This window comes from Arenimonas sp., assembly GCF_041913985.1.
Taxonomy (GTDB): domain Bacteria; phylum Pseudomonadota; class Gammaproteobacteria; order Xanthomonadales; family Xanthomonadaceae; genus Arenimonas.
Genome location: NZ_JAYSEG010000026.1, coordinates 1 through 41,474, shown reverse-complemented (window position 1 = coordinate 41,474; position 41,474 = coordinate 1). Strand labels below are relative to the sequence as shown.

Here is a 41,474-nt window from a genome sequence, read left to right as displayed (position 1 = left end):
CACGATGGCGTCGTCCACCAGGATGCCGATGGAGAAGATCAGCGCGAACAGCGACACGCGGTTGATGGTGAAGCCCATCGCCCACGAGGCGAACAGCGTGATGGCCAGGGTGAGGATGACGGCACTGCCGACCACGATGGCCTCGCGCCAGCCGAGCGTGAACAGCACCAGCAGCACCACCGAAAGGGTGGCGAAGACCAGCTTCTGGATCAGCTTCATCGCCTTGTCGTTGGCGGTGTAGCCGTAGTCGCGGGTGATGGTGGCGTGGATGCCCTCGGGGATGACGGTGGCCTTGAGGCCTTCGAGGCGCCCGGCAATCGCGGTGGTGATGTCGGCCGCGTTCGAGCCCGGCTTCTTGGCGATGGCGATCGTCACCGCGGGCGCGACGCCGCCGTCCGGGCGCACGCGGCCTTCCGGCGCGGTGTACCAGGCGTACTGCGTGGGCAGGTCGGCGCCGCGGCGGATCTCGGCCACGTCGGCCAGGTAAAGCGGGCGGCCACCCTGCAGGCCGATCACCAGCCCGGCCACTTCCTGCGCGTCGGCGAGGTAGCGGCCGGCGGTGAGCGGGCTCACGCCGGCGGCGGTGACGCGGTCGCCGGCCTGGGTGACCACGTTGGCGGCGCCGAGGGCGCCGGCCAGGTCGTCGGCGGTCATGCCGTAGCTGGCCAGGCGGGTGGCGTCGAGCTCCACCACCACCGCGCGCTCGGGCGCACCGAGGGTGTAGACGTCGCGCGTACCGGGCACGCGCTTGAGTTCGGATTCGAGCGTGTGCGCGACCTCGGCAAGTTCGACGCCGCCGCGCGCGGGGTCGTCGGTCCACAGCGTCACCGCCATCACCGGCACGTCGTCGATGCCCATCGGCCGCACCAGCGGCTGGCCCACGCCGAGGCCCGGCGGCGCCCAGTCGGCGTTCGAATAGACCTGGTTGTACAGGCGCACCAGGGCGTCCTGGCGCGGCACGCCGACGGCGAATTCCACGGTGATCAGCGATGAACCCGCGCGACTGATCGAGTAGACGTGCTTGACGCCCTCGATCTCGGACAGCACCTGCTCCAGCGGCACGCTGACCAGGTTCTCCACGTCCTCGGCGGGCGCGCCGGGGAACGGCACGATGATGTTGGCCATCGTCACGTCGATCTGCGGCTCTTCCTCGCGCGGCGTGATCATCGTGGCGAACAGGCCCAGCAGCAGGCCCGCCACGGCCAGCACCGGCGTCAGCGGATTGGCCTGGAAGGCGCGCGCGAGGCGCCCGGAGAGGCCGAAGCGCGGCTCAGCCATCGTTGGATTCCCCCGCCAGGTGGGCCAGCGCCGCCAGCGGGTCGGCGGCGATGCGGTCGCCCTTGGCCAGGCCGGCCAGCACTTCCACCTCGCCCTCGCGGCGGTGGCCCAGGCGCACCTGGCGCAGCGACACGCGGTTGTCGGCGCCGACCACGTAGACCGCGGTCACCTCGCTGCGCGTCACCAGCGCCGAGGTCGGGATCCAGAGGTTCTCGGCTTCGCCCGTCTTGAAGGCCACCTTCACCGTCATGCCGGGCTGCAGGCCGGTTTCGACCTCGGGCAGTTCGACGCGGATCTTGAAACTGTGCGTGTTCGGGTCGGCGTAGGGGAAGACGATGACCTTGTCGGCGTCGACGCGGCCGCCGCCGGGAAGGATGACCGTGGCCTCGGCGTACTGGCGGATGGCGGCGATGTCGCTCTGCGGCACTTCGACGGCCAGGCGCAGCTTCTGCAGCGACAGGCCCGAGATCAGCGGCTGCCCCGGCTGCACCGACTCACCCACTTCCACGTGGCGTTCGACCAGGATGCCGGAGTACGGCGAGCGGATGACGGTGTAATCGACCTGCTCGCCGGCGGCGCTGACGCCGGCCCGGGCGGCTTCGAGCGAGGCGCGGGCGGCGTCGCGGCGGGCCCGGGCCTGGTCGAGCGCGGCCTTGGCGAGCAGCTGCTTGGCCACCAGTTCCTCGGTGCGGCGGAAGGCAGACTCCGCCTCGGTGTAGTCCGCCTGGGCGGCGTTGAGCGCGGCCGAGGCACGGCGCTGCGCCGAGACCTGCTCGACGTCGGTGAAGCGCACGACCACCTGCCCCGCCTCGACGTAGTCGTTCACGTCGAAGGGCAGTTCCAGCACGCGGCCGGCGGTCTGCGCCGACAGCGTGGCCTGGTTCACTGCCTCGACCACGCCGTCCCAGCTGCGCTCGCGCGCGGAGCTGCGCGGCTCGACCACCAGGGTCTCGAAGGAGACCGGCGGCGCGGTGGCGGGCACGGGCGTTTCGCCGCCGCAGGCCGCCAGCAGGAACGTGGCGAGCACGGCGGGAAGCAGGACGCGGGACGACGGGGACATGCGCTTACCTCACTTGAAGGCGCAGCCGGCACCGAAGCCGAGCTTGCGGAACACGATCGCCGCCGGGCAGAAGCCGGTGAAGGACGACTGGATGAGGTTCAGGCCGATGAAGGCGGTGAACAGCAGCCACCAGGGCGAGACGAAATACACGAGGGCGGCGCTGAGCAGGATCATCACGCCGGCGAAGGCCATCACGGCACGGTCGAGGTTCATGGTCTTTCTCCGTAGGTTTACTTGAGCTTGCCGATGCCCAGCAGCTTGAGCACGTACTTCTCGTACACGGGCTCGGTGTTGCCGGACTTCATCTTGAGCAGGAAATACTTTTCGAAAGCCACCTTGGCGAGGTGCACCCACTTGCCCATCTTGGCCCAGGTGACGTTGCGCGGCGGGTTCTGCGGGATTGCAACGAAAGCCGCGCCGGTGTCGCCCATGTCGGCCAGGCAGATGGCGTTCCAGGTGGCCTTTGTCTCCGCCGGCTTGCCGGCCAGGTCGGCCGCGATGTTATGGGCGATGGCGGTGACCATGGACTCGATCATGAAGCCGGTCTTGGGCGCGCCGGTGGCGACCGGCGTGGGTTCGACAGGCGGGATGGCCACGCAGACGCCGGCCGAATAGATGTTCGGGTACTTCGTGTTGCGCTGGTGCGCGTCGATCAGCACGAAACCGCGCGGGTTGCACATTTCCTTGGCCGAGCGAACCGCGTCGACGCCGGTGAAGGCCGGCAGCACCATCGAATACTTGAAGGGCAGCTCGTGGCTGGCCAGCGGCTGGCCGTGCGCGTCCATCTCCGCCACGTGCATCAGGCCCGCTTCGACCTTGCTGATCTTCGCGTTGGTGATCCACTTGATGTGGCGCTGGCGGAATTCCGATTCCAGCAGGCCCTTGGAATCGCCCACGCCGCCCAGGCCCATGTGCCCGACGTAGGGCTCGGGGCTGACGTAGGTGATCGGCACGCGGTCGCGCAGCTTGCGCTTGCGCAGGTCGGCGTCGAGGATCATGGCGAATTCGTAGGCCGGGCCGAAGCAACTGGCACCGGCAGCGGCGCCAACGACGATGGGACCCGGGTCCTTCAGGAAGGCCTCGTAGGCTTCCCAGGCCGTCTGCGCGTGGCCGGTGGTGCAGATCGACTGGGTGAAGCCGCCCTCGGGGCCGAGGCCAGGCACCTCGTCGAAGGCCAGCCGCGGGCCGGTGGCGATGACGAGGTAGTCGTAGGCCAGGTCGCGGCCGTCGCGCAGGCGGATGCGGTTCTCGGCGGGCAGCACTTCGGCGGCGCCCGCGTTTTCGAACTCGATGCCCTTCTTGGCGAGGTGCGGCCGGACGCCGATCTGGATGTCCTTGGGCTTTCGCCAGCCCACCGCCACCCAGGGGTTGGACGGGGTGAAGCTGAAGAGATCGCCGTCGCCGACCACGGTGACGCGATGCTCCTTGCCGATTTCGGCGCGGATTTCATACGCGGCGCTCATGCCGCCGATGCCTGCGCCCAGAACCACGATGTTGGCCATCACGTCCTCCCGGTGGCCGGAATATCCGGCACTGCTAATTTAGTTGTAGCTTAATTAGCTTTCTGGCATAATGTCAACATCAACCTGGACACCCCCCATGGCCACCCCCGCACGACAGATGGAAACCCAGTCCGAAGCCGCAGCCGAGCTGCTCAAGGCCATGGCCAACCCGCAGCGCCTGCGGGTGCTGTGCCTGTTGATCGAACGGGAAATGTCGGTGGGCGAGATCAACGCCCTGGTGCCGCTGAGCCAGTCGGCGCTGTCGCAGCACCTGGCGGTGCTGCGCGACAAGGGGCTGGTGAACACGCGGCGCGAAGCGCAGGCGGTGTTCTATTCCGTGGCCGACGGCACGGTGCACGACGTCATCGAGGCGCTGCACCGCAACCTGTGCGTGCCCGGGACCGCCTGATCCCGGGGCTTCCGGGGCGGATCAGCGCAGCGCTTTCGCCGCGTCCACCACCGCCTCGACGGTGATGCCGAAGTGCTTGTACAGCTGGTCGGCCGGCGCCGAGGCGCCGAACTGGTCGATGCCGACCACGGCGCCGTCCAGGCCGGTGAACTGGCGCCAGTAGCCGGTGACGCCCGCTTCCACCGCCACGCGCTTGCGGCACCAGGACGGCAGCACGCCCTCGCGCCACTCCAGCGGCTGGCGCGCGAACACTTCGGCGCAGGGCATGGACACCACGCGGGCGCGGATGCCCTCGCCCGCCAGGCGGCGCATGGCTTCCATCGCCAGCTCCACCTCGGAGCCGGTGGCGAGCAGCACCACGTCGAAGGTGCCCTCGCCCGGGTCGGACAGCACGTAGCCGCCGCGGGCGATGTCGGCCACCTGCTGCGCGGTGCGCGGCTGGTGCGCCAGGTTCTGGCGGCTGAACACCAGGCAGCTGGGGCCGTCGGTGCGTTCGATGGCCGCCTGCCAGCACACCGCCGACTCGACCGCGTCGCAGGGGCGCCACACGTCGTTGTTCGGGATATAGCGCAGCGAGGCCAGGTGCTCGACCGGCTGGTGGGTGGGGCCGTCCTCGCCCAGGCCGATCGAGTCGTGGGTGAACACGTGGATCGTGCGGGTCGGGATCAGCGCCGACATGCGCAGCGCGTTGCGCGAGTAGTCGGAAAACACCAGGAAGGTGGCGTCGTAGGGAATGAAGCCGCCGTGCAGGGCAATGCCGTTGCAGATGGCGCTCATGCCGAACTCGCGCACGCCGAAGTGCACGTAGTTGGCGCTGGCGTCGTTGGTGGTGACCGACTTGCTGCCCTTCCAGAGCGTGAGGTTGGAGTGCGCCAGGTCGGCCGAGCCGCCCACCAGCTCCGGCAAGAGCGGGCCGAAGGCGTCGAGGGCCATCTGAGAGGCCTTGCGCGAGGCGACCACGGGGCCCTCGAGCTGCAGCTTCGCGGCATAGGCGCGGGCGGCGTCGGCGAAGCCTTCCGGCAGTTCGCCGTGGGAGCGGCGCACCAGTTCGGCGGCCAGCTCCGGGTAGGCCTTGGCGTAGGCGTCGAACAGGCGGTTCCACTGCTCCTCCCGCACCAGGCCGGCGTTGCCGGCGCGCCAGCCGTCGGCGATGGCCGCGGGGATTTCGAAGGGCGCGTGCGGCCAGCCCAGGGCCTCGCGGGTGGCGGCCACTTCGTCCTTGCCCAGCGGGGCGCCATGGCTCGATTCCTTGCCGGCCTTGCCCGGCGAGCCGAAGCCGATGGTGGTGCGGCAGCAGATCAGGGTCGGCTTGCCGGTTTCGGCCTGCGCGGTCTTGATGGCCTGGATGATTTCCTGCGGGTCGTGGCCGTCCACGTTGCGGATCACCTGCCAGCCGTAGGCCTCGAAGCGCGCCGGGGTGTCGTCGGTGAACCAGCCGGCGGTGTCGCCGTCGATCGAGATGTGGTTGTCGTCCCAGAAGGCGATGAGCTTGCCCAAGCCCCAGGTGCCGGCCAGCGAGGCGGCCTCGTGCGACACGCCTTCCATCAGGCAGCCGTCGCCCAGGAACACCCAGGTGTGGTGGTCGACGACGTTGAACTCGGGGCGGTTGAAGCGCTGTGCCAGCAGGCGCTCGGCCAGCGCCATACCCACGGCGTTGGCCAGGCCCTGGCCCAGCGGGCCGGTGGTGGTTTCGACGCCCGGGGTGTGGCCGTATTCGGGGTGGCCGGCGGTCTTGCTGTGCAGCTGGCGGAAGCGGCGCAGCTGCTCCATCGGCAGGTCGTAGCCCGAGAGGTGCAGCAGGGCGTAGATCAGCATCGAGCCGTGGCCGTTCGACAGCACGAAGCGGTCGCGGTTGAACCACCTGGGGTTGTTCGGGTTGTGGCTCAGGAAGTCGTTCCAGAGCACCTCGGCGATGTCGGCCATGCCCATGGGCATGCCGGGATGGCCGGACTTGGCGGCCTCGACGGCGTCAATGGCCAGGAAGCGGATGGCGTTGGCGAGGTCGCGGCGGGAAGGCGTCGTCATGAGGGCGTCCAGAACGGGGCCCGGGGCCGGGCCGACGGGGCGCTATTGTCGCCGGTCCGGCGCCCGCTGTCGCCCTTGCGGGCGCCGGACCCGGGGTGTTACGGCACCGGGGACGGCTCGACGGCCGGCTCCGTGCGGCCGATCACCACGGAACCGACCATGTCGCCGCCCACGTTCACCACGGTGCGGCACATGTCGAGCAGCCGGTCCACGCCCAGCACCAGGCCGATGCCCTCGGGCGGGATGCCGAACAGGGCCAGGATCATGGCGATCACCGGCAGCGAGCCACCGGGCACGCCGGCCGCACCGATGCCGCCGAGGATGCACATCACCAGCACCAGCGCCTGCTGCAGCAAGCCCAGCTCCACGCCGAAGAACTGCGCCAGGAACAGCACCGTGATGCCCTCGAACAGCGCCGTGCCGTTCATGTTGGCGGTGGCGCCCAGCGTGCAGACGAAGCGGGCGACCCGGCGCGGCACGCCCAGCCCCTGCTCCGTCACCTTCAGCGTGGTTGGCAGCGTGGCGCTGGAGGAGGAGGTGGAGAAGGCAGTCAGCAGCGCCGGCTGCGCGCCCTTGAAGAAGGCCCGCGGCGACATGCCGCCGAGCACCCGCAGCAGGATCGGGAACACCACGAAGAAGTGGATGCCCAGCGCGAGCAGCACCGTGGCCACGAAGCGCGCCAGCTGCACCAGCACGTCGAAGCCGAGCTTGGCGGTGATCGAGAACAGCAGCGCGGCCACGGCGTAGGGCGCAAGGCGGATCACCCAGTCGATCAGCTTCAGGCAGATGTCGTACACGCCCTGCACCGTGGCCACGAAGGCACGGGTGCCCTCGCTGCGGATGACGGTGGCGGCGATGCCGAACATCAGGGCGAAGAACATCACGGCGATCAGGTCGCCCCTGGCCGCTGCTTCCACCGGATTGCGCGGCACGATGTTGAGCAGCACGCTGATGCCCGACACCGCCTCGCGCCCGGCGGCGATCTGGGCGCCGCGCTCGCCGGCCTGGGCGATCAGCGACTGGCCCAGCTCGGGCGGCAGGCCGCGGCCGGGCTGGATGAGGTTGACCATCACCAGGCCGATCGCGACGGCGATCGTGGTCACCACCAGGATCCACACCAGGGTCTTGCCGCCGATGCGCCCCAGCGACTTCGGGTCGCCGATTTCCACCACGCCCAGCACCAGCGCCGAGAACACCAGCGGAATGACCAGCATGAACAGCAGGCGCAGGAACACCTGGCCCACCGGGTCGGCGACGTAGCGCACCAGAGCGTCGAGCCAGGCGGCGTCGGCGGCGAACAGGTTCGCGGCCAGGCCGAGGCTGGTACCGGCGACGAAGCCGACCAGCATGCGGGCGTGCAGGGACATCTTGGCCATGGGCTTACTCCGGTCGTGGGCCGGCGGCCGGGCGGATCTCGCCCGAGCGCAGGCGCGCCAGGTAACTCTCGAGCTCGCGCCGGACCACTGGCATGAGCAGGTAGACGCCGATGAGGTTGGGCACCGACATCAACAGCAGCAGCGCGTCGGCGATGCCGACGATGCTGCCGAGCTGCATCGAGCAGCCCACCACCGTCATGGCCAGGAAGGCCAGCTTGAACAGGTTCTGGGCGAGGGTGGATTCCCCGCTGAGGTAGCCGATGGCCTTGGAGCCATAGTAGGCCCAGGTGATCATGGTCGAGTAGGCGAACAGGAACACCACCACGGTGAGCACGTAGGGGAACCAGGCGAACACCGAGGCGAAGGCGTTGGAGGTGAGCGCCACGCCGTCGGTGCCCGGGTGCAGGTACTCGCCGGAAACGATGATGATCAGCGCCGTCATGGTGCAGATCACCACGGTGTCGATGAAGGGTTCCCAGAGCGCGACGAAACCCTCGGTCACCGGCTCGCGCGTGCGCACCGCCGAGTGGGCGATGGCCGCCGAACCGAGGCCCGCTTCATTCGAGAAGGCGGCGCGGCGGAATCCGACGATGATCGCGCCCAGGACACCGCCATAGGCCGCCTCGCCGCTGAAAGCGCCGCGCAGGATGGCCACCAGCGCGTCGGGGATCCGGTCGGCGTGCACGAACAGCACCGCCACGCCGGCCAGCAGGTAGATGAGCGCCATGCCGGGCACGAGGCGCGCCGTGACCTGGCCCACGCGCTTCACGCCGCCCACGACCACAATGGCGGTCAGCGTCGCCAGCACGAGGCCGAACAGCCAGCCGCGCCCGGCGAGGGGGCCGTCGGCGCCCCCGGTCACGTTCAGCACCTGCGCGAAGGTCTGGTTGGCCTGGAACAGCGCGCCGGAGCCCACGGCGCCGGCGACGATGCAGGCGGCATAGAACACCGCCAGGCCGCGGCCGAAGCCGGCCAGGCCCGGCCGGTGCCGGGCCAGTCCGTCGCGCAGGTAGTACATCGGCCCGCCGGACATGCTCCCATCCGGGTTCTGGCGGCGGAACATGACGCCCAGGGTGCATTCCACGAACTTGGTGGACATGCCGAGCAGGCCGGCGACGATCATCCAGAAGGTGGCGCCGGGTCCGCCCACGGTGATGGCGACCGCGACGCCGGCGATGTTGCCCAGGCCGACCGTGCCCGAGACCGCGGAGGTCAGCGCCTGGAAGTGGCTGACCTCGCCGGGGCCGCCCGGCTCGGCGTAGTCACCGCGGATCAGGCGGAAGCCGTGGGCGAAACCGCGGACATTGATGAAGCGGAAGTAGACCGTGAACAGGCAGGCCGCCGCGGCCAGCCACAGGACGACCAGCGGCGCGCTGAGGCCACCGGGCAGCGGCACTTCCACGAAGACGAAGGCCGAGAGCGTATCGGCTACGGGGCCGAAGAGGGACTGGATGCGGTCGTCGAGCGTGGGGGCGGCGGCGGCCTCGGACGCCGCGAGGGCAGCCAGGGCGCCGGCGGGGCGCGTCAGCGTCATCGTCACCGGGGGAGCCTGTTTGGGGTCGGCCCCAGCTTACAACAGCCTGCCCGGCGGGCGGCTCACGACGGCGTGAAACGAAACAGGGCCGCTTGCGCGGCCCTGTCCGGTCAGCCTGTCGTTTCCGACGGCGGGCTTCAGCCCTTGTGCGCCACCTGCAGGATGCGCGGGGTCACGAAGATGAGCAGCTCGGCCTTCTCCATGCCCTTGGACTTGTTCTTGAACAGGTTGCCGAGCACCGGCAGGTCGCCCAGGAACGGCACCTTGCGCAGGTCGTCGCGGCTCTTGAACTCGTAGACGCCGCCCACGACCACGGTCTGGCCGTTGTCGATCAGCACGGCGGTGCTGACCTCGCGCTTGGCGATCTGCGGGATGAAGCCGCCGGCCGGGTTCGCGATGAGTTCGCTGACCTCGTCCTTCTTCACCGCGAGGTTCAGGTAGACGCGGCCGTCCTGGGTGATGGTCGGGGTGACCTTCAGCTCGAGCAGCACTTCCTTGAACTCGACGGTGGCCGTGGCGACCGCACCCGGCGTGGTGGCCGGCTGGATGGTCAGGTAGGCCACTTCGTCACCCTGGCGGATGACGGCTTCGCGCTGGTTGGCGGTGATGACGCGCGGGTTGGAAACCACTTCGCCGCGGCCTTCTTCCTCGAGGGCCGAGAGTTCGAGTTCAAGCGCAATGTCCTGGCGCAGGATGCTCAGGTTCAGGGCGCCGGCCGGGGTGGTCGCCGGCAGGTTGACCGCGAAACCGGAATCGGTGGTGGTCTCGTTGCTGTTGGCCAGGGTGCCGGTGCGGTCCTGCACGCCGAAGATCACACCCAGCTCGCGGGCGAACACCTCGGTGGCCACCACGATGCGGGCCTCGATGAGAACCTGGTCGACGGGGCGGTCCAGGGTAGCCAGCAGGTTGCGGATCTCCGCCACCTTGCTGGGGATGTCGATCAGCAGCAGCGTATTGGTCCGGCTGTCGTAGCTGACGCTGCCGCGCGGGGAAAGGAAGCCCTTCACCATCGCACCGGTGCTGCCACCACTGGAGCCACCGGAGTTCTTGCTGTTCTCGGTCAGCAGTGCAGCGATCTCTTCGGCATTGCCGTAGTTGATGGGAATGTACTCGGTGACGAGCGGCTCGCGCTCTTCGTTGGCGATGCGCGCATCGGCCACGGCCTTCTCGAAGTCGGCGATTTCCTTCTGCGGCGCGACCCAGATGACGTTGCCGTCGCGGCGCTTGTCGAGCTGCTTGGCGCGCAGCACGATGTCCATCGCCTGGTCCCAGGGCACGTTGATCAGGCGCAGGGTGACGTTGCCCTGCACGGTGTCGGCCGCAACCACGTTCAGGCCCGACTCTTCGGCGATCAGCTGCAGGACGGTGCGAACCGGCACGTCCTGGAAGTTGAAGGTCACCGGACGGCCGGCATAGCGCTTGGCCTCGGCATCGCCAGCGACGGCGCCCGCGGCGCGGCCGGGAGCACCGGCGACCACGACGGCCGGCGCGGCGCGCTTGGGCGTCACCTCGATCACGTACTCGTTGCCGGTCTGGTAGGCCATCGAGTCGAAGGCACCGCTGGTGTTGATCACCAGGCGGGTGCTGCCGGCGTTCGCATTCGGCTCCAGGCTCTGGACCGGGGTGGCGAAGTCGGTGACGTCGAGGCGGCGGCGCAGCGACTCGGGAATGCTGGCGTTGGCCACGTCGACCACCACGCGCGAACCCTCGTTGCGCATGTCGGCGGCGGCGCCGTCACCGCTGAAGCGGAGGATGACGCGACCGGAGCCGTTCTCGCCGCGGCGGAAGTCGATGTTGGCGACCTCGATGTCCGAGGCGACCTTCTTGGTCGGGTCGGAACCCGTGGCCAGGCTGCTCGGCTGGGCGCCGGCGTCAACCGTCAGCACCAGCAGGTTGCCGGCGCTGCGGGTGGTGTAACCCGCCGGGCGGAACAGGTCCACGACCACGCGGGTGCGGCCGCCGGCCTCCACGGCGGAGACCGCCGAGGTCGCGCCGCTGCCGATGACGACCCGGCGCTGGCTGAGCCCGTTGGTGGTCCCGGGGATGTCCACCGCGATGCGCGGGGGCGTATCCGTGGTGAAGGCCTGCACGTCGCCCACCGGCTCGGCGAACTGCAGCGTGATGTCCACCTTGCCCCCGGGGGCCGAGGCGTAGCGCACGTCCTGGAGGACGTTCGCCGCCATGGCGGACAGTGACGTCGCCAGGCCGACGGCGAGCGCTCCCATGGTCAGCACCCAGCGACGCTTGGTGCCCATCCCCTCGCCGATCGTTTTATTCGCGGTCATCGTGCATTCCCCCAATCAATTGTCTTCAAGGGCGATCTTGGCCGGACGTTCCAGCCAGCCACCTGCCCCATCCGGTACGAGTTCGACAATCTCGATGCGGTCTTCGAACACCGCGGTGATGCGACCGTCGTTGAGTCCCATGTAATTCCCCGAGCGGACCCGGTGCGTCACGCGGTCCGGCCCCATCACGAGGCCGACCACGCCACTGCCCTCGCCGATCGTGCCCACCATGTCGAGGCTGTCGAGCGGGAAGGCCTCGAGAACCTCCTTGCGGCGATTCGGATCAGGGCGCAGCGCGTTGCCGCCGTCGCGGTCGGCGCTGGGCTGGGCGAACGGGTCGCGCAGGTCCTGTGCCGCGTATTCGAAGGTCTCGAACTGCTTCATCACCGGCAGCGGATCCAGCGGCGGCGCCGGGCGCGCCTTGACCTCGGCCACCCAGGCCTCGAGGTCGCGGCTGCCGCGCGTGCAGGCCGAGAGGGACAGGGCCACGGCGGCGACGAGCAGGGCGCTCATGGCGTTCCGGGTCATGGACGGGACCATCACTTGGCGCCTCCCGCGGTGGTGTTCGATTCCTCGTCGTCGAGGTAGCGATAGGTCTTTACCGTGCCCGACAGGACCAAGGTACCGTCCTTGCCATCACGCGGCTGCAGCGAGATGTCGTGCATGGTCATGATGACCACGCGCGGCAGCGAAGCCACGCCGCTGACGAAGGCGCCGAACTGGTGGTAGGTGCCCACCATGCGCAGCTGGATCGGCTTTTCGGCGTAGAACTCGCGCTGGCTCTCGGCACCCGGCTGGAACAGCTCGTTGTTGATGCCGGCGGCCAGGGCGGTCTGCGAAATGTCGACGATCAGGTCGGGCATCTCGTTCTTGCTGGGCAACTGGCGGAGCATCTGCTGCAGCATCACTTCCATCTGGGCCAGTTGCTGCTTGAGCGGTTCGAGGTTAGCGGCGCGGCCCTGCTTGCCCTGGAACTCTTCGCGCAGGGTCAGCTCCGTCGCCTCCTCGGACTGGAGCGTCAGCCGCTGGTCGCTCACGAACAGGTACCAGGCCAGGCCGACGATGACGGCCAAGAGCAGGATGCAGGCGCCAAACTTGACCTGCATCGGCCAAGCGCCGGTGTTGTTGAAGTCGAGGCTGCGCAGGTCGATCTTCTTGCTGCTCACTGGACACCTCCGGCCGCCGCGCCAACCTCGGTCGCTTCCTCTTCCTGCTTCGGCGTCTGCAGCGTCACCCTCAGGGTGAAGGCATTGGGCAGGCCCTTGTCATTGCCCTTGGCCTCGATAATCGACAGATCGGGGTTGGCCATCCAGCCCGACTCCTCGAGGTTCCGCATGTAGGAGCTGACGCGGGCATTGGACTGCGCCTGGCCGGTGAGGGTCAGCGACTGTCCGGCCTGGGCGATGGAGCTCAGGCGGACGCCCTCCGGGATGGTCCGCACCAACTGGTCAAACAGGTGAACCATCTGGGAGCGGCTGGCCTGAAGCTCTTCGATCACCTGCTTCCTGGCGAGCAGGTTGGCCTTCTTCTTGTCCAGTTGCTCGATTTCCTTGATCTGCTCGTCAACGAGGGCGATCTGGTCACGAAGGTACTGGTTGCGGTTCTGCTGGCCCTCGATCTGACCGTTGTAGTACATCACGATCAGGAAGCTGATCAGCAGGCCGGCAGCAGCCGCCAGGCCGAGCATGGTCATGAATTCCTTCTGGCGCTGCTTGCGCCGCTCGGCGCGCCAGGGAAGCAGGTTGATTCTGGCCATCAGTCGAAGCTCCTCAGGGCCAGGCCGCAGGCGATCATGAGCGCGGGGGCGTCCTGCGCCAGGGCATGGGCCTGGACGCGGGGACCGAGCGCCATGTTGGCGAGCGGGTTAGCGATGACGGTCGGGACGCCAAGCTGCTCCTCGACCAGGTTTCCGATGCCGGCGATGGACGCGCAGCCGCCGGCCAGCACGACCTGGTCGACGCGGTTGAAGTCGCTGCCGGCGTAGAAGAACTGCAGCAGGCGGCTGACCTGCTGGACCAGCGCTTCCTTGAAAGGCTCGAGCACCTCGACCTCGTAGCTCTCCGGCAGGCCGCCCTGGCGCTTGGCCAGGCCCGCCTCGTCGTAGCTCAGGCCGTAGCGGCGCATTACTTCGTCGGTGAGCTGCTTGCCGCCGAAGACCTGCTCGCGGGTATAGATGCTGCGCTGGCCGCGCAGCACGTTCAGGGTGGTCATGGTGGCGCCGATGTCCACCAGGGCCACGATCGCGTCCTTGGGCACCGACAGCTGGTCGGCGACCAGCTTGAAGGCGTTCTCCATCGCGAAGGCCTCGACGTCGATGACCTTGGCGGTGAGGCCGCCGAGCTCGAGCGCGGACTGGCGCAGCTCGACGTTCTCGGTGCGCGAGGCCGCCAGCATCACCTGGATCATCTCGGGGTTGTTCGGCACCGGGCCGATCACCTCGAAATCGATGCTGACCTCGTCGATCGGGTACGGGATGTAGTTCGAGGCCTCGAGCTGGACCTGGTCCTCGAGCGCGTCCTCGTCCAGGTCGCCCTGGATGGGGATCACCTTGGTGATCACCGAGGAGCCCGAGACCGCGGCCGCGGCGTGCTTGGCCTTCGTGCCCGAGCGCGCGACGGCGCGCTTGATGGCCTCGCCGACGGCTTCCACCTCGACGATGTTCTTCTCGACGACGGCGTTGGGAGGCAGGGGCTCAACCGCGTAGTGCTCGACGCGATACCGCCCGCCGGACTCGGTGAGCTGCAAAAGCTTGACGGCCGTGGAACTGATGTCCAGGCCGACCAGCGGTGTCTTGGCATTTCCGAAAAGACCCACGGTTTCTCCCCTTCCGACGGGCGCTTACACACGAATGGTGCGCCATTACATTAAATAACGAAAAATTCCCAAATGGCAATGCCCCCCTGGACCGGATGCCGCTTGCCGTCCCCTGGCCGACCCCACGCTTCCCTATCAAGACGCAATCGGGGCCGGGAACCGGCCGCCCCCACGGCGCAGCCCGACCATGCCACGTTCTATACTCCTTGCCCCACGTCGATGTAAACCTCGGGAGAGGCCCTGGATGGCCCGATTCAAACGCCTGCTGCGCCGGGCACTGATCCTTTTCGCCGGACTGGCCGTGCTGGGCGTGGCCGCCATCGGCATCCTGTATTGGCTCATCTCCCCCCGCCTGCCGGACGTCCAGGAGTTGCGCAACGTCCAGCTCCAGGTGCCCCTGAGCATCTATTCCCGGGACGGCAAGCTGATCGCCCTGATCGGCGAAACGCGCCGGTTCCCGGTCGAGATCGAGGACGTGCCCGAACGGGTCAAGCAGACCTTCATCGCCATCGAGGATGCCCGCTTCTACGAGCACCCGGGCGTCGACTGGCGCGGCATCGGCCGCGCCGTCTGGCTGCTGGCCACCACCAGCGACCGCCGCGTCCCGGGTGGCAGCACCATCACCCAGCAGGTGGCCCGGCAGTTCTTCCTGAGCGCCGAATACTCCTACACCCGCAAGATCACCGAGATCTTCCTGGCGCTGAAGATGGAGCGCGAGCTCGGCAAGGACGAGATCCTGGAGCTCTACCTCAACAAGAGCTTCTTCGGTAACCGCGCCTACGGCGTGGCCGCGGCCGCCGAGTATTACTACGGCAAGTCGCTCGACCAGCTGACCCTGGCCGAGGCCGCCACCCTGGCCTCGATCCCCAAGTTTCCCTCCAGCGGCAACCCCATCATCAACCCCGAGCGCGCGCTGATCCGGCGCAACTACGTGCTCCAGCGCATGCGCGAGGAAGGGATGATCAGCGAGGCGGAGGAGCGCGCGGCCCAGGCCGAGCCCATGAACGCCAGCCCGCACGAGCCCAAGGTGGAGGTCGAGGCGCCCTACGTGGCCGAGATGGTGCGCGCCGAAATGGAGCAGCGCTACGGCGCCGACGCCACCACCAGCGGCCTGCGCGTCTACACGACGCTCGACGCCGAGGACCAGACGGCGGCCGTGCGCTCGCTGCAGGCGGGCCTGCTCGAGTACGACCGGCGCCACGGCTACCGCGGCCCGGAAGCCCACCTTGACCTGCCGGCCGACGAACCCGTGGACGCCCTGCGCAAGCGCCTGCGGCCCCATCCCACGGTCGGCAGCCTGTCGGCCGTGCTGGTCACCGGCGTGGCCGACGGCAAGGCCCAGGTGCTCACGGCGGCCGGCACGGCGCTGGAACTGGACGCCGAAGCCACCCGCTGGACCGGCAAGGCCCCCGCCCAGCTGTTCAAGCGCGGCGACGTGGTGCGCCTGGCGCTCGATGCCGAAACCGGCAAGCTGCGCCTGGCCCAGGTGCCGCTCGCACAGGCCGCCCTGGTGTCGCTGCAACCGGAAGACGGCGCAGTGCGCGCCCTGGTCGGTGGCTTCAGCTTCGGCCTGAACAAGTTCAACCGCGCCACCCAGGCGCAGCGCCTGCCGGGCTCGAGCTTCAAGCCCTTCGTGTACGCCGCGGCCTTCGAGCGTGGCTTCTCGCCGGCCAGCATCGTGCTCGACGCGCCGGTGGTCTTCCGCGACCGCGCCGGCAACGTATGGCGGCCGCAGAACGACGCCGGCAACTTCGCCGGCCCGATGCGCCTGCGCGAGGCCATGGTGCAGTCGCGCAACCTGGTGTCGGTGCGCCTGCTCGACGCCATCGGCGTGGACTTCGCCAGCCGCTACATCACCCAGTTCGGCTTCAGCCAGGAAAGCCTGCCGCCGAACCTGTCGATGTCGCTGGGCACGTCCTCGCTGACGCCGATTTCCATCGCCCGCGGCTACACGGTGTTCGCCAATGGCGGTTACCTGGTGGACCCCTGGTTCATCGAAAGGGTGCTCGACCGCAACGGCGAGGTGCTGAGCGAGGCCAAGCCGCTGCACGCCTGCCGCCGCTGCCCGGGCCGGGGCACGCCCGGCGCGCCGGGCGGCCAGCGCGACCCGGCGGTGGTGGACGGCTTCGACTTCGGCCCCTCGCAGGCCGCGGCGCCGGCGCCGGAAGCGGCCGGGGCCGAGGCGCCCGCCGCGGAGGTCGCGGCGGTACCCGAGGGCGAACTGGCGCCGCGCGCCATCGACGAACGCACGGCGTTCCTGGTGCACTCGCTGATGCGCGACGTCGTGCGCCGCGGCACCGGCCGCGCGGCCACCGTGCTGGGCCGCGACGACCTGGGCGGCAAGACCGGCTCCACCAACGACCACCGAGACGCCTGGTTCTCCGGCTTCGGCGGCGACCTGGTGACCACGGTCTGGGTCGGCAAGGACGACTTCTCCAGCCTCGGCCGCGGCGAATACGGCGGCAAGGCCGCGCTGCCCATCTGGATCGGCTACATGCGCACGGCCCTCAAGGACGTGCCCGTGGTCGAGCCCGAAGTGCCGGCCGGCGTGGTCACCGCCTGGGTCGACGGCAGCTCCGGCCGCCTGGTGCCGGAAGGCAGCCCGGGCGCGGTCCGCGACTACTTCAAGAGCGAAGACTACGACCGGATCAGCGCCTCCGGCTTCGACCTCGACCCGGTGCTGAGCAATGAAGAGGCGTTCGACATCTTCTGAGCCCGCGGGCGCCCGCCAGCGGCGCCTCCGGGTCGCCGCCGAGGCGGCCCGGCTGCTGGCCGAGCAAGGCGGCGACCCGGCGGTCGCCCGCCGCAAGGCGGCCGAACGGCTCGGCTTCCGCGACCCCGCCTCGCTGCCCAGCGGCGACGAAATCCGCGAAGCCCTCGCGGCGCACCGCCGCCTGTTCGCACCCCCCGGCGACGATGGCCGCCTGCGCCGCCAGCGCGAAGCCGCGCTGGCGGCGATGGACTTCTTCGCGGAATTTTCGCCGCGCCTGGCCGGGGCGGTGCTCGACGGCAGCGCCGACGACCGCAGCGCGATCGAGCTGCACCTGCACGCCGACGACCCCGACGCCGTGGCGCGCAAGCTGATCGAACGCGGCATCCCCGCGGTGCAGCGGTCGCGCCGGCTGCGCCTCGAACGCGGCCCGGCACGGGAGTGCGCGGCCTGGCATTTCGAAGCCGACGGCCTGCCCTTCGAACTGGTGGTGCTGCCGCGCCTGGCCGAGCGCCAGGGGCCGCTGGATGCACTCGACGACGCGCCCATGGCCCGCGCCAACCGGGGCGCGCTGGCGCGCCTGCTGGCGGGCTGAGCCCCGAAACGCGAACGCCCCGCGCAAGGCGGGGCGTCCGGTCAGGCGTTGGAGCCGCGCCTCAGCGCTTGTCCATGCCCACGTAGTCGCGCGCGGCCGAACCCGTGTAGATCTGGCGCGGACGGCCGATCTTGGCTTCCGGGTCGGTCTGCTGCTCGAGCCAGTGCGACACCCAGCCGGCGGTGCGGGCGATGGCGAACATCACCGTGAACATTTCGGTCGGGATGCCCAGCGCCTTGTAGATGATGCCCGAGTAGAAGTCGACGTTCGGGTAGAGCTTGCGCTGCACGAAGTACTCGTCCTTCAGCGCGGCCTCTTCCAGGCGCATCGCCACTTCCAGCATCGGGTCGTCCACGCCGAGCTCGCTGAGCACCTTGTGGCACATCTCGCGGATGATGGTCGCGCGCGGGTCGAAGTTCTTGTACACGCGGTGGCCGAAGCCCATCAGGCGGAAGCCCGAGTTCTTGTCCTTGGCGCGGTCGACGGCCTTGGAGACGTCCTCCGGGCGGCCGATCTCGGCCAGCATCTTGAGCACGGCCTCGTTGGCGCCGCCGTGCGCCGGGCCCCAGAGCGCGGCCACGCCGGCGGCGACGCAGGCGTAGGGATTGGCGCCGGTGGAGCCGACCAGGCGCACCGTGGAGGTGGAGGCGTTCTGCTCGTGGTCGGCGTGCAGGATGAACAGCAGGTCGAGCGCCTTGGCTGCCACCGGCTTGAGCTGCAGCGGCTCGCTCGGCACCTCGAACATCATGTGCAGGAAGCGCTCGACGTACTCGAGGTTGTTGCGCGGGTAGCGCACCGGCCAGCCGATCGAATAGCGATAGCAGGCGGCGGCGATGGTGGGCACCTTCGCCAGCAGGCGGATGGCCGCCATGCGGCGCTGCTCGGGATCCTCGAGGTCGAGGTCGTCGTGGTAGAACGCCGCCAGCGAGCCGATCATGCCGCAGAGCATGGCCATCGGGTGCGCGTCGTGGCGGAAGCCGCCCAGGAAGCCCTTGAAGGCCTCGTGCATCATCGTGTGGTGGGTGACTTCGTGCTCGAACTTGGCAAACTGCTCGGTGTTCGGCAGCTGGCCGTTCATCAGCAGGTAGCTGACCTCGAGGAAGTTCGAGTGCTTGGCGAGCTGTTCGATCGGGTAGCCGCGGTACAGCAGCACGCCCTCGTCGCCGTCGATGTAGGTCACCGCGCTGCGGCAGCTGGCGGTCGCCACGAAGCCGGGGTCGTAGGTGAACAGGCCCGTTTCCTTGGGCAGGCGGGTGATGTCGACGCAGGGGGCGCCGAGCGTGCCCTGGTGGACGGGAAGCTCGACGTTCTTGCCGGCGGCGTTGAGCACGACGCTCTTGTTGTCGGACACGGGCTGACTCCTTTCAGGGATGTGCGGGCCGCATCCGGGAAGGTTCTGGCGCGGCGCTCGCAACGCATTGCGGAAGATGCCGCCCGGGGGGCGTGCACCATTCGCGGAAGTATCGCATAGGCCCCGCCGCGAAGTCAGTGATGCAAGTCAGTACTTTGGTACGGTTCCCGGAACGCAAAAGGCCACCCGAGGGGGTGGCCTTCCTTGCGAACCGCGTGCCCGGGCGGGCCGGGCCGGCGCTTACTTGGCGTAGCGCTTGCGGAAGCGGTCGACGCGGCCGCCCGTGTCCATCACCTTCTGCTTGCCGGTGTAGAACGGGTGCGAGGCCGAGCTGATGTCGATCTTGATCAGCGGGTATTCATTGCCGTCTTCCCACTTGACCGTTTCCTTGCTGGAAAGGGTCGAACGGGTGAGGAACGCGAAGTCGGAGGACAGGTCCTGGAAGACGACTGCCTTGTAGTTCGGGTGGATGTCGGCCTTCATGGCTGGAGTTCCGCCGTGGATTCGTGGGAAAGACCGGAATTATAGGCAGGAAACGGTCGTCGCCGCAAGCCCGCCCCCGCCCTGCCGCTCAGGCCCCCAGGGCCGCGCGGATCCGGGCCTCGAACCGGGCCTGGTCGTAATCGAGCAGGATCCGGGCGTTTTCCGGCCGACCGGTGCGGCGCTGCCAGTCCACCAGGGTGGCGCCGCGGCTCAGGCGCCCCTCCAGTTCGACCGCCAGGTAGCGCTCTTCGGCCCGCATCACGCCGCCGGGCTCCAGGGCCACGGCCATGGCCAGGGCGTCGGCGCTGTGGAAATGGGCGCCACGCCGGCCCTCGGACCACCCGCGGGTGTAGCGCGAGATGGCGTCGTAGAAGCGGGCCCGGCCGTCGCCGGCCGCCAGCCAGCTGTCGAAGTCCCGGTGCAGGAAGCCGTGCCGGACCACCGCCTCCCAGTCCACCACCTCGGCCCGGGGGAAGGCGCGGAACACCACGTCGGCGGCCTCCGGGTCGAAGGCGATGTTGAACTCGGCCGGGATCGAAGTGTTGCCCTGCCCCGTCACCGCGCCACCCATCACCACCAGCCGGCCCACGCGGGAGGGAAGCTCCGGGTCCAGCCGCAGGGCCAGCGCCAGGTTGGTCAGCGGCCCGAGGGTGACCAGCAGCAGCTTGCCGGCGTTCTCGCGCGCGATGCGAAGGATGGCCAGCGCCGCGTGCTCGTTCTGGGCGCGGGCGGCGGCGGGCTCGTAGCCGGTGTCGCCGAAGCCGTCGTTGCCGTGCACGTAGGCGGCGTCTTCCGCCGGGTGCACCAGCGGCACGGGGCAGCCGGCGTACACCGGCACGTCCACGCCGGCCACTTCGCAAAGCTTGAGCGCATTGGCCACCGTGTGGCGCAGGCCCACATTGCCGGCGGCGATGGTCAGGCCCAGCAACTCGTGGCGGGTGTCGGCGAAGGCCATCAGCAGGGCCAGCGCGTCGTCCACGCCCGGGTCGGTGTCTATCAGCAGCGGGATGCGTTCGTCCATCGGCCGATTATGGCCGAATCGCGCTTCGCCGCGCTCAGGCACCAGCGAAGCGCGCCGCGCCGCCCACCCAGCGCGCGACCACGCGCTCGGCCAGCGCCGGCGCCTCGGCCAGCAGCGCGTCGGCGGCGCGGTGCACTTCGGGCAGCAGGTCGGCGTCGCGCACCAGGTCGGCGACGCGGAAGCTGGCCAGGCCGGTCTGGCGCGTGCCCAGCAATTCGCCCGGGCCGCGCAGCTCCAGGTCCTTCTCGGCGATCAGGAACCCGTCGGTGCTGGCGCGCATCACTTCCAGCCGCTCGCGCGCCAGCGCCGACAGCGGCGGCTTGTACATCAGCACGCAGCTCGACGCCGCGGCTCCACGGCCCACGCGCCCGCGCAGCTGGTGCAGCTGCGCCAGGCCCAGGCGCTCGGCGTTCTCGATGATCATCAGGCTGGCGTTGGGCACGTCCACGCCCACTTCGATCACGGTGGTCGCGACCAGCAGGTTGAGCTCGCCGGCCTTGAAGCGCGCCATCACCGCCTGCTTCTCGGCCGGCTTCATGCGCCCGTGCAGCAGGCCGAGGCGAAGCTCGGGCAAGGCGGCGCCGAGCTGCTCGTAGGTGCTCTGCGCGGCCTGCCCTTCGACTTCCTCGCTTTCCTCGATGAGCGTGCAGACCCAGTAGGCCTGCCGCCCCTCGGCGCAGGCGGCGCGGATGCGTTCCACCACTTCCGCGCGGCGCTCGCCGCTGACCGCCACGGTCGTCACCGGGGTGCGACCGGGCGGCATTTCGTCGATCACCGACACATCGAGGTCGGCGTAGGCCGACATGGCCAGCGTGCGCGGGATCGGCGTGGCCGTCATCACCAGCTGGTGCGGCACCTGGCTGCCCGAGAGGCCCTTGTCGCGCAGCGCCAGGCGCTGGTGCACGCCGAATCGGTGCTGTTCGTCCACGATGGCCAGCGCCAGGCTGGCGAAGGCCACGCCCTCCTGCATCAGCGCGTGCGTGCCCACCACGACCTGTGCCTGCCCGGAGGCGATCTCGGCCAGCGCCGCGGCGCGCGCCTTGCCGGTGACCTTGCCGGCCAGCCAGGCCACGCGCAGGCCCAGCGGCTCGAGCCAGGCGCGGAAATTCGAAAGGTGCTGCTCGGCCAGCAGCTCGGTGGGCGCCATCAGCGCCACCTGCCGGCCGGCTTCCACCGCATTGGCCGCGGCCAGCGCTGCGACCACGGTCTTGCCGCTGCCCACGTCGCCCTGCACCAGCCGCAGCATGGGCTCGGGGCGGGCCATGTCGCGCGCGACCTCCTCCAGCACGCGCTGCTGCGCGCCGGTGAGCGCAAACGCCAGGCGCTTGCGCAGGGCCGTGGCCAGCTTGCCCTTGGGCCGCACCGGCATGGCGCCGTGCGCGCGCAGGGCGATGCGCTGGCGGCGCAGGCTGAGGTGGTGGGCCAGCAGTTCCTCCAGCGCCAGCCGGCGTTGCGCCGGGTGGCGGCCGGCCGAGAACAGCGCCAGGTCGGCGTCGGGCGGCGGGCGGTGCGCGGTCAGCAGCGCCTCGCGCAGGGTCGGCAGGCCCAGGCGGTCGCGCAGGCCGGCCGGCAGCAGTTCCAGCTCATCCGCCGGCGGCAGCCGCCTGAGCGCCTCGCCCACCAGCTTCGCCACCGAAGCCGGACCCAGACCCTCGACCGCCGGGTAGACGGGGTCGAGGCGATCACGCGGCGTGGCGTCGGCATCGTCGGCGAGCAGGCGGTAGCTGGGGTGCACCATTTCCAGGCCATGCTGGCCCGGACGCGCCTCGCCGTAGCAAACCAGGCGCCGCCCCGGCACGAACTGCGCCACCTGCGCCTTGCCGAAGTGGAAGAAGCGCAGCACCAGCGTGCCGCGGGATTCGTCGCCCACCGCCACCCGCAGCAGGGGCCGGTAGCGGAAGCTGCGTTCGACCGCCACCACGCGCGCCTCGACCTGGGCCGGCTGCCCGGGCACCAGGTCGGCGATGGCGGTGATTCGGGTGCGGTCCTCGTAGCGCAACGGCAGGTGCAGCCAGAGGTCCTGCACGGTTTCCAGCCCGCGCGCGGCGAGCTTTTCGGCCACCTTCGGGCCCACGCCCGGCAGCGTGCCCACGCGGGCTTCGCCGCCCGCGGCCAGGGCCGGCGTGGCGGCGCCGGCGCCGCGACGGCGCGGCGGCCCGGCCATCGCTCAGCCGGTGACCAGCACGGCGTCGACCTCGACGCGCGCGCCGCGCGGTAGCCCCGAGACCGCGATGGTGGAACGCGCCGGGTACGGCGCCTGGAAATAGTCGGCCATCACGGCGTTGACCTGGGCGAAGTCGGACATGTCGATCAGGTAGATGCCGACGCGCGCGACATCATCCAGCGAGGCGCCGGCGGCCTCGCACACGGCCTTGAGGTTCTCGAACACGCGCCGCGCCTCGGTGGCGATGTCGGCCTGCACCAGTTCGCCGGTGGCCGGGTCGAGCGGGATCTGGCCCGAGAGGTAAACGGTGCCGCCGGCGCGCACGGCCTGCGAATACGGGCCGATGGCGGCGGGGGCGTTCGGGGTGCTGATGGGCTGGCGGGGCATGGCGGATCTCGGCGTTCGGCGTGGACGGCCATTGTAGGAGCGGCACGCGACCGCCCGCCAGCCGCGATCAGACGCGCTGCACCCCGTGCACCACGCCCAGGCGGCGGATGCGCCGGATGACGTCGGCCAAGTGCTTGCGGTGGCGCACCTCGATCGAGAACTCCATCACCGACACCGTCAGGTCGCGCTCGCGGTATTCCACCGCGTCGATGTTGGAATTGCTCTCGGCCACCGCCGCCGCCACCTGGGCCAGCACGCCGGGCTTGTTCTCCACCTCGATGCGCAGCATGACGCGGTAGTCGCCCTCGACGTTGCGGTCCCAGGCCATGGGCACGCAGCGCTCGGGGAACTTGCGGTACTCGGCCACGTTCGGGCAGTCGGCGCGGTGCACCACCACGCCCTTGCCGGCGCTGAGGTAACCCATGATCTCGTCGCCGGGGATCGGGTGGCAGCAGGCGGCGAAGCTGAGCACGCCGCGCTCGCTGCCGCTGATCATGATGCGCTCGGTGGGCACCGGCGGCAGCGGCGCCGAGGGCAGCGGCAGCTCGTCCTGGCCGTGCACCATGATGCGCGCCACCTGCGCCGGCATGCGGTTGCCCAGGGCGATGTCGGCCAGCAGTTCTTCCAGGCGGCGGTAGCGCAGGTCGGCCAGCAGCTGGTCGATGCGGCCGGCGGGAATGCGGTCGAGCGAGCTTTCCATGGCCTCGAGCGCGCGGTCGAGCATGCGGTGCCCCAGGTCCACGGCGTCCTCGTGCTCCAGGCGCTTGAGGAAGTGGCGGATGGCGGTGCGCGCCTTGCTCGACACCACGTACTCGAGCCATTGCGGGCCCGGCGAGGCCGAGGGCGCGGTGATGATCTCCACGCTCTGGCCACTGGCAAGCTTGGTGCGCAGCGGCACCAGCTTCTTGTCCACGCGCGCGGCGACGGCGTGGTTGCCCACGTCGGTGTGCACGGCATAGGCGAAATCGAGCGTGGTGGCGTTGCGCGGCAGCGCCATGATGTCGCCCTTGGGCGTGAACAGGTAGACCTCGTCCGGGAACAGGTCGACCTTCACGTTCTCCAGGAATTCGAGCGAGGAGCCGGCCGCCTGCTGGGTGTCCATCAGGTTGCGGATCCAGTCCTGGGCGCGCGCCTGCGCGGCGGAGCTGCCCGCGCCAGCGCTCTTGTACAGCCAGTGCGCGGCCACGCCGCGTTCGGCCACCAGGTCCATTTCCTCGGTGCGGATCTGCACTTCCACCGGCGCGCCATACGGGCCGAACAGCACGGTGTGCAGGCTCTGGTAGCCGTTGGCCTTGGGGATGGCGATGAAGTCGCGGAAGCGTGCGTCGAGCGGCTTGTACACCGAATGCACGGCGCCGAGCGCGTGGTAGCACTGCATCACGCCCGGCACCACGATGCGGAAGCCGAACACGTCGAGCACCTGGTCCAGGCTTTTGTTCTCCTGGCGCATCTTGGTGTAGATGCTCCACGGCGACTTCACCCGGCTCACCAGCGTGTGCGGCAGGGCCTCCTGCGCCAGCCGCTGGGCCAGCTGCGCCTCGACCGTGGCCAGGGCCTCGCGCCGCATCACTGGCTGCGAGGCGATGCGCCGCGAGATGACCGCGTGGCGCCTCGGGTAGAGCGCGCGGAAGCCAAGGTCCTGCAGCTCGGCCTTGATCTTGTTCATGCCCAGGCGCTGGGCGATGGGCGCGTAGATCTCGAGCGTCTCGCGGGCGATGCGGCGGCGCGACTCCGCGGCCATCGAATCGAGCGTGCGCATGTTGTGCAGGCGGTCGGCCAGCTTGATCAGGATGACGCGCAGGTCGCGCGCCATCGCAAGCATCATCTTGCGGAAGCTTTCGGCGGCGGCTTCCTGGCGGTCGCGGAAGTGCAGCTTGTCGAGCTTGGTGACGCCGTCCACCAGCTCGGCCACGGTCGGGCTGAACTCGCGCTCGATCTCGCTGCGCGGCAGCGGCGTGTCCTCGAGCGCGTCGTGCAGGATGGCGGCGCAGAGCGTCTCGGCGTCCAGGCGCAGTTCGGCCAGGATGCCGGCGACGGCGATCGGGTGGGTGATGTAGGGCTCGCCGCTCTTGCGCAGCTGGCCCTCGTGGGCGCGGGCGCCGACCTCGTAGGCGCGGCGGACGCGCTGGACCTGGTCCGCCGGCAGGTAGTCGCCGAGCTTGCGCTCGAGCAGGGCCACGGCGTCCGGACAGGGGTCCGGGCAGGGCGATTCCGCCAGTCGTGGCTTGGAGAAGGAAGACATGCCCGCAGCCTACGCGGCCGCGGGAAACCCATCAATGCCGGGGGGCGTTACAGGTCGTCGCCGCCCTTGGAAAGGTCGTCATCCACGACCTCGGCGGCGGCCCACTCCAGGGCCTCGCGCTCGGCGCGCTCGCGCTCGGCCTTCTCGACCTCGTCGATCATGGCCTGGTCAACCTTGCGGGCCGCGATCTCGCGCAGTGCCAGCACGGTGGGCTTGTCCTGGTTCTCGCTGTTGTCCAGGGCCGGGTCCACGCCCTTGGCCAGCTGGCGGGCGCGCTTGGACGCCATCAGGACCAGCTCGAAGCGGTTGTCCACGACGGACAGGCAGTCTTCCACGGTGATGCGGGCCATGGGATCTCCTCGACCGCGGCTGCCCGGCCAGGGCATCCACGGAAAATCAATGGGTTACGCGAACCGCGCATTGTACGCCCGGGGCTGGGCCCACGCAAATCCGGCCCGGCTTCAGGCCAGCAGGTCGCGGATCAGCCCGGCGTGGCGCGCCGCCTGGGCGGCCCGGCGCAGGCGGTGGGCCACGAAGATGGCCCGGAGTTCGGCCGCGGCGGCGTCGAAGTGCTCGTTGACGATGACGTAGTCGAACTCGTCGTAGTGCGACATCTCCTCCCGGGCCGCCGCCAGGCGCCGGGCGATGGTTTCCTCGCTGTCCTGGCCGCGGTTGCGCATGCGGGTCTCGAGCGCGTCCTTGGACGGCGGCAGGATGAACACGCTCACCGCGTCGGGCATCTTCTCCCGCACCTGGCGGGCGCCCTGCCAGTCGATCTCCAGCAGCACGTCCTTGCCGGCCGCCAGCTGCGGCTCCACCGACTGCCGGGCCGTGCCCTTGTAGTCGCCGTGCACCAGGGCGTGTTCGAAGAAATCGCCCGCCGCGACCATGCGCTCGAACTCCTCGCGGGAGACGAAATGGTAGTGCTGGGCGTGGCGCTCGCCCGGCCGGGGGCCGCGCGAGGTGAAGGAGATGGACAGGGCGATGCCCGGCTCGCGCGCCAGCACGGCGTTGACCAGGCTCGACTTGCCCGCGCCCGAGGGCGCGGCGACGATGAACAGGGTGCCGCGCGGAGTGGTGTTCATTCGAGGTTCTGCACCTGTTCGCGGAGCTGTTCGATCAGCACCTTCAGCTCGACCGCGGCCTGGGTGGTGCGGCTGTCCACCGACTTCGAACCCAGGGTGTTGGCCTCGCGGTTGAATTCCTGCATCAGGAAGTCGAGCCGGCGGCCCACCGCTTCCGGCAGCGACAGCACGCGCCGGGCTTCGGCGACGTGGCTGGCGAGGCGGTCGAGCTCCTCGTCCACGTCGATCTTCTGCAGGTTCAGCACCACTTCCTGCTCCAGCCGGCCGGGCTCGAGCGGCAGCTTGAGGTCGGCCAGCTTCGCGTCCAGCTTGGCGCGCAGGGCGGCGCGGATCTCGGGCAGCCATTCGCGCACCTGCACGGTGATGCGCTCGATGCCGTCGATGCGCTCGCGCATCACCGCGGCCAGCTTGGCGCCCTCGCGCTCGCGCGCGGCGACGAACTCGGCCAGCGTGGCGTCGAGCAGGGCCAGGGCCTCGGCCTGCAGGCCGGCCTGGTCCAGCGCCTCCTCCTCGACCACGCCGGGGTAGCGCAGCAGCTCGGTGAAGTCGGTGCGCAGGCCCGGGAAGCGCATGTCGGCGGCCTGGGCGGCCTCGGCCAGCTGTTCGAGCAGCGGCTGGTTCAGTCGCAGCTCGGCGCGGGCGCCGGCGGCCGGACGGAAGCGCAGCACCAGGTCGATCTTGCCGCGCGACACCTTCGCCGCCACGCGCTCGCGCAGCGCCGGCTCGATCGCCCGCAGCTCCTCGGGGGCGCGGATGCCCAGCTCGTGGAAGCGGTGGTTCACGGCGCGCAGCTCGCAGGCCAGCTGGCCGCCGGTGGCGGCGCGCTCGCAGGCGGCGAAGGCGGTCATGCTGCGGATCATGGGCGGGCCCGGTGGCTGGGAGCCCGAATGGTAATCTAGCCGGCCGAAGATTGCCGGACCCACCCGATGACCAGCTCCAACCGCCCCAGCGGCCGCGCCCACGACGAACTGCGCGAGGTCCGCATCGAGCGCCACTACACCAAGCACGCCGAAGGCTCGGTACTGGTCAGCTTCGGCGACACCCGGGTGCTGTGCACCGCCAGCATCGACAACAAGGCGCCGGGTTTCCTGCGCGGCAAGGGCGAAGGCTGGGTGACGGCCGAATACGGCATGCTCCCGCGCGCCACCAACACCCGCAACGACCGCGAGGCCTCGCGCGGCAAGCAGGGCGGCCGCACCCTGGAAATCCAGCGCCTGGTGGGCCGTTCGCTGCGCGCCTGCGTGGACCGCAAGGCCCTGGGCGAACGCACCATCACGCTCGACTGCGACGTGCTGCAGGCCGACGGCGGCACCCGCTGCGCCGCCATCACCGGCGCCTACGTGGCGCTGTGCGACGCGGTGTCCTGGCTCAGGGCGCGCGGCGAAATCACCCGCGACCCCATCCTCGGCGCCGTCGCCGCGGTCTCGGTCGGCATCTGGCAGGGCACGCCCGTGCTCGACCTCGACTACCGCGAGGACAGCGGCTGCGACACCGACATGAACGTGGTGATGAACGACGGCGGCGGCTTCATCGAACTCCAGGGCACGGCCGAGGGCCACGCCTTCCGCCGGGAGGAGCTCGACGCCCTGCTCGAACTCGCCGGCAAGGGCGTCAACGAACTGATCGCCCTCCAGCGCGCCGCGCTCGCCGGCTGACCGGCACCGGCGTCATGCGCAAGCTCGTCCTGGCCACCTCGAACAAGGGCAAGCTCGCCGAGTTGCAGCCGCTGCTGGCGGACGCCGGCTATGAACTGGTGACCCAGGGCGAACTGGGCGTGGCCGACGCGGTCGAGGACGGCCGCACCTTCGTCGAAAACGCCATCCTCAAGGCCCGCCACGCCAGCGCCGCCACCGGCCTGCCGGCGCTGGCCGACGATTCCGGCCTGGTGGTGGACGCGCTCGGCGGCGCCCCCGGCCTGCTCAGCGCGCGCTACGCCGGCGTGCATGGTGATTCGGCCGCCAACATCGCCAAGCTGCTCAAGGCCCTGCACGACGTGCCGGGCGAAGCCCGCAGCGCCCACTTCTACTGCGTGCTGGTGCTGCTGCGCCACGCCGACGACCCGCAGCCGGTCATCGCCGAAGGCAGCTGGCCCGGCCGCATCCTGGGCGCGCCGCGCGGCAGCGGCGGCTTCGGCTACGACCCGGTGTTCCTGGACACCGTGCTGGGCGTGTCCGCCGCCGAGCTCGACGCCGATACCAAGAACCGCATCAGCCACCGCGGCCAGGCCCTGGACCGCCTGCGCGAACGCCTCGCCGGGCGCTGAGGCCATGCTCATCCCGCCGCCGCTCTCGCTCTACGTCCACATCCCGTGGTGCGTGAAGAAGTGCCCGTACTGCGACTTCAACTCGCACGGCCAGAGCGGCGAACTGCCGGTGCGCGAATACATCGCCGCGCTCGTGCGCGACCTCGAGCAGGACCTGCCGCTGGCCTGGGGCCGCACGGTGCACAGCGTGTTCTTCGGCGGCGGCACGCCCAGCCTGTTCCCGCCGGAGGCCATCGGCGACATCCTGGCCGCGTGCAGCGCGCGCCTGCGCTTCGCCCCGTCCGCCGAGATCACCATGGAGTGCAACCCCGGCACGGCCGAGTTCGGCCGCTTCGAGGGCTACCGCGCGGCCGGCGTGAACCGCGTCAGCTTCGGCATCCAGAGCTTCGACGACGGCTGCCTGCAGCGCCTGGGCCGCATCCACGACAGCGCGGAGGCCGAGCGCGCGGTGAAGCTGGCCCAGGACGCCGGCCTGGACAACCTCAACCTCGACCTGATGTACGCCCTGCCCGGCCAAACCCTGGCCATGGCCCTGCACGACGTCGAGCGCGCCATCGCGCTGCAGCCGGCGCACCTGTCGCACTACCAGCTGACGATGGAGCCCAACACCGCCTTCGCCGCCCGCCCGCCCGAGGGCCTGCCCGACGAGGACACCGCCTGGGACATCCAGGAGCGCTGCATCGAGGCCATGGCCGCCGCCGGCTACGCCCAGTACGAGGTCAGCGCCTACGCGCGGCCCGGCCGGCAGTGCGCGCACAACCTCAACTACTGGCGCTTCGGCGACTACCTGGGCATCGGCGCCGGCGCCCACGGCAAGATCAGCCTGGGCGCCACCGGCGAAGTGCGCCGGCGCTGGAAGGTGAAGAACCCGCGCGACTACCTGGCCCACGCCGGCACGCCCCGCGGCATCGGCGGCGACGACCCGATCGCGCCGGAAAACCTGCCCTTCGACTACATGCTCAACGCCCTGCGCCTGGTCGAGGGCTTCGACCTGGCCGACTTCGAGTCGCGCACCGGCCTGCCGCGCGACGCCATCGCCGGCGAGCTGGCCACGGCGCGCGAACGCGGCTGGCTCGAAGCCGACGGCGCGCACTGGCGCCCCACCGAACTGGGTCGCCGCTTCACCAACGACGTGATCGGCCTGTTCCTGCGCGACTGAGCCGGCGGGCCGTGACGGGCGACCCCGTCTTGACCTAGACTTCACGCGCCCCTGGTGCTCGGGAAGCCGGTTCGAATCCGGCGCTGCCCCCGCAACGGTAAGCCAGCAAACCCTTCCAGCAAGCCACTGTGCCCCCGGGCATGGGAAGGCGGAAGGCCGGCGCGACGCCCGTCGCGCCACTGGCAAGCCCGGAGACCGGCCGGGGGCTGGCCGTCCGGTGCATGCCGGCCGCCATCACGGCACGTCGCGGAGGGCGGCGGGGCAGCGCCATGGCCCCGTTCCGCCAGGCGTCGTCCCCTGTTCCCCGCGTCGGGCTCCACGACCCGCGGGTGAGCGCTCCAGGAGACCACGTCATGACCCCCGTCCTTCGAACCACTGCGCTGTGCGCAGCGATCCACCTTTCCCTGTCCGCGGCCGCCCTGGCCCGGGACCCCACCACCCTGGACACGCTCCAGGTGACCGCCAGCCGCGTCGAGAAGCCGGTGGCCGAGGCCCTGGCCTCGGTCACGGTGCTCACGCGCGCCGACATCGAGGCCAGCCAGGCCCCGGACCTGATCGACCTGCTGGGCCGCCAGGCCGGCGTCGACATCGCCCGCACCGGCGGCCCGGGCGGCGCCAGCACCGTGTTCCTGCGCGGCGGCAACGCGCCGCACACCCTGGTGCTGGTGGACGGCATCCGCGTCAGTTCGACCGGCCAGGGCGTGTTCGACTTCGCGCACCTGCCGCTGGAGCAGATCGAGCGCATCGAGATCGTGCGCGGGCCGCGCGCGGCGCTCTGGGGCTCGGACGCCATCGCCGGCGTCATCCACGTGTTCACGCGCGACCCGGGCGCGCCCTCGGCGCGCCTGCACGCGGGCAGCTACGGCCGGGTCGGCGCCAGCGCCGGCACCGGCGTGGGCGATGCCAGCCACGGCTTCGGCGTGACCGCCGGCTACCAGCGCCTGCACGGCTTCTCGGCCACCAACCCGCTGGCCACCTTCTCCTTCGACCCCGACGACGACGGCTACCGCAACCGCAACCTGAGCCTGCGCGGCCGCACCACGCTGGGCAGCCAGCGCCTGGCCTTCAGCGCCGTGGCCACCGACGCCGACGTCGAGTTCGACCGCGGCACCACCCACGCCCGCAACAGCTCGGCCGGCGCCACGCTGGGCGGCGAACTGGGCGGGCGCTGGACCCACCAGCTCACGCTCGGCCACGCCCGCGAGGACCTCGACACCACCAGCAGCTACAGCAACGCCTTCCGCAGCCGGCGCACCAGCCTGGACTGGGTGAACAGCCTGCGCGTGGGCGCCCACGGCACGCTCAACCTGGGCGTGAACTGGCAGGAGGAGCAGGGCATCTCGTCCAACGTCTTCGACGGCCAGACCTTCGACCGCACCCGCCGCAGCCACGCCGCCTTCGCCGGCTACGGCCTGCGCCACGGGGCGAACCTGTTCGACGTTTCGCTGCGCCACGACGACAGCAACCAGTTCGGCGCCGCCCGCACCGCCAGCGCGGCCTGGGGCCGGGACCTGGGCGAACGCGCCCGGGTGCGGCTGTCCTGGGGCGAGGGCTTCCGCGCGCCGAACTTCAACGAGCTGTATTACCCGGACACGGGCTACGGCTTCGCCGGCAACCCCGACCTGAGGCCGGAGCGCTCGGAAACCTGGGAGGCCGGGCTCGAGTTCACGCCGGCCGCCGGCCACCAGCTCGGCCTGTCGGCCTACCGCTCGCGGGTGCAGGACCTGGTGGCGTTCGCGGCGCCGGGCACCAACAACGCCATCAACATCAACCGCGCGCGGCTCGAGGGCGTGGAGCTGGACTACCGCTACCGCGGCGCGGCCTGGACCTTCGGCGGCAACGTGGCCTGGCTCGACACCGAGGACGCGGCCACCGGCCTGCCGCTGCTGCGCCGGGCCCGCGACAAGGCCCATGCCGACCTCGGCTACCGCTTCGCCAATGGCCTGGAACTGGGGCTGGACGGTGATTACGCCTCGGCCCGCCGCGACGTCGGCGGCAACCCGGGCGCCTATGCCATCGCCCACCTGCGGCTGGCCTGGCCGCTTTCGCCGGCCTGGCGACTGGAAGCACGGGTGGAAAACCTCGGCGACCGCGACTACGCGCTGGTGCAGGGCTTCAACACGCCGGGGCGCAGCGGCGTCGTGAGCGTGGTCTGGAACGGCAAACACTGAACCGCCCGGCCACCCGCCCCGCCGGCGCGGGCGGGTGGCCGGCCCTAGGCGCGGCGGCCCCGCTGTGCCTAGAATCCGGCTGGGGAATCACACGGAGAGCCGGATGTCCGCATCCGCCACACCTCCGCACTCGCCGGCGCCCACGCTGGCGTCGCGGCCGCTGCCCGAACGGGTGCGGACCTTGCTGGGCGGCATCCTGGAGTATGCGTCCGACGAGATCGAACGCACGCTCGTGGGCATGCTCAATGAATTCGAGCAGCAGCTGTTCAAGTACGCCGAGCAGGCCCGCAGCAACATCGTGCAGACGCGCTGGCTCGAGGCGCAGCGCGTGGTCAAGCGCACCCGCCCCGACCTGGTGCCGCGTTTCCTTATCGGCCTCGAGGCCGAGCTGGCCTGCATCAAGGACCCGCCCGGCGCGAAGTCGCTGATCGGCGGCTTCCGCCTCAACCGCGACGAACTCACCCTGGTCGACAACCTCGACCTCGACGAAACCACGGTGCTCACCGAGGTCGCCGGCCGCATCGAAGTGCGCAACAGCCTGCCGCTGTACCTGCTGGGCCAGCGCTTCGGCGTGCTCGCGGGCAAGCCGGCCTTCGACGCCGAAAACCTGCCGGTGGGCCCGCAGGCCCTGTGCCGCATGCTGCGCGCCGCCGCCGAATGCCTGGAGCTCAACGGCGAACACCGCGCCCTGCTCTACCGCACCTTCGAGCGGCACCTGGCGCCGCTCTACGGCAGCTTCATCGAATCGATCAACACCTACCTCTCGCGCAACGGCGTGCTGCCCAACCTGCACTACGTGCCGGTGCGGGCGCGGCCGGCGGCCACCGCCACGCCCGCGGCCAAGCCGCGCACGGACGGTGCGGAAGGCGGCGGCGCCGGGCCGGGCGGCGGCGGTACCGGTGGCCCCGGCGGCGGTCCGGGCGGTCCGGGCGGCACGGCGGGCGGCACGGCAGCGCCGGGCGCCGCGACCGGCCCGGGCGGCGGTTCCGCAGGCGGCGGCGGGTACGCGGCCGCGGGCGGCGAGGACAGCTTCCAGCAGATGCGCCACCTGCTCGCCGGGCGTCGCCAGCTGCTGGGCAAGCTGGTCGGCGGCCAGCCACGCACCACCCCGGGCAACGCGGTGCAGGTGGAGCCGGCGCTGGTGCAGAACGCGCTGGGCGAGCTGCAGCACAAGCCGGTCGGCACGGTGATGGTCAACGGCAAGCCGGCCGCGCGCACCATCAACCACCTCAAGCAGGACCTGCTGGCGCAGCTGCGCCAAGCCACGCCGGACGGCAAGCCGCCGGCGCTGCCGGAGGAAGACAGCGACGCCATCGACCTGGTCGGCATGCTGTTCGACCACCTGATGAAGGACGTGCGGCCCAACAGCCCCGCGTCCAACCTGCTCACCAAGCTGCAGGTGCCGCTGCTGCGCGTGGCGCTGCAGGACAAGGGCTTCTTCACCCGCCAGCAGCACCCGGCGCGGCAGATGCTCAACGCCATCGCCGAAACCGGCGCCTACTGGCTGGGCGAGGACGACGCCGACCAGCAGCTGGTGGGCAAGATGCAGTCGGTCGTCGACCGCACCGTGCGCGAATTCGACGGCGACCTGGGCATCTTCAGCAACCTGCTCGAAGACCTCAGCTCGCACCTGCAGACCGTGTCGCGCAAGGCCGAGGTGGCGGAAAAGCGCCACGTCGAGGCCGCGCGCGGCAAGGAGCGGCTGGCCATGGCCCGCGAGCGCGCCTCGAGCGTGGTCGAGGGCATGCTCAGGAAGCAGAACCTGCCGCGCTTCACCCACACCCTGCTCAGCCAGGCCTGGACCGACGTGATGGCGCTCACCGCGCTGCGCCAGGGCGAGGATTCCGACGCCTGGAAGCAGCAGCTCGAGATCGCCGAGCGCCTGGTAGGCGTGGCCAAGGCCGGGCCCGGCGCGGCCGGCATCCCGGCCAGCGAGGCCAACGCCCTGCAGCAGGACATCCAGTCCTCGCTCACCCAAGTCGGCTACCACGCCGAGGAAGCGGCGGCCATCGCCCAGCGCCTGGTCGACCCGCAGGGCGGCGGCGCCGACGACGATTCCGCCGCCAGCCGCACCGAGCTCACCATGCGCCTCAAGGCCCGCGCCCGCCTGGGCGAGGACCTGCAGCAAGCGAAGAAGAAGAAGGTCGTGCTCACGCCCGAGGAACAGGCGCGGCTCGACCAGATCAAGCACCTGCCCTTCGGCACCTGGTTCGAGTTCACGCTCAACCAGCAGGGCGAGAAGGTGCGCCGTCGCCTGTCCTGGTTCTCCACCGTCACCGGCCACGTGCTGTTCGTCAACCACCGCGGCCAGAAGATCGGCGAGCACACGCTCGAAGGCCTGGCCAAGGCCATGGCCCAGGGCCAGGTGAAGGTGGTCGAGGAAGAGAAGGGCACGCTGATCGACCGCGCCTGGAGCACGGTGATGAACGCCCTGCGTTCCTTCGCCGGCCAGTCGCCCAGCCCCGGCGAGGCCCCCGCCCGATGAACACCGAATACCGCCGCGCCAAGCGCCGCAAGGTTGGCTACAACATCGAGGTGCTCGACACCATGACCGGCCAGGTCATCGGCAAGCTGAGCAACCTTTCCGAAACCGGCATGCTGCTCATCCTGGGCCAGCCGCTCACCAGCGACGCGCTGTACCAGCTGCGCTTCTCCCTGCCCGACGACACCGGCAACACGCGCATGGTCGAAGTCGGCGCGCACGAGCTGTGGTCCGACGAGGCCGCCGCGCCCGGCCAGGTCTGGACCGGCTTCCGCTTCATCGACGTGGCGCCCGAAGACGTGGCCTTCATCCGCGGGTGGGTGGATGCGCCGGGCAGCCAGTACGTCTGAACCCCGCCGCGCCGCGCTGGCGCTGGCCACCGCGCTGCTGCTGGCGGGCTGCGGCGCGCCGCCGGAGCGGGTGGAGCAACTGCACGTGTTCGGCTCGATCACCGAGGTGCGCCTGCGCAGCGCCGACCCCGGCGAGGCCCAGGCCGCCCTGGCCGAGGTGTCCGCGCAGCTGAACCAGCGCCACCGCGAATGGCACGCCTGGAAACCCTCCGACGTCACCCGCATCAACGCCGCGTTCGCCGCCGGCCAGGCGGTGGAGGCCCCGGATTCGGTGATCGCGCTGGTCGAGCGCGCCAAGCCGCTGTCGGAAGCCACCGAAGGCCTGTTCGACCCGGCCGTCGGCGGCCTGGTGGCGGCCTGGGGTTTCCACACCTCCACCTTCCCCATCCAGACGCCGCCGCCCCGCGCCGACGAACTGCGCGCCTGGCGCGACCAGCGCCCGCGCATCACCGGCGTGCGCGTGGACGGCCACCGCCTGTCCACCGACAACCCGCGCACCCAGCTCGACTTCGGCGCCATGGCCGAAGGCGTGGCCAGCGAAATGGTGCTGGCCACGCTGCGCCGCCACGGCGTCACCGACGCGCTGGTGAACATGGGCGGCGACGTCACCGCCCTGGTGGGTGACGGCGGCCGCCCCTGGCGGGTGGAACTGCGCGACCCGTTCGGCGGGCTGCTTGGCGGCGTCGAGCTTCGCGACGGCGAAGCACTCTTCAGCACCGGCAACTACAACAAGTTCCGCCAGTCGCAGGCCGGCGCGCGCCTGGGCCACATCCTCGACCCGCGCACGGCGCAGCCCGCGCGCGGCGCGGCCTCGGTGGTGGTGCTGCACCCGGACCCGGTGCTGGCCGACGTGGCCGCCTCGGCGCTGTTCGTGGCCGGCCCCTCGGGCTTCGAACGACTGGCGCGCCGCCTGCGCCTGGGCTGCGCGATGATGCTCACCGACGAGAACGAGCTGATGGTGACCACCGCCATGGCGGCCCGCGCCACCCTGCTGCGCGACCCGGTGCCGCTGGGCCCGCCGCTCGACCTGGGCGAAGACTGTTCCGGCCGCTGATCAGGCCTTGGGCGGGTCCCGGAAGCACAGCGCGGCTTCCGGCCGGTGGATGGCGAAACCCTGGGCGTAGTCCACGCTGAGCCCGCGCAGCAGGTCGCGCGCGCGCTCGTCGGCCACCCATTCGCCGATCACCTGCAGGCCCAGCTGGTGGCCGATGTCGGTCACGGCGCGCACGATCGAATAGCTCACCGGGTCGGTTTCGATGTGGCGGATGAAGCTGCCGTCGATCTTGATGAAGTCCACCGGCAGGTTCTTCAGGTAGCCGAACGAGGCCATGCCCGAGCCGAAGTCGTCGAGCGAGAACTTGCAGCCGGCGGCGCGCAGGCGCTGCATGAACTCCACCGCCCGCGCCATGTTGCTCACCGCCGCGGTTTCGGTGATCTCGAAGCAGATGCGCTGCGGCGACACGCCGTGCGCCTCGAGCGCCTGCAGCACGAAGTCGGCGAAGGCGTTGTCCTCGAAGGTGGGGCCCGAGAGGTTGATCGCGCAGAGCTTGATCGCCTTGCCGGAAGGATGCAGGCGGTTGAAGTTGGCCAGCGTGGTTTCCACCACCCAGCGGTCGAGCTGCGGCATCAGGCCGAAGCGCTCGGCCGCCGGGATGAAGGCGCCGGGCGGCACCAGCGCGCCGTTCTCGTCGCGCAGGCGCACCAGCATCTCCACGTGCACGCCTTCGGTGCGCTCGCCGTGCCAGAGCGGCGCCAGTTCCTGGAAGTGCAGCAGGAAGCGCCCGTCGGCCAGGGCCTGGCGGATGCGCCCGGCCCATTCCATTTCGCTGCGGCGCTGGGCGGTGGCGGAATCGTCCTCGGAGAACAGGTGCACGCGGTTGCGGCCGCGCTCCTTGGCCATGTAGCAGGCGGTGTCGGCGTGCGCCAGCAGCGTGCGCTGGCTCAGGCCCGGCCCCTTCATCATCACCACGCCGATGCTGGCGCTGATGGTGTAGTTGCGCTGCTCCCAGCCGAACACGTAGCCGTCGATCTCCAGCCGCAGGCGCTCGGCCAGGGCCATGGCGCGGGCCTCGTCGCTGTTCTCGAGCAGGATGGCGAACTCGTCGCCGCCCAGGCGCCCCACCACCGCCTCTTCCGGCAGCAGGCCGGCCAGCAGCGAGGCCAGCTGGGCCAGCAGCTGGTCGCCGGCGTAGTGGCCGGAGGTGTCGTTGATCAGCTTGAACTGGTCCAGGTCCATGTACAGCAGCGCCCAGGCCGGGCCGCCGGCGTCGAGCGCGGCGATGGCCGCGTCGATGCGGCGCTCGAACTCGCGGCGGTTGTAAAGGCTGGTGAGCGAATCGTGGCTGGCCTGGTAGCTCAGCTCCTCGCTCAGCACGCGCAGCTCGGTGATGTCGTTGGCCACCGCCAGCAGGTGCGGCTGCTCGCCGAGCGCGATGCTCGACACCGACAGCGTCGCCCAGAACGAGGCCTGGTTCGGGCCGTGCAGGCGCGCCGATTCGTTGATGATGCCGTCCGGCGAACCGGCCAGGCTGGCCACGCGGGCGCGCAGCGTGGGCTCCTCGATCAGGTCGGCCAGTTTCGTGCCGGCCAGGTCGTCGCCGATGCCGAAGCGGTCGCGGCAGGCCTGGTTGGCGTAGACGAGCACGTTGTCGTCGGCGCGGGCCAGCATCACCAGCGCCGGCAGCAGTTCGTTGAGCGCGCGGAAGCGCTCCTCGCTCTGGCGGAACTGCGCCGCCATGTCGCCGGCCAGCGCCAGCGCGCGGGCCCGGGTGCCGGCGATGGACCAGGCCAGCGTGGCCAGCAGCAGGCTGGCCAGCACGCCGATGCCGAAGGTGAGCGCGGGCAGCCAGGCCGACGGGTCGGACACCGGCCGCGGCTGCGCCTCGATGCGCCAGGTGCGGCCGCCATACGCCAGCTCCTGCACGTAGGTCGCCACCGCCGCGTTCGCCTGGGCGGAGGCCGGTTCGCCCTCCTCGTCCACGAACAGCAGGGTGCGGGCGCCGTCGGTGACGTCCAGCACCTCCACCGAGAAGCGCTCGCGCGTTTCCGCCGGCAATGCGTCGGAAATGAGCCGGCTGACGCGGAACGAAGCTGCCAGCGACCCCACTTCGCGCGAGCGCCGCTCGTTGAGGTCGCGCGGCGGCGGACCGCTGCTGTACACCGGCAGGCGGATGGTCACGCCGTCGCTGGGGCCGGGCATGCCGGCGCGCTGGATCAGCTGGAAGGGCGCCGACATCACCGGCCGGTCGGCGTCGCGGGCATAACGCGCGGCGGCCAGGTTGGCCGGCTGGCTGGCGATGTCCAGGCCGATCAGCATGTCGTTGCCGGCGCGCGGCGCGGCCAGGGTGGTGATGTAGTGCTCGCGGCCGTCCGGGGCGGCGTCGGGCGCCGGCCGGTCCGTGCGCAGGGCGAACGCCATGGCCTGCAGGCTGGGGAACTGCTCCCGCGGGCGCAGGTTGGCGTAGATGGCCTCGAATTCGGCCGGCGTCACTTCGTCGGACGACAGGAACAGCGCCTGCACCGAGCGCACCAGCAGGCCGCAGGTCTGCAGCTGGGCTTCCACCGCCTCGAAGCTGCGCTCGGCCAGGCGGTCTAGCCGGACCCGGTCGGCGCGTGAAAGCGCGTCGTGGTGCATGGCCGCCGCCAGTACGCTCAGGGCCAGGCCCACCAGCAGGGCGCCGAGGCTCCACAGCCAGGCGGGCTGGCCCAGGAATCCCCCGTCTTTGCGCTGCTTGAGCAATCGCCTCTCCTGCGCCCCTGCCGCCGTTTGCGGCAGAATCCGGGTTTCGACCCCGCGAACGGAAGCCCCCATGACCTCCACCAATGCCGTCCATCTATATCGTGCGCACCTGTCCACAATCAAGGCGCGCGCGGACCAGGCGCTGGCGAAGGCCGGCTTCGACCACCTGGTGGTCGCGTCGGGCGTGGAGAAGTACGAATTCCTCGACGACCGGCCCTACCCGTTCAAGCCCAACGCGCAGTTCAAGGCCTGGCTGCCGCTGACCCGGCACCCGCACTGCTGGATCGCCTACACCCCGGGCCGCAAGCCGGTGCTGGCCTACTACCAGCCCGACGACTACTGGCACGTGCCGCCGGCCGCACCCGAAGGCGCCTGGGTGGACGAATTCGACATCCGCGTCATCTCCGACCCGGCCGAAGCCGCCCGGCACCTGCCGGCCAGCGGCCGCGTCGCCATCCTCGGCGAAGCCGACGCCGCCCTGCCCGGCTTCGAGCCCAACAATCCCAAGGTCGTGCTCGACTACCTGCACTACCACCGCGCCTACAAAACCGCCTACGAACTCGACCGCATGCGCGCCGCCCAGCGCCGCGCCGTGCCCGGCCACCTCGCCGCGCGCCAGGCCTTCCTCGACGGCGCCTCGGAAGCGCAGGTGCACGCCGCCTACCTGGCCGCCGCCGGCCACACCGACCTGGACCTGCCCTACACCAACATCGTCTGCCTCAACCAGAACGGCGCCACCCTGCACTACCAGTTCAAGGAACTGCAGGCGCCCGCCGAATCGCGCTCGCTGCTCATCGACGCCGGCGCCGAGGTCGACGGCTACGCCTCCGACATCACCCGCACCTGGGCCCGCCACGACGGCGCCTTCGCCGAACTGGTGGCCGCGGTGGAAGCCGAGCAGCAGACCCTGTGCCACGGCGTGCGCGTCGGCACCGACTACCGCGACCTGCACCTGGAATGCCACCTGCGCCTGGGCGGCGTGCTGCGCAACCTCGGCATCGTCGACATGGACCCGGGCGACATGCTCGCCAGCGGCGTCACCTCCACTTTCTTCCCGCACGGCCTGGGCCACCCCATCGGCCTGCAGGTGCACGACGTGGCCGGCTTCAGCGACGAGGACGGCCAGCTCATCCCGCGCCCGGACGGCCACCCCTACCTGCGCATGACCCGCACCCTGGCCCCCGGCATGGTCGTCACCATCGAACCCGGCCTGTACTTCATCCCCACCCTGCTCTCCAAGCTCAAGGCCACGCCGCAGGCGAAGGCCGTGGACTGGGGCAAGGTCGAGGCCCTGCTGCCCTTCGGCGGCGTGCGCATCGAGGACGAAGTCCACTGCACCGAATCCGAACCCGAAAACCTCACCCGCGACGCCTTCGCCGCACTGGCCTGAGGCCCCCGCACATCGCGGCCAAGCCGCTGATTTGCTAGGATTTCACGCATCCCTTCCCCGATCCGCCCGGCCCCGCGCCGGGCCAAGAGCCGCCGTCCCCATGGAAAAGAGCTTCGAGCCGCAGACCTTCGAAACCAAGTGGTACGCCCATTGGGAGGCCAGCGGCTGCTTCCGGCCCACCGGCAAGGGCCAGCCCTACACCATCATGCTGCCGCCGCCGAACGTCACCGGCACCCTGCACATGGGCCACGCGTTCCAGCACACCCTGATGGACGCGCTGGTGCGCTACCACCGCATGAAGGGCTACGACACCCTCTGGCAGGTCGGCACCGACCACGCCGGCATCGCCACCGAGATGGTGGTGTCGCGCAACCTCGCGCTCGAGGGCAAGGGCGAAACCCGCGATTCCCTCGGCCGCGACAAGTTCATCGAAAAGGTGTGGGAGTGGAAGCAGCACTCCGGCGACACCATCACCCGGCAGATGCGCCGCATGGGCGCCTCCGGCGACTGGAGCCGGGAAACCTTCACCATGGACGAAGGCCCCAGCCAGGCCGTCGTCGAAACCTTCGTGCGCCTGTACGAGGAAGGCCTGATCTACCGCGGCCAGCGCCTGGTCAACTGGGACCCGGTGCTCAAGACCGCCATCTCCGACCTCGAGGTCGTGAGCGAAGAGGAAGACGGCAAGCTCTGGTCCATCTCCTACCCGCTGGCCGACGGCAGCGGCGCGCTGGTGGTCGCCACCACCCGCCCCGAAACCATGCTGGGCGACACCGCCGTGATGGTGCACCCCGAGGACGAGCGCTACACCCACCTCGTCGGCAAGAGGGTCCGCCTGCCGCTCAGCGAGCGCGAGATCCCCATCATCGCCGACGACTACGTCGACCGTGAGTTCGGCACCGGCGTGGTGAAGGTGACCCCGGCGCACGATTTCAACGACTACGCCGTGGGCCAGCGCCACGAGCTGCCGCTCATCAACATCCTTACCCCCGAGGCCGCCATCAACGGCAACGCCCCGGAAAAGTACCGCGGCCTCGACCGCTACGCCGCGCGCAAGGCCGTGCTGGCCGACCTCGAGGCCCTGGGCCTGCTGGTCGAGGAGAAGAAGCATAAGCTGCAGGTGCCGCGCGGCGACCGCACCGGCCAGGTGATCGAGCCCTACCTCACCGACCAGTGGTTCGTGCGCATGGAAAAGCTGGCCGAGCGCGGGCTTGAGCTGGTGGAGAACGGCTCGGTGCGCTTCGTGCCCGAGAACTGGATCAACACCTACCGGCACTGGATGGGCAACATCCAGGACTGGTGCATCAGCCGCCAGCTCTGGTGGGGCCACCGCATCCCGGCCTGGTACGACGCCGCCGGCAAGGCCTACGTCGGCCGCAGCGAGGAAGAAGTGCGCGCCGCCCACGGCCTGGCCGCCGACGTCGCGCTCAGCCGCGACAGCGACGTGCTGGAAACCTGGTTCTCCTCGGCGCTGTGGTCGCACAGCACGCTCGGCTGGCCCGACCCGCAGGCCATGGGCGAGCGCGGTTTCCACCACCGCCTGCCCACCTCGGTGCTGGTCACCGGCTTCGACATCATCTTCTTCTGGGTCGCCCGGATGAT

General features: G+C 70.5%; 33 protein-coding genes, 1 pseudogene and 1 riboswitch. Of the genes and pseudogenes, 12 read left to right on the top strand and 22 right to left on the bottom strand.

Annotated elements, in window-relative coordinates:
• The 4 genes from ACE3Q2_RS09815 to ACE3Q2_RS09800 form a co-directional block, all read right to left on the bottom strand.
• A partial coding sequence (locus tag ACE3Q2_RS09815; RefSeq protein WP_374473879.1) for an efflux RND transporter permease subunit occupies positions 1–1,278 on the bottom strand: 1,278 nt, incomplete at its 3' end.
• Positions 1,271–2,338, bottom strand: coding sequence for an efflux RND transporter periplasmic adaptor subunit (locus ACE3Q2_RS09810; RefSeq protein ID WP_231696778.1), 1,068 nt, complete (start codon positions 2,336–2,338; stop codon positions 1,271–1,273). The genes ACE3Q2_RS09810 and ACE3Q2_RS09815, both read right to left, overlap by 8 nt.
• A gap of 9 nt (positions 2,339–2,347) precedes the next feature.
• Entirely contained in the window at positions 2,348–2,551 is a 204-nt protein-coding gene (locus ACE3Q2_RS09805; protein WP_231696779.1) for a DUF2892 domain-containing protein, read from the bottom strand.
• Between the two features lie 17 nt (positions 2,552–2,568).
• A complete protein-coding gene (locus ACE3Q2_RS09800; protein WP_231696780.1) occupies positions 2,569–3,840 on the bottom strand; it encodes an FAD-dependent oxidoreductase in 1,272 nt (423 codons plus the stop codon).
• Between the two features lie 97 nt (positions 3,841–3,937).
• On the opposite strand from ACE3Q2_RS09800, the gene ACE3Q2_RS09795 reads away from it, so the two are divergent.
• Positions 3,938–4,249, top strand: coding sequence for a metalloregulator ArsR/SmtB family transcription factor (locus tag ACE3Q2_RS09795; protein ID WP_231696781.1), 312 nt, complete (start codon positions 3,938–3,940; stop codon positions 4,247–4,249).
• A 21-nt stretch (positions 4,250–4,270) separates the two neighbouring features.
• Here ACE3Q2_RS09795 and tkt read toward each other — a convergent pair whose 3' ends face one another.
• The 8 genes and pseudogenes from tkt to ACE3Q2_RS09755 form a co-directional block, all read right to left on the bottom strand.
• Entirely contained in the window at positions 4,271–6,274 is a 2,004-nt protein-coding gene (tkt, locus tag ACE3Q2_RS09790) for a transketolase (protein ID WP_231696782.1), read from the bottom strand.
• Between the two features lie 98 nt (positions 6,275–6,372).
• Positions 6,373–7,650, bottom strand: a complete 1,278-nt coding sequence (locus tag ACE3Q2_RS09785) for a dicarboxylate/amino acid:cation symporter (protein ID WP_374473878.1) — start codon at positions 7,648–7,650, stop codon at positions 6,373–6,375.
• A 4-nt stretch (positions 7,651–7,654) separates the two neighbouring features.
• On the bottom strand, positions 7,655–9,184 hold the full coding sequence (locus tag ACE3Q2_RS09780; RefSeq protein ID WP_374473880.1) for an alanine/glycine:cation symporter family protein: 1,530 nt from the start codon (positions 9,182–9,184) through the stop codon (positions 7,655–7,657).
• Positions 9,185–9,321: 137 nt separating this feature from the next.
• The gene (gene pilQ / locus ACE3Q2_RS09775) at positions 9,322–11,469 is read right to left on the bottom strand and encodes a type IV pilus secretin family protein (RefSeq protein ID WP_231696785.1); all 2,148 of its coding nucleotides are present in this window, start codon (positions 11,467–11,469) and stop codon (positions 9,322–9,324) included.
• 15 nt (positions 11,470–11,484) lie between these two features.
• The gene (locus ACE3Q2_RS09770; protein ID WP_374473877.1) at positions 11,485–11,997 is read right to left on the bottom strand and encodes a pilus assembly protein PilP; all 513 of its coding nucleotides are present in this window, start codon (positions 11,995–11,997) and stop codon (positions 11,485–11,487) included.
• A gap of 11 nt (positions 11,998–12,008) precedes the next feature.
• The gene (locus ACE3Q2_RS09765) at positions 12,009–12,575 is read right to left on the bottom strand and encodes a type 4a pilus biogenesis protein PilO (protein WP_374473876.1); all 567 of its coding nucleotides are present in this window, start codon (positions 12,573–12,575) and stop codon (positions 12,009–12,011) included.
• Positions 12,503–13,225: pseudogene (locus ACE3Q2_RS09760) on the bottom strand (PilN domain-containing protein). The gene ACE3Q2_RS09765 and the pseudogene ACE3Q2_RS09760 overlap by 73 nt, the downstream one beginning before the upstream one ends.
• On the bottom strand, positions 13,225–14,283 hold the full coding sequence (locus tag ACE3Q2_RS09755; protein ID WP_043800657.1) for a pilus assembly protein PilM: 1,059 nt from the start codon (positions 14,281–14,283) through the stop codon (positions 13,225–13,227). Before ACE3Q2_RS09755 ends, ACE3Q2_RS09760 begins: the two are co-directional and overlap by 1 nt.
• Before the next feature lie 244 nt (positions 14,284–14,527).
• Between ACE3Q2_RS09755 and ACE3Q2_RS09750 the strand changes: the two genes are divergently transcribed.
• Both ACE3Q2_RS09750 and ACE3Q2_RS09745 read left to right on the top strand, forming a co-directional pair.
• Positions 14,528–16,996 (top strand): penicillin-binding protein 1A, encoded by a 2,469-nt coding sequence (locus ACE3Q2_RS09750; protein ID WP_231696789.1) that lies wholly within the window; start codon positions 14,528–14,530, stop codon positions 16,994–16,996.
• Positions 16,971–17,588, top strand: a complete 618-nt coding sequence (locus tag ACE3Q2_RS09745) for a hypothetical protein (protein ID WP_231696790.1) — start codon at positions 16,971–16,973, stop codon at positions 17,586–17,588. Before ACE3Q2_RS09750 ends, ACE3Q2_RS09745 begins: the two co-directional genes overlap by 26 nt.
• Positions 17,589–17,649: 61 nt before the next feature.
• Here ACE3Q2_RS09745 and ACE3Q2_RS09740 read toward each other — a convergent pair whose 3' ends face one another.
• The 9 genes from ACE3Q2_RS09740 to ACE3Q2_RS09700 all read right to left on the bottom strand — a co-directional run bounded on the left by ACE3Q2_RS09740 (position 17,650) and on the right by ACE3Q2_RS09700 (position 27,181).
• Positions 17,650–18,939 carry a citrate synthase gene (locus ACE3Q2_RS09740; protein ID WP_231696791.1) on the bottom strand — a complete coding sequence of 430 codons (1,290 nt, stop codon included), beginning with the start codon at positions 18,937–18,939 and terminating at the stop codon, positions 17,650–17,652.
• 240 nt (positions 18,940–19,179) lie between these two features.
• Positions 19,180–19,422, bottom strand: a complete 243-nt coding sequence (locus ACE3Q2_RS09735) for a type B 50S ribosomal protein L31 (protein ID WP_043800663.1) — start codon at positions 19,420–19,422, stop codon at positions 19,180–19,182.
• An 88-nt stretch (positions 19,423–19,510) separates the two neighbouring features.
• Complete coding sequence (locus ACE3Q2_RS09730; RefSeq protein ID WP_231696792.1) at positions 19,511–20,443, bottom strand: nucleoside hydrolase; 933 nt, start codon at positions 20,441–20,443, stop codon at positions 19,511–19,513.
• Between the two features lie 34 nt (positions 20,444–20,477).
• Entirely contained in the window at positions 20,478–22,607 is a 2,130-nt protein-coding gene (recG, locus tag ACE3Q2_RS09725) for an ATP-dependent DNA helicase RecG (RefSeq protein ID WP_231696793.1), read from the bottom strand.
• 3 nt (positions 22,608–22,610) lie between these two features.
• On the bottom strand, positions 22,611–22,994 hold the full coding sequence (locus ACE3Q2_RS09720; RefSeq protein WP_231696794.1) for a RidA family protein: 384 nt from the start codon (positions 22,992–22,994) through the stop codon (positions 22,611–22,613).
• A 67-nt stretch (positions 22,995–23,061) separates the two neighbouring features.
• Positions 23,062–25,236, bottom strand: coding sequence for a bifunctional (p)ppGpp synthetase/guanosine-3',5'-bis(diphosphate) 3'-pyrophosphohydrolase (locus ACE3Q2_RS09715; RefSeq protein ID WP_231696795.1), 2,175 nt, complete (start codon positions 25,234–25,236; stop codon positions 23,062–23,064).
• A 47-nt stretch (positions 25,237–25,283) separates the two neighbouring features.
• Complete coding sequence (rpoZ, locus tag ACE3Q2_RS09710; protein WP_374473875.1) at positions 25,284–25,586, bottom strand: DNA-directed RNA polymerase subunit omega; 303 nt, start codon at positions 25,584–25,586, stop codon at positions 25,284–25,286.
• A gap of 111 nt (positions 25,587–25,697) precedes the next feature.
• Complete coding sequence (gene gmk, locus ACE3Q2_RS09705) at positions 25,698–26,321, bottom strand: guanylate kinase (protein ID WP_231696796.1); 624 nt, start codon at positions 26,319–26,321, stop codon at positions 25,698–25,700.
• The gene (locus ACE3Q2_RS09700) at positions 26,318–27,181 is read right to left on the bottom strand and encodes a YicC/YloC family endoribonuclease (protein ID WP_374473874.1); all 864 of its coding nucleotides are present in this window, start codon (positions 27,179–27,181) and stop codon (positions 26,318–26,320) included. The genes gmk and ACE3Q2_RS09700 overlap by 4 nt, the downstream gene beginning before the upstream one ends.
• Positions 27,182–27,247: 66 nt before the next feature.
• On the opposite strand from ACE3Q2_RS09700, the gene rph reads away from it, so the two are divergent.
• From rph to ACE3Q2_RS09665, 7 genes are all read left to right on the top strand, one after another.
• A complete protein-coding gene (gene rph / locus ACE3Q2_RS09695) occupies positions 27,248–27,976 on the top strand; it encodes a ribonuclease PH (RefSeq protein WP_231696798.1) in 729 nt (242 codons plus the stop codon).
• Between the two features lie 14 nt (positions 27,977–27,990).
• Positions 27,991–28,584 (top strand): RdgB/HAM1 family non-canonical purine NTP pyrophosphatase, encoded by a 594-nt coding sequence (rdgB, locus tag ACE3Q2_RS09690; RefSeq protein ID WP_231696799.1) that lies wholly within the window; start codon positions 27,991–27,993, stop codon positions 28,582–28,584.
• 4 nt (positions 28,585–28,588) lie between these two features.
• Complete coding sequence (hemW, locus tag ACE3Q2_RS09685) at positions 28,589–29,743, top strand: radical SAM family heme chaperone HemW (RefSeq protein ID WP_231696800.1); 1,155 nt, start codon at positions 28,589–28,591, stop codon at positions 29,741–29,743.
• A 35-nt stretch (positions 29,744–29,778) separates the two neighbouring features.
• A riboswitch (cobalamin riboswitch) is annotated at positions 29,779–29,962 on the top strand.
• Positions 29,963–30,096: 134 nt separating this feature from the next.
• The gene (locus tag ACE3Q2_RS09680; protein WP_374473873.1) at positions 30,097–31,914 is read left to right on the top strand and encodes a TonB-dependent receptor domain-containing protein; all 1,818 of its coding nucleotides are present in this window, start codon (positions 30,097–30,099) and stop codon (positions 31,912–31,914) included.
• A 103-nt stretch (positions 31,915–32,017) separates the two neighbouring features.
• On the top strand, positions 32,018–34,399 hold the full coding sequence (locus ACE3Q2_RS09675) for a DUF1631 domain-containing protein (protein ID WP_374473872.1): 2,382 nt from the start codon (positions 32,018–32,020) through the stop codon (positions 34,397–34,399).
• Entirely contained in the window at positions 34,396–34,746 is a 351-nt protein-coding gene (locus ACE3Q2_RS09670; protein ID WP_231696355.1) for a PilZ domain-containing protein, read from the top strand. Before ACE3Q2_RS09675 ends, ACE3Q2_RS09670 begins: the two co-directional genes overlap by 4 nt.
• Positions 34,721–35,800 (top strand): FAD:protein FMN transferase, encoded by a 1,080-nt coding sequence (locus tag ACE3Q2_RS09665; RefSeq protein ID WP_231696356.1) that lies wholly within the window; start codon positions 34,721–34,723, stop codon positions 35,798–35,800. Before ACE3Q2_RS09670 ends, ACE3Q2_RS09665 begins: the two co-directional genes overlap by 26 nt.
• Here ACE3Q2_RS09665 and ACE3Q2_RS09660 read toward each other — a convergent pair whose 3' ends face one another.
• Positions 35,801–38,485, bottom strand: coding sequence for an EAL domain-containing protein (locus tag ACE3Q2_RS09660; RefSeq protein WP_231696357.1), 2,685 nt, complete (start codon positions 38,483–38,485; stop codon positions 35,801–35,803).
• Between the two features lie 70 nt (positions 38,486–38,555).
• Here ACE3Q2_RS09660 and pepQ point away from each other — a divergent pair, with 70 nt between their 5' ends.
• Both pepQ and ACE3Q2_RS09650 read left to right on the top strand, forming a co-directional pair.
• On the top strand, positions 38,556–39,875 hold the full coding sequence (pepQ, locus tag ACE3Q2_RS09655) for a Xaa-Pro dipeptidase (RefSeq protein ID WP_374473871.1): 1,320 nt from the start codon (positions 38,556–38,558) through the stop codon (positions 39,873–39,875).
• A gap of 100 nt (positions 39,876–39,975) precedes the next feature.
• Positions 39,976–41,474 (top strand): valine--tRNA ligase (locus ACE3Q2_RS09650; protein ID WP_374473870.1); only part of this gene is annotated, 1,499 nt, incomplete at its 3' end.

Bases quoted from the DNA above. Each gene is read 5' to 3' on its own strand.
- ACE3Q2_RS09720 (WP_231696794.1), bottom strand. From the start codon at position 22,994: ATGCCCCGCCAGCCCATCAGCACCCCGAACGCCCCCGCCGCCATCGGC.
- rph (WP_231696798.1), top strand. From the start codon at position 27,248: ATGACCAGCTCCAACCGCCCCAGCGGCCGCGCCCACGACGAACTGCGC.
- ACE3Q2_RS09795 (WP_231696781.1), top strand. From the start codon at position 3,938: ATGGCCACCCCCGCACGACAGATGGAAACCCAGTCCGAAGCCGCAGCC.
- ACE3Q2_RS09700 (WP_374473874.1), bottom strand. From the start codon at position 27,181: ATGATCCGCAGCATGACCGCCTTCGCCGCCTGCGAGCGCGCCGCCACC.
- gmk (WP_231696796.1), bottom strand. From the start codon at position 26,321: ATGAACACCACTCCGCGCGGCACCCTGTTCATCGTCGCCGCGCCCTCG.
- ACE3Q2_RS09735 (WP_043800663.1), bottom strand. From the start codon at position 19,422: ATGAAGGCCGACATCCACCCGAACTACAAGGCAGTCGTCTTCCAGGAC.
- ACE3Q2_RS09765 (WP_374473876.1), bottom strand. From the start codon at position 12,575: ATGCAGGTCAAGTTTGGCGCCTGCATCCTGCTCTTGGCCGTCATCGTC.
- pepQ (WP_374473871.1), top strand. From the start codon at position 38,556: ATGACCTCCACCAATGCCGTCCATCTATATCGTGCGCACCTGTCCACA.
- ACE3Q2_RS09680 (WP_374473873.1), top strand. From the start codon at position 30,097: ATGACCCCCGTCCTTCGAACCACTGCGCTGTGCGCAGCGATCCACCTT.
- pilQ (WP_231696785.1), bottom strand. From the start codon at position 11,469: ATGACCGCGAATAAAACGATCGGCGAGGGGATGGGCACCAAGCGTCGC.
- ACE3Q2_RS09715 (WP_231696795.1), bottom strand. From the start codon at position 25,236: ATGTCTTCCTTCTCCAAGCCACGACTGGCGGAATCGCCCTGCCCGGAC.
- recG (WP_231696793.1), bottom strand. From the start codon at position 22,607: ATGGCCGGGCCGCCGCGCCGTCGCGGCGCCGGCGCCGCCACGCCGGCC.
- ACE3Q2_RS09780 (WP_374473880.1), bottom strand. From the start codon at position 9,184: ATGACGCTGACGCGCCCCGCCGGCGCCCTGGCTGCCCTCGCGGCGTCC.
- ACE3Q2_RS09805 (WP_231696779.1), bottom strand. From the start codon at position 2,551: ATGAACCTCGACCGTGCCGTGATGGCCTTCGCCGGCGTGATGATCCTG.
- ACE3Q2_RS09675 (WP_374473872.1), top strand. From the start codon at position 32,018: ATGTCCGCATCCGCCACACCTCCGCACTCGCCGGCGCCCACGCTGGCG.
- ACE3Q2_RS09785 (WP_374473878.1), bottom strand. From the start codon at position 7,650: ATGGCCAAGATGTCCCTGCACGCCCGCATGCTGGTCGGCTTCGTCGCC.
- ACE3Q2_RS09770 (WP_374473877.1), bottom strand. From the start codon at position 11,997: ATGACCCGGAACGCCATGAGCGCCCTGCTCGTCGCCGCCGTGGCCCTG.
- ACE3Q2_RS09670 (WP_231696355.1), top strand. From the start codon at position 34,396: ATGAACACCGAATACCGCCGCGCCAAGCGCCGCAAGGTTGGCTACAAC.
- ACE3Q2_RS09750 (WP_231696789.1), top strand. From the start codon at position 14,528: ATGGCCCGATTCAAACGCCTGCTGCGCCGGGCACTGATCCTTTTCGCC.
- ACE3Q2_RS09800 (WP_231696780.1), bottom strand. From the start codon at position 3,840: ATGGCCAACATCGTGGTTCTGGGCGCAGGCATCGGCGGCATGAGCGCC.
- ACE3Q2_RS09665 (WP_231696356.1), top strand. From the start codon at position 34,721: ATGCGCCGGGCAGCCAGTACGTCTGAACCCCGCCGCGCCGCGCTGGCG.
- rdgB (WP_231696799.1), top strand. From the start codon at position 27,991: ATGCGCAAGCTCGTCCTGGCCACCTCGAACAAGGGCAAGCTCGCCGAG.
- rpoZ (WP_374473875.1), bottom strand. From the start codon at position 25,586: ATGGCCCGCATCACCGTGGAAGACTGCCTGTCCGTCGTGGACAACCGC.
- tkt (WP_231696782.1), bottom strand. From the start codon at position 6,274: ATGACGACGCCTTCCCGCCGCGACCTCGCCAACGCCATCCGCTTCCTG.
- ACE3Q2_RS09810 (WP_231696778.1), bottom strand. From the start codon at position 2,338: ATGTCCCCGTCGTCCCGCGTCCTGCTTCCCGCCGTGCTCGCCACGTTC.
- ACE3Q2_RS09730 (WP_231696792.1), bottom strand. From the start codon at position 20,443: ATGGACGAACGCATCCCGCTGCTGATAGACACCGACCCGGGCGTGGAC.
- hemW (WP_231696800.1), top strand. From the start codon at position 28,589: ATGCTCATCCCGCCGCCGCTCTCGCTCTACGTCCACATCCCGTGGTGC.
- ACE3Q2_RS09745 (WP_231696790.1), top strand. From the start codon at position 16,971: ATGAAGAGGCGTTCGACATCTTCTGAGCCCGCGGGCGCCCGCCAGCGG.